This is a genomic window from Streptomyces sp. NPDC002851, from assembly GCF_053591935.1.
Map to the genome: position 1 here is coordinate 1 of NZ_JBSFUT010000034.1, position 55622 is coordinate 55622.

At 71.3% G+C, this 55622-nt stretch carries 52 protein-coding genes, 7 tRNA genes and 2 pseudogenes (1 of these 61 running past the window's edge); 46 read left to right on the plus strand and 15 right to left on the minus strand.

Features of this window, described 5'->3' with window-relative positions; all coding sequences use genetic code 11:
* Positions 1-105: 105 nt before the first annotated feature.
* Positions 106-735 carry a lysophospholipid acyltransferase family protein gene (locus tag ACWD10_RS29040; RefSeq protein WP_451096346.1) on the minus strand — a complete coding sequence of 210 codons (630 nt, stop codon included), beginning with the start codon at positions 733-735 and terminating at the stop codon, positions 106-108.
* 300 nt (positions 736-1035) lie between these two features.
* On the opposite strand from ACWD10_RS29040, the gene ACWD10_RS29045 reads away from it, so the two are divergent.
* The 3 genes from ACWD10_RS29045 (at position 1036) to ACWD10_RS29055 (ending at position 3513) form a co-directional block, all read left to right on the plus strand.
* Complete coding sequence (locus tag ACWD10_RS29045; RefSeq protein WP_451096186.1) at positions 1036-2232, plus strand: glycerophosphodiester phosphodiesterase; 1197 nt, start codon at positions 1036-1038, stop codon at positions 2230-2232.
* Positions 2233-2416: 184 nt separating this feature from the next.
* Positions 2417-2971 carry an RNA polymerase sigma factor gene (locus ACWD10_RS29050; protein ID WP_451096188.1) on the plus strand — a complete coding sequence of 185 codons (555 nt, stop codon included), beginning with the start codon at positions 2417-2419 and terminating at the stop codon, positions 2969-2971.
* A gap of 35 nt (positions 2972-3006) precedes the next feature.
* Positions 3007-3513, plus strand: coding sequence for a GNAT family N-acetyltransferase (locus ACWD10_RS29055; RefSeq protein WP_451096190.1), 507 nt, complete (start codon positions 3007-3009; stop codon positions 3511-3513).
* Between the two features lie 41 nt (positions 3514-3554).
* Here the strand turns inward: ACWD10_RS29055 and ACWD10_RS29060 are convergent, their stop codons facing one another.
* Together ACWD10_RS29060 and ACWD10_RS29065 are read right to left on the minus strand one after the other, a co-directional pair.
* The gene (locus ACWD10_RS29060; RefSeq protein ID WP_451096192.1) at positions 3555-4016 is read right to left on the minus strand and encodes a hypothetical protein; all 462 of its coding nucleotides are present in this window, start codon (positions 4014-4016) and stop codon (positions 3555-3557) included.
* Positions 3997-4356: a hypothetical protein gene (locus ACWD10_RS29065; protein WP_451096194.1), complete on the minus strand. Its 360-nt coding sequence runs from the start codon at positions 4354-4356 to the stop codon at positions 3997-3999. Before ACWD10_RS29065 ends, ACWD10_RS29060 begins: the two co-directional genes overlap by 20 nt.
* A 68-nt stretch (positions 4357-4424) precedes the next feature.
* Between ACWD10_RS29065 and ACWD10_RS29070 the strand changes: the two genes are divergently transcribed.
* From ACWD10_RS29070 to ACWD10_RS29120, 11 genes and pseudogenes are all read left to right on the plus strand, one after another.
* A complete protein-coding gene (locus ACWD10_RS29070) occupies positions 4425-5072 on the plus strand; it encodes an HAD family hydrolase (protein WP_451096196.1) in 648 nt (215 codons plus the stop codon).
* A gap of 385 nt (positions 5073-5457) precedes the next feature.
* Positions 5458-6540, plus strand: coding sequence for a methionine ABC transporter ATP-binding protein (locus ACWD10_RS29075; protein WP_451096198.1), 1083 nt, complete (start codon positions 5458-5460; stop codon positions 6538-6540).
* A pseudogene (locus ACWD10_RS29080) lies at positions 6537-7199 on the plus strand (methionine ABC transporter permease); the annotation flags it as partial. The gene ACWD10_RS29075 and the pseudogene ACWD10_RS29080, both read left to right, overlap by 4 nt.
* Before the next feature lie 72 nt (positions 7200-7271).
* Positions 7272-8039 (plus strand): annotated as a pseudogene (locus ACWD10_RS29085) (MetQ/NlpA family ABC transporter substrate-binding protein); the annotation flags it as partial.
* Positions 8028-8303, plus strand: coding sequence for a MetQ/NlpA family ABC transporter substrate-binding protein (locus tag ACWD10_RS29090; protein ID WP_451096348.1), 276 nt, complete (start codon positions 8028-8030; stop codon positions 8301-8303). The pseudogene ACWD10_RS29085 and the gene ACWD10_RS29090, both read left to right, overlap by 12 nt.
* 65 nt (positions 8304-8368) lie before the next feature.
* A complete protein-coding gene (locus ACWD10_RS29095) occupies positions 8369-8479 on the plus strand; it encodes a MetQ/NlpA family ABC transporter substrate-binding protein (protein ID WP_451096200.1) in 111 nt (36 codons plus the stop codon).
* A gap of 215 nt (positions 8480-8694) precedes the next feature.
* On the plus strand, positions 8695-9381 hold the full coding sequence (locus tag ACWD10_RS29100; RefSeq protein ID WP_451096202.1) for a GNAT family N-acetyltransferase: 687 nt from the start codon (positions 8695-8697) through the stop codon (positions 9379-9381).
* Between the two features lie 145 nt (positions 9382-9526).
* A complete protein-coding gene (cbiE, locus tag ACWD10_RS29105) occupies positions 9527-10783 on the plus strand; it encodes a precorrin-6y C5,15-methyltransferase (decarboxylating) subunit CbiE (RefSeq protein ID WP_451096204.1) in 1257 nt (418 codons plus the stop codon).
* A gap of 343 nt (positions 10784-11126) precedes the next feature.
* Positions 11127-15191 (plus strand): nicotinate-nucleotide--dimethylbenzimidazole phosphoribosyltransferase, encoded by a 4065-nt coding sequence (cobT, locus tag ACWD10_RS29110; protein WP_451096206.1) that lies wholly within the window; start codon positions 11127-11129, stop codon positions 15189-15191.
* A 225-nt stretch (positions 15192-15416) separates the two neighbouring features.
* Complete coding sequence (cobA, locus tag ACWD10_RS29115; RefSeq protein ID WP_451096208.1) at positions 15417-16655, plus strand: uroporphyrinogen-III C-methyltransferase; 1239 nt, start codon at positions 15417-15419, stop codon at positions 16653-16655.
* 64 nt (positions 16656-16719) lie between these two features.
* Positions 16720-17535 carry a TrmH family RNA methyltransferase gene (locus ACWD10_RS29120; RefSeq protein ID WP_451096210.1) on the plus strand — a complete coding sequence of 272 codons (816 nt, stop codon included), beginning with the start codon at positions 16720-16722 and terminating at the stop codon, positions 17533-17535.
* A gap of 70 nt (positions 17536-17605) precedes the next feature.
* Here the strand turns inward: ACWD10_RS29120 and ACWD10_RS29125 are convergent, their stop codons facing one another.
* Positions 17606-19006, minus strand: a complete 1401-nt coding sequence (locus ACWD10_RS29125) for a protein kinase domain-containing protein (RefSeq protein ID WP_451096350.1) — start codon at positions 19004-19006, stop codon at positions 17606-17608.
* A gap of 221 nt (positions 19007-19227) precedes the next feature.
* Here ACWD10_RS29125 and ACWD10_RS29130 point away from each other — a divergent pair, with 221 nt between their 5' ends.
* The 4 genes from ACWD10_RS29130 (at position 19228) to ACWD10_RS29145 (ending at position 22234) form a co-directional block, all read left to right on the plus strand.
* Positions 19228-19368, plus strand: a complete 141-nt coding sequence (locus ACWD10_RS29130) for a hypothetical protein (RefSeq protein ID WP_451096356.1) — start codon at positions 19228-19230, stop codon at positions 19366-19368.
* A gap of 364 nt (positions 19369-19732) precedes the next feature.
* On the plus strand, positions 19733-19939 hold the full coding sequence (locus tag ACWD10_RS29135) for a hypothetical protein (RefSeq protein WP_451096212.1): 207 nt from the start codon (positions 19733-19735) through the stop codon (positions 19937-19939).
* Between the two features lie 818 nt (positions 19940-20757).
* Positions 20758-21840 (plus strand): phosphotransferase family protein, encoded by a 1083-nt coding sequence (locus ACWD10_RS29140; protein WP_451096214.1) that lies wholly within the window; start codon positions 20758-20760, stop codon positions 21838-21840.
* A gap of 70 nt (positions 21841-21910) precedes the next feature.
* Positions 21911-22234 carry a TFIIB-type zinc ribbon-containing protein gene (locus ACWD10_RS29145; RefSeq protein ID WP_451096216.1) on the plus strand — a complete coding sequence of 108 codons (324 nt, stop codon included), beginning with the start codon at positions 21911-21913 and terminating at the stop codon, positions 22232-22234.
* Between the two features lie 59 nt (positions 22235-22293).
* On the opposite strand, the gene ACWD10_RS29150 is transcribed toward ACWD10_RS29145, so the two are convergent.
* The 5 genes from ACWD10_RS29150 to ACWD10_RS29170 form a co-directional block, all read right to left on the minus strand.
* Positions 22294-22365, minus strand: a tRNA-Val gene (locus tag ACWD10_RS29150).
* A 52-nt stretch (positions 22366-22417) separates the two neighbouring features.
* Positions 22418-22489, minus strand: a tRNA-Val gene (locus ACWD10_RS29155).
* Between the two features lie 23 nt (positions 22490-22512).
* A tRNA-Val gene (locus ACWD10_RS29160) sits at positions 22513-22584 on the minus strand.
* A gap of 1 nt (position 22585) precedes the next feature.
* A tRNA-Cys gene (locus ACWD10_RS29165) sits at positions 22586-22659 on the minus strand.
* 35 nt (positions 22660-22694) lie between these two features.
* Positions 22695-22767 (minus strand) — tRNA-Gly (locus ACWD10_RS29170).
* Between the two features lie 175 nt (positions 22768-22942).
* Between ACWD10_RS29170 and ACWD10_RS29175 the strand changes: the two genes are divergently transcribed.
* The 3 genes from ACWD10_RS29175 (at position 22943) to ACWD10_RS29185 (ending at position 25679) form a co-directional block, all read left to right on the plus strand.
* Positions 22943-23953, plus strand: a complete 1011-nt coding sequence (locus tag ACWD10_RS29175) for a chorismate-binding protein (protein WP_451096218.1) — start codon at positions 22943-22945, stop codon at positions 23951-23953.
* Between the two features lie 6 nt (positions 23954-23959).
* On the plus strand, positions 23960-24790 hold the full coding sequence (locus tag ACWD10_RS29180) for an aminotransferase class IV (RefSeq protein ID WP_451096220.1): 831 nt from the start codon (positions 23960-23962) through the stop codon (positions 24788-24790).
* A 64-nt stretch (positions 24791-24854) separates the two neighbouring features.
* The gene (locus tag ACWD10_RS29185) at positions 24855-25679 is read left to right on the plus strand and encodes a GNAT family N-acetyltransferase (protein ID WP_451096222.1); all 825 of its coding nucleotides are present in this window, start codon (positions 24855-24857) and stop codon (positions 25677-25679) included.
* A 92-nt stretch (positions 25680-25771) separates the two neighbouring features.
* On the opposite strand, the gene ACWD10_RS29190 is transcribed toward ACWD10_RS29185, so the two are convergent.
* A complete protein-coding gene (locus ACWD10_RS29190) occupies positions 25772-26293 on the minus strand; it encodes a DsbA family protein (RefSeq protein ID WP_451096224.1) in 522 nt (173 codons plus the stop codon).
* 221 nt (positions 26294-26514) lie between these two features.
* Here ACWD10_RS29190 and ACWD10_RS29195 point away from each other — a divergent pair, with 221 nt between their 5' ends.
* Both ACWD10_RS29195 and ACWD10_RS29200 read left to right on the plus strand, forming a co-directional pair.
* Entirely contained in the window at positions 26515-26955 is a 441-nt protein-coding gene (locus ACWD10_RS29195) for a hypothetical protein (RefSeq protein WP_451096226.1), read from the plus strand.
* Between the two features lie 142 nt (positions 26956-27097).
* Positions 27098-27295 carry a hypothetical protein gene (locus tag ACWD10_RS29200; protein ID WP_451096228.1) on the plus strand — a complete coding sequence of 66 codons (198 nt, stop codon included), beginning with the start codon at positions 27098-27100 and terminating at the stop codon, positions 27293-27295.
* A gap of 72 nt (positions 27296-27367) precedes the next feature.
* Here ACWD10_RS29200 and ACWD10_RS29205 read toward each other — a convergent pair whose 3' ends face one another.
* Both ACWD10_RS29205 and ACWD10_RS29210 read right to left on the minus strand, forming a co-directional pair.
* A complete protein-coding gene (locus ACWD10_RS29205; protein WP_451096230.1) occupies positions 27368-27937 on the minus strand; it encodes a CGNR zinc finger domain-containing protein in 570 nt (189 codons plus the stop codon).
* Positions 27938-28144: 207 nt separating this feature from the next.
* Positions 28145-28558, minus strand: coding sequence for an SsgA family sporulation/cell division regulator (locus tag ACWD10_RS29210; RefSeq protein ID WP_003959770.1), 414 nt, complete (start codon positions 28556-28558; stop codon positions 28145-28147).
* A 191-nt stretch (positions 28559-28749) separates the two neighbouring features.
* Between ACWD10_RS29210 and ACWD10_RS29215 the strand changes: the two genes are divergently transcribed.
* From ACWD10_RS29215 to ACWD10_RS29230, 4 genes are all read left to right on the plus strand, one after another.
* On the plus strand, positions 28750-29292 hold the full coding sequence (locus tag ACWD10_RS29215; protein WP_451096232.1) for a TIGR02611 family protein: 543 nt from the start codon (positions 28750-28752) through the stop codon (positions 29290-29292).
* 84 nt (positions 29293-29376) lie between these two features.
* Positions 29377-29448, plus strand: a tRNA-Val gene (locus ACWD10_RS29220).
* A gap of 80 nt (positions 29449-29528) precedes the next feature.
* Positions 29529-29981: an SRPBCC family protein gene (locus ACWD10_RS29225; RefSeq protein ID WP_451096234.1), complete on the plus strand. Its 453-nt coding sequence runs from the start codon at positions 29529-29531 to the stop codon at positions 29979-29981.
* Between the two features lie 39 nt (positions 29982-30020).
* A tRNA-Val gene (locus ACWD10_RS29230) sits at positions 30021-30092 on the plus strand.
* Between the two features lie 169 nt (positions 30093-30261).
* Here the strand turns inward: ACWD10_RS29230 and ACWD10_RS29235 are convergent.
* A complete protein-coding gene (locus ACWD10_RS29235; protein WP_451096352.1) occupies positions 30262-30987 on the minus strand; it encodes an exonuclease domain-containing protein in 726 nt (241 codons plus the stop codon).
* A gap of 239 nt (positions 30988-31226) precedes the next feature.
* Between ACWD10_RS29235 and ACWD10_RS29240 the strand changes: the two genes are divergently transcribed.
* The 4 genes from ACWD10_RS29240 (at position 31227) to ACWD10_RS29255 (ending at position 35906) form a co-directional block, all read left to right on the plus strand.
* On the plus strand, positions 31227-31793 hold the full coding sequence (locus ACWD10_RS29240) for a DUF4365 domain-containing protein (protein ID WP_451096236.1): 567 nt from the start codon (positions 31227-31229) through the stop codon (positions 31791-31793).
* On the plus strand, positions 31793-33082 hold the full coding sequence (locus tag ACWD10_RS29245) for a hypothetical protein (protein ID WP_451096238.1): 1290 nt from the start codon (positions 31793-31795) through the stop codon (positions 33080-33082). The genes ACWD10_RS29240 and ACWD10_RS29245 overlap by 1 nt, the downstream gene beginning before the upstream one ends.
* Before the next feature lie 202 nt (positions 33083-33284).
* Positions 33285-35264, plus strand: coding sequence for a threonine--tRNA ligase (gene thrS / locus ACWD10_RS29250; protein WP_451096240.1), 1980 nt, complete (start codon positions 33285-33287; stop codon positions 35262-35264).
* Positions 35265-35357: 93 nt separating this feature from the next.
* The gene (locus tag ACWD10_RS29255) at positions 35358-35906 is read left to right on the plus strand and encodes an HIT family protein (RefSeq protein ID WP_451096242.1); all 549 of its coding nucleotides are present in this window, start codon (positions 35358-35360) and stop codon (positions 35904-35906) included.
* A 186-nt stretch (positions 35907-36092) separates the two neighbouring features.
* On the opposite strand, the gene ACWD10_RS29260 is transcribed toward ACWD10_RS29255, so the two are convergent.
* Positions 36093-37751 carry a hypothetical protein gene (locus tag ACWD10_RS29260; RefSeq protein ID WP_451096244.1) on the minus strand — a complete coding sequence of 553 codons (1659 nt, stop codon included), beginning with the start codon at positions 37749-37751 and terminating at the stop codon, positions 36093-36095.
* Positions 37752-37992: 241 nt separating this feature from the next.
* A complete protein-coding gene (locus ACWD10_RS29265; RefSeq protein ID WP_451096246.1) occupies positions 37993-40200 on the minus strand; it encodes an elongation factor G-like protein EF-G2 in 2208 nt (735 codons plus the stop codon).
* A 288-nt stretch (positions 40201-40488) separates the two neighbouring features.
* Here ACWD10_RS29265 and pgsA point away from each other — a divergent pair, with 288 nt between their 5' ends.
* The 15 genes from pgsA to ACWD10_RS29340 all read left to right on the plus strand — a co-directional run.
* On the plus strand, positions 40489-41226 hold the full coding sequence (gene pgsA, locus ACWD10_RS29270) for a phosphatidylinositol phosphate synthase (protein ID WP_451096248.1): 738 nt from the start codon (positions 40489-40491) through the stop codon (positions 41224-41226).
* Positions 41223-42167, plus strand: a complete 945-nt coding sequence (locus ACWD10_RS29275) for a phosphatidylinositol mannoside acyltransferase (RefSeq protein ID WP_451096250.1) — start codon at positions 41223-41225, stop codon at positions 42165-42167. The genes pgsA and ACWD10_RS29275 overlap by 4 nt, the downstream gene beginning before the upstream one ends.
* Positions 42164-43390 carry a glycosyltransferase family 4 protein gene (locus tag ACWD10_RS29280; protein WP_451096252.1) on the plus strand — a complete coding sequence of 409 codons (1227 nt, stop codon included), beginning with the start codon at positions 42164-42166 and terminating at the stop codon, positions 43388-43390. Before ACWD10_RS29275 ends, ACWD10_RS29280 begins: the two co-directional genes overlap by 4 nt.
* Before the next feature lie 95 nt (positions 43391-43485).
* Positions 43486-44031, plus strand: a complete 546-nt coding sequence (locus tag ACWD10_RS29285; RefSeq protein WP_451096254.1) for a hypothetical protein — start codon at positions 43486-43488, stop codon at positions 44029-44031.
* 129 nt (positions 44032-44160) lie between these two features.
* Positions 44161-45114 carry a pyridoxal 5'-phosphate synthase lyase subunit PdxS gene (gene pdxS / locus ACWD10_RS29290; RefSeq protein WP_451096256.1) on the plus strand — a complete coding sequence of 318 codons (954 nt, stop codon included), beginning with the start codon at positions 44161-44163 and terminating at the stop codon, positions 45112-45114.
* Positions 45115-45122: 8 nt separating this feature from the next.
* Positions 45123-45734 carry a pyridoxal 5'-phosphate synthase glutaminase subunit PdxT gene (gene pdxT, locus ACWD10_RS29295; protein ID WP_451096258.1) on the plus strand — a complete coding sequence of 204 codons (612 nt, stop codon included), beginning with the start codon at positions 45123-45125 and terminating at the stop codon, positions 45732-45734.
* 48 nt (positions 45735-45782) lie between these two features.
* On the plus strand, positions 45783-46535 hold the full coding sequence (locus ACWD10_RS29300; protein WP_451096260.1) for a YebC/PmpR family DNA-binding transcriptional regulator: 753 nt from the start codon (positions 45783-45785) through the stop codon (positions 46533-46535).
* 235 nt (positions 46536-46770) lie between these two features.
* On the plus strand, positions 46771-47352 hold the full coding sequence (gene ruvC, locus ACWD10_RS29305; protein ID WP_451096262.1) for a crossover junction endodeoxyribonuclease RuvC: 582 nt from the start codon (positions 46771-46773) through the stop codon (positions 47350-47352).
* Positions 47349-47960, plus strand: a complete 612-nt coding sequence (gene ruvA, locus ACWD10_RS29310) for a Holliday junction branch migration protein RuvA (protein WP_451096264.1) — start codon at positions 47349-47351, stop codon at positions 47958-47960. The genes ruvC and ruvA overlap by 4 nt, the downstream gene beginning before the upstream one ends.
* Before the next feature lie 178 nt (positions 47961-48138).
* On the plus strand, positions 48139-49239 hold the full coding sequence (gene ruvB / locus ACWD10_RS29315; protein WP_451096266.1) for a Holliday junction branch migration DNA helicase RuvB: 1101 nt from the start codon (positions 48139-48141) through the stop codon (positions 49237-49239).
* Between the two features lie 158 nt (positions 49240-49397).
* Complete coding sequence (gene yajC, locus ACWD10_RS29320) at positions 49398-49892, plus strand: preprotein translocase subunit YajC (RefSeq protein ID WP_451096268.1); 495 nt, start codon at positions 49398-49400, stop codon at positions 49890-49892.
* A 138-nt stretch (positions 49893-50030) separates the two neighbouring features.
* Positions 50031-51815 (plus strand): protein translocase subunit SecD, encoded by a 1785-nt coding sequence (gene secD / locus ACWD10_RS29325; protein WP_451096270.1) that lies wholly within the window; start codon positions 50031-50033, stop codon positions 51813-51815.
* A gap of 1 nt (position 51816) precedes the next feature.
* Complete coding sequence (gene secF, locus ACWD10_RS29330; RefSeq protein ID WP_451096272.1) at positions 51817-52965, plus strand: protein translocase subunit SecF; 1149 nt, start codon at positions 51817-51819, stop codon at positions 52963-52965.
* Positions 52962-53501 (plus strand): adenine phosphoribosyltransferase, encoded by a 540-nt coding sequence (locus ACWD10_RS29335; protein WP_451096274.1) that lies wholly within the window; start codon positions 52962-52964, stop codon positions 53499-53501. Before secF ends, ACWD10_RS29335 begins: the two co-directional genes overlap by 4 nt.
* A 169-nt stretch (positions 53502-53670) precedes the next feature.
* Positions 53671-55622, plus strand: the 5' portion of a protein-coding gene (locus ACWD10_RS29340) for a RelA/SpoT family protein (protein WP_451096276.1). Its footprint extends 727 nt past the window's final position; 1952 of the gene's 2679 nt are visible here — the first part of the coding sequence; its start codon is at positions 53671-53673; the stop codon falls past the right edge of the window.

Here is a 55622-nt window from a genome sequence, read left to right on the forward strand (position 1 = left end):
GGCTCGCCCCTCGCGGATCACCGTGTTCCCGGCGCTGCGCAGGAAAACGGCCAGGGCCAGCGCGCAGAGCAGCACCCCGGCCCCCGGTAACGCCCTTTAACTCCCTTACGCGGCCTTGGCCTTCGTGGCGTACATGTCCACGTACTCCTGACCGGAAAGGGCCATGACCTCGGCCATCACCGAGTCCGTCACCGCGCGGAGCACATAGCGGTCGCGCCCCATCCCCTCGTACCGGGAGAACTCCATCGGCTCGCCGAAGCGGATCGTCACCCGGCCCGGCCGCGGCATCCCCGCCCCGCCCGGCTGAAGCTTGTCCGTGCCGATCATGGCGAACGGCACCACCGGCGCCCCGGTCATCAGGGTCAGCCGGGCGATCCCGGTGCGGCCGCGGTACAGGCGGCCGTCGGGGGAGCGGGTGCCCTCCGGGTAGATCCCGAAGATCTTGCCCTCCTCCAGGACCCGGCGGCCGGTCATCAGCGCGGCCACGCCACCGTTGGCCCCGTCCCGGTCCACCGGGATCATGCCGACGCCGGTGAAGAACCAGGCCATCAGGCGGCCCTTGAGGCCCTTGCCCGTGACGTACTCGTCCTTGCCGATGAAGCACACCTGCCGATTGCAGGCCAGCGGCAGCACGACCGAGTCGATGAAGGTGAGGTGGTTGCCCGCAAGGATCACGGGTCCGCTGCCCGGAATGTTCTCCGCGCCCTCGACACGCGTACGGAACATCAGGCGCATGGTCGGTCCGAGCACTGCCTTGATGAACGCGAAGCGGGACAACTCGTCCTCCGGAGTTCGGGGGTGACTGTGCAGTCTCTGCAATCTGTGCAGGTGAGGACGATACTCGCGGATCCGTGTCGCTCGCACATCGGGGTTCATCGACCGGATACACAGAGTTGACCTTCGTTTACTGCGCATTGGCCCGGCCTTCTCGTCAAGGGGTCGATCTGGTCACGTAGCGCCCCCTAGCATCGGGCAGTCGCGCGGCAGTTGACGCGCCGACGGACGTAGCGAACAACGAACGTGGAGGACTCCTCGATGACAGAGCGGCCGCAGGGCAGAACGACGGAACAGCAGCCGGGCAAGGGAGCGGGCCCGGGGCGGCGGGCCCTCTTCGGCGCCGCGGTCCTCGGCGCCGGAGGTGCGGCGCTCGGCCTGTCCGGGACGGCCCGGGCCGCGACCGGCACGGCCACGGCCGCGGCCGCGGGGAAGCACGACGGCTCCCTGCCGGTGCCCACCGTCATCGCCCACCGCGGCGCCAGCGGCTACCGGCCCGAGCACACCTTCGGCTCGTACCAGCTCGCCCTCGACATGGGCGCGCACGTCATCGAGCAGGACCTGGTGCCCACCAAGGACGGCCATCTCGTATGCCGTCACGAGAACGACATCACCGCGACCACGGACGTCGCCGACCACCCGGAGTTCGCCGACCGCAAGACCACGAAGACCGTGGACGGCGAGGAGCTGACCGGCTGGTTCACCGAGGACTTCACGCTCGCCGAGCTCAAGACGCTGCGCGCCAAGGAGCGCATCCCGGGCACCCGGCAGCGCAACACCCTCTACGACGGCCGCTGGGAGGTGCCCACCTTCGAGGAGGTCCTGCACTGGGCCCACGAGGAGGGTAAGAAGCGCGGCCACCCGATCTGGCTGTACATCGAGACCAAGCACCCCACCTACTTCCGCAAGCTCGGCCTCGGCCTGGAGGAGCCGCTGGCGAAGCTCCTGCGCAAGTACGGCCGTCACCGCGCGGACTCCCCGAACTTCCTCCAGTCCTTCGAGCCGAGCAGCATGGAGCGGATGGCGCGGCTCGTCGAGGCGCCGCGCGTGGTACTCCTGTGGACCGCCGACTCGCAGCCCTGGGACTTCGTCGAGTCCGGCGATCCGCGCACCGTCGCCGACCTGATCACGCCCGAGGGCCTGAAGTGGATCGCCTCGTACGCGCAGGGCATCGGCCCGCTGCTCGACCTCGTCATCCCGAAGAACGAGGACGGCTCCCTGGGCACCCCGACCACCCTGGTCCGGGACGCGCACGCCGAGAACCTGGTCCTGCACCCGTACACGATGCGCAACGAGAACACCTTCCTGCCGAAGAACTTCCAGCGCGGCACCGACCCGAACGCGTGCGGCGACGCTTTCGGCGCGTTCAAGACGTACTTCGAAACGGGCATCGACGGGATCTTCTCCGACAACCCGGACACGGCGCTCCTTGCGGCGCAGGACTTCCGTCAGGCGTAACCGTGCCGTCGGCTCGGTGACCGCACCTGGGGGCTCTGCCCCCAGACCCCCGATCGGCCTGAACGGCCTCGTCCTCAAACGCCGGACGGGCTGATTTTGTCAACTGCTCACCGCATGGGCCCCCTTGAGAGTGGGCCCCGGCCGCCCCGGCAACTCCCGCCGGGGCGGCCGCGTCTCGTCCGGCATGATCCGTCAGACCGCCGACCTGGTCGGCACCCTGCGCCCGCTGCTCAGCGCCGAGGCCGCCGCGGAGGCCACGGGCTCCGGGGTCGACTCCGGGGACCTGGAGCAGACGGTGTGGCTGCGGCTGCTCGAGCGGCTCGACCGTGGCCGACCCCCGTCCGATCCGGTGCGCTGGCTGGGCCGGGCCGTGCGCGCCGAGGCCCATCGCGCCCGGCGCGCGGTATGCCACGAACGGCCCTACGCCGAAGAGGCCACCGCCGGGCCCGCCGTCGGCACGGAGCCCGTCGGCCCGGAGCCCGCGCCGGAACGGCTCGCGCTACGGGCGGAGCGGCGGCGCGTGCTGCGGGACGCCGTGGGGCGGCTTCCCGGGCGCTGCCCCCGCCTCGTGGCCGCAATGATGGCTCCTCAGGACCTCACATACCGTGAGATCGCAGGGCAGTTGGGTATCTCACAGGGGAGTTTGGGGCCTGAGCGTTCCCGTTGCCTGGGATGTCTGCGCAGAATCCTCACGGCGGAGGTTGCGGCACCCGGTCCCCTGGGGAATGGTGCGGAATAGCAACCGGCGGACAGGTGAGCGGGAGGCGTGCGCATATGGGCATGAGCGTGACCATCTCTGCGGCGAGTGAGCAGGACGCCGAGCAGATCCTCAAACTGCAGTACCTCTGTTATCAGAGCGAGGCCCAGCTGTACGGCGACTGGTCCATCGAGCCGCTCACCCAGACCCTGGACTCCCTGCGGGCCGAAATGGCCGACGGTTGCGTCCTGGTGGCCCGGCTCGGCGACGAGGTGGTGGCGTCCGTGCGCGGCTCCGTCGACACCGAGGGCACCGCACTGATCGGCAAGCTCATCGTGCACCCCCGGATGCAGCGCCATGGCCTCGGCGGGCGGCTGCTCGTCGCCATCGAGGCGCGGCTCGGCGCGGCGGCGGGCGTGCGGCACTTCCAGCTGTTCAGCGGCCACCGCAGCGAGAACAACCTCCAGCTCTACCGCAAGCACGGGTACGTCCCCGTGGCCACCGAGCAGGTCTCGCCCGCCCTCACCGTGATCACGCTCGCCAAGGAGGCCGCGGTCCCGGCGGCGTACACGACGAGCGCCTGACGTTCCCCGGGCCCGGTGACCCGACCGGGCCCGGGCCCGCGTTACGCCGCGGCCGCCCGCTCGCGCGCCGCGCGCAGCCAGTACATCGCCGTCACCGGCAACAGCACCGGGATGAACAGATAGCCCAGGCCGAACTTCGACCACACGGTGGCGTCCGGGAACGCGGACGGCTCCACCAGCGTCCAGGCGCCCACCACGAGGACCCCGGCGAGCTCGGCGGCGCAGCACGCGAAGGCCGCGCGGCGGGCCGTCTCACCGCCGCGGACCAGGGTGTACGTGATGAACGCGTAGACCAGCGCGGCGAGCAGCGACAGCGAGTAGGCGAGCGGCGCCCGGTCGAACTCGGTGGCGATCTGGTAGACGGAGCGCGACAGGGCACCGACCACCATCACGCCGTACAACCAGACGAGCAGCAGCCCGGGCCCCTTGATCAGCCGCGACCGCTCGCGCGCCGCCCCGGCCTTCTCCATGGGTGCAGCCACCTCAGCCTCCCCAGATGTCATAGAGCCGCACTTGCAGGACGGCGAGCACCACCGCGCCCGCCGAGACCGTCACCGAACCCCACCGGGTGCGCTCGGCGAGCGACATGAAACCGGCCGCCGGGATGCAGCAGGCCGCGCCGATCAGATACGCGACAAAGAGCGTCGTGCCCTTATCCGGCTGCTCGCCGCGCACCAACTGCACGATGCCGACGACCAGTTGGACGACGGCGAACAGGGAGACGACGGCCATGCCGATGAAGTGCCAGTCCTTGGTCGGCTGGTCACGGTAGGCGGCGAAGCCGCACCACGCGGCGAGCGCGAGCGCGGCCACGGCGGTCGCGATCGTCAGGGCAGCAAGCATGCGGAGACCCTAATACGGGACGAAAGTACCGATGCGCGCGGGCCCCGGCGGCCCGTACGCTCTCCGGCATGAAGATCCACGCTGAGGCCCTGCTTTTCGACAACGACGGCACCCTGATCTCCTCCGTGGAGTCGGTGTTCCGCTGCTGGCGCCGCTGGGCCGAGGAGTACGGGGTCGCCGCCGAGGACTTCGCCCGGGTCGAGCTGCACGGTCGCCCCGCCGTCGAGATCATCGCCGAACTACTGCCCGCGGAGCGGGTGCCCGAGGCCCTGGCCCGGATAGAGCGGCTCGAGGTGGAGGACGTGGCAGGCGGCGTCGTGCTGCTTCCCGGCACCAAGGAGCTGCTCTCCGCGCTGCCCGCGGACCGCTGGGCCGTCGTCACCTCCGCGACCCGGCCGCTCGCCGAGGCCCGGCTCCACGAGGTCGGCATCGACTTCCCGCTGGTGATCGCCGCCGACGACATCACGCGCGGCAAGCCCGACCCGGAACCGTTCCTGCTCGCCGCCGAGAAGCTGGGCGTCGACCCGGCCCGCTGCGTCGTCTTCGAGGACGCACCGGCGGGCCTGCGGGCCGGGCGCGCGGCCGGGATGACGACCGTGGCCTTGACCACAACCCACGACGCCGCCGAGCTGTCCGCCGATGTCGTCGTGACCGACCTGTCGCAGGTGTCCGCGCAGGTCATCGACGGTGGCATGGAGATCACCGCACAGCCCTGAGCGCCCTCGCGGCGTCCGTATACCGAGTCATAGACGTCCGCTATACGGACATCCGTACGTGGCCCGTACACCCTTCTGCTTTACTTGAGCCCATGACCACGACGAGCAACCGCACCCCTGCGACCGAGGCGAACCTGACGCCCGGTGCTCGTTGTATGTGTCGAATGTGCGCCTGCTGAGGGCCCCCGCACCACCGACTCGCGCCCCGAAGCGAGCCCGCTGAGCCCTGTCCGGAGCCGTCTGCTCCCGGATCCGGCCTGCCCCCCCCGCGCACGCCTCCCGGTTCCCCCGTATCCGTACGAGAACCGTGCCCGGCCTTCCCAGATGAATGCCCCGTGCCCGGCGGCCACCATGCCGCCGCGCACTCGACAGTGATGGAATCCCAGTGATCACCACTTCCGGCCTGACCAAGGTCTACCGCTCACGCGGTCGCGCTGTGTCTGCCCGGGGGACAACCCCCGGACCCCCGGCCGTAAGAGCCCTCGACGGAGTCGATCTCCATGTACGCGAGGGCGAGGTGTACGGCGTCATCGGCCAGTCCGGCGCCGGTAAATCCTCGCTCATACGCTGCGTCAACCTCCTGGAGCGCCCCACCTCCGGCACCGTGACGGTCGACGGCGTCGACCTCACCGCGCTCGCCGGACGCGGCACCCGCGCCGGGAAGGAGCTCCGCGAGGCCCGCAGCCGGATCGGCATGGTCTTCCAGCACTTCAACCTGCTCTCCACGCGGACCGTCCAGGACAACGTGGAGCTGCCCCTGGAGATCCTCGGCGTCTCCGGTCGCGAGCGCTCCCGCAAGGCGCTCGAACTCCTCGACCTGGTCGGCCTCGCCGACAAGGCGAAGAGCTACCCGGGCCAGCTCTCCGGCGGCCAGAAGCAGCGCGTCGGCATCGCCCGCGCCCTGGCCGGCGACCCGAAGGTGCTGCTCTCCGACGAGGCCACCAGCGCCCTCGACCCGGAGACCACCCGCTCCATCCTCGAACTGCTCCGCGACCTCAACCGGCAACTCGGCCTGACCGTCCTGCTCATCACGCACGAGATGGACGTCGTCAAGCAGATCTGCGACTCGGCCGCCCTCATGGAGAAGGGCCGCATCGTCGAGTCCGGCACCGTCGGCGAACTGCTCGCCACCCCCGGCTCCGAGATGGCCGAGGCCCTCTTCCCGGTCAGCGGTGAGGCCTCCGCCGAGGACCGTACGGTCGTCGACCTCACGTTCCACGGCGACTCCGCGACCCAGCCGGTGATCTCCACGCTCTCGCGCACCTACAACGTCGACGTGTCGATCCTCGGCGCCGCCATGGACACCGTCGGCGGCAAGCAGGTCGGCCGGATGCGGATCGAACTGCCCGGACGCTTCGACGACAACGTCGTGCCGATCGGCTACCTGCGCGAGCAGGGCCTGCAGGTGGACGTGGCGGGCCGCGATGCCGACGCCGACTCGCAGCTCATCAAGGATGGTGCCAAGTGACCTGGTCGCAGATGCAGCCCCTGCTGGTCCAGGGCTTCTGGGACACCCTGTACATGGTCGGCCTTTCGACCGTGATCGCCGTCGTCGGCGGTCTGCCGCTCGGCCTGCTCCTGGTCCTCACCGACCGCGGCGGGCTGCTCCAGAACACCGCTCTGAACAAGGTCATCGGCCAGCTCGTGAACATCACGCGCTCGATGCCCTTCATCATCCTCATGGTCGCCCTCATGGGCTTCACGCGCTGGCTCACCGGCTCCACCATCGGCCGTGAGGCCGCGATCGTGCCGCTCGCCATCGGCGCCATCCCGTTCTTCGCCCGGCTCGTCGAGACCGCCGTGCGCGAGGTCGACCACGGGCTCGTCGAGGCCGTCCAGGCCATGGGCGGCAACACCTGGACCGTCGTCCGCAAGGTGCTCGTACCGGAATCCCTGCCGTCGCTGATCTCCAGCGCCACCACCACCGTCGTCGCGCTCATCGGCTACACGGCGATGGCCGGTGTGGTCGGCGCGGGTGGGCTCGGCGACCTCGCGTACCGCTATGGCTACCAGCGCTTCGAGTCCGGCCTGATGTGGGTCACCGTCGGGATCCTCGCGGTGATCATCACGGCCATCCAGTTCTTCGGTGACTACGCCGCCAAGTCCCTGGCCCGCCGCGGCGGCCGGGGCGCGACCGGGCGGACGCCGGGCTTCCTGCGCAAGCCGCTGGTCGCGAAGTTCGGGGCGGCCGCGCTCGGCGTGGTCGTCGTCGCCGGGGGCGTCGCCGCCTTCGCCGGGAAGTCCGACGACAAGCCGCTCGTGGTGGCCGCGAGCCCGACCCCGCACGCCAAGATCCTCAACTACGTCCGCGACCATCTGGCGCCGAAGGCCGGACTCGAGCTGGAGGTCAAGGAGTTCAGCGACTTCGTGACGCCGAACCAGGCCGTGTCCGACGGCTCCGTGGACGCCAACTTCTTCCAGCACCAGCCGTACCTCGACGACTACAACAAGAAGAACGGCACCGACATCGTGCCGGTCACCGAGGTCCACCTGGAGCCGCTCGGCCTCTACTCGAAGAAGCTGAAGAACCTCGACGAGCTCGGCAAGGGCGCCACCGTGGCCCTGCCCAACGACACCACCAACGAGGCGCGCGCCCTCAAGCTCCTCGACGCGGGCGGCGTCATCGAGCTCAAGGACGGCGCGGGCAACGAGGCCACCCCCAAGGACATCGCCGAGAACCCCAAGAACATCAAGTTCGAGGAGTTGGAGGCGGCCATGGTGCCGCGCTCCCTCGGTGACGTCGACGCCGCGGTGATCAACGGCAACTACGCGGTCGAGGCCGACCTCAGCCCCGCCAAGGACGCCCTCCTCCAGGAGAAGCCGAAGGGCAATCCGTACAACAACTTCCTGGCCGTCAAGAAGGGCAACGAGAAAGACCCGCGGGTCCAGAAGCTCGCCGAGCTCCTCCGGTCGACCGAGGTGAAGAAGTACATCGAGGACGAATTCGACGGCGCCGTGCTTCCCGCCGCGGACTCGGCCGCGAAGAGCGGCGGCCCGCTCGTCGTCGGCGCCACCGCCGTCCCGGCCGGTGAGGTCCTCGACCACGTCGAGAAGAACCTGGCCCAGAAGGCCGGACTCGACCTCCAGGTCAAGGATTTCACGGACTACGTCCTGCCGAACACCGCGCTCCAGGAGGGCGAGCTGGACGCCAACCTGTACCAGCACAAGCCGTTCCTGGACGACTTCAACGCCTCCAAGCAGGCCGACCTCGTCCCGGTCACCGGCGTGTAATTGACGCCCATGGGCGTCCACTCGGACCGGGCGACACCGTCGACGACCTGAAGGACGGCGCCACCGTGGCGGTGTCCAACGACACCACCAACGAGGGCCGCGCACTGCAACTCCTCGTGTCCAAGGGCGTCATCGAGCTGAAGAAGGACACCGGACCCAAGGCGTCGTACTGCTGAAATCGACTCAACTAGGAGTTGAAGCAGAAAGGCCGACCCGCGAGGGAAGGGCTTGTTCCGGCCCCGGGACAAGTGGAGGTCAACGAGGACAAGTACCAGGTTCTGCCAACGGCCGCTACGGTCACCCGAATCGGTACCGCGCCTCGCGGCTTATCACGGGGCCCGCACCACACAAGGTGCGGGCCCCGTGGTGCAGTTATCCGGCTGCATGCTGCATGCTGGGCACTTCAGCAGCCAGTAGTGACGGAGCGGCGATGACGACGGCCCACCTGATGTTCCCGGACATCTCCATCAGCACGGAGCGCCTTGTGCTGCGCCCGTTCGAGGAGGCGGACATCCCGGCGTACGTCGACATGATGAACGACGAGCAGGTCGCCGCCTGGACCGAGACCCCGCACCCCTACACCGAGGCCGACGCCCGCCCCTGGCTCCTTACCGACGCGCCCGCCGAACGCACCCGGGGCCGCGGCACGCTCTTCGCCGTCACCGAGTTCCTCACCCAGCGCCTGGTGGGCGCGGTGCGGCTGCGGAACACCGACTGGCGGGTGCGCTCCGCCGAGCTCGCCTTCGCCGTCGCGCCCTGGGCCAGAGGCGAGGGGTACGCATCGGAGGCCTCGCTCGCCGTCGCGCAGTGGCTCTTCCGGGACCAGAAGTTCGAGCGCCTGGAGCTGCGGATCGCGGCGGACAACACCGCGGCCCAGCAGGTCGCGCAGAAGATCGGCTGCATCAGCGAGGGCGTCCTGCGCGGCGCCTGGATAGCGCGCGCCCAGGGCGACGACGGCGCCTGGCTGGACGTCCGCACCGACCTCCTCGTGTGGAGCCTGCTCCCGGAGGACCTGGAGGGCGTCACCGACCAGCTGGCCGAGACCTCCGGCTACCCGGCGTTCCCCGAGTGGAACTGACCGGAGCGTAAGCGTCCGCCCACCCCCGCCCTCCGGGCCCCGCTCAGTCCCACCAGGTACGCTCACGATGCCCGTCGGCCCTAGGCCCTGGCCACCGGCGGCATACCCCTGACGACCTGCGCGAACCACCAGGAGACTGACGACGATGGCCGACCGGGTCACGGTGATCGGCTGGGACGGCTCCCCGCTGACCGAGGCGGCACGCTCCGCGCTCGGCGCCGCCACCCTCGTGGCCGGCGCGGCCCACCACCTCGACCTGCCCGAGGTACCCGCCGCCGCCGAGCGCATCCGGCTCGGCAGTCTCTCCCTCGCCGCCCGGCGCATCGCCGCACACCGGGGCACCGCGGTCGTCCTCGCGGACGGCGACCCCGGTTTCTTCGGCGTCGTACGCACCCTCCGCGCCCCCGAACACGGCCTCGAGGTCGAGGTGGTCCCCGCCGTCTCCTCCGTCGCCCAGGCCTTCGCGCGCGCCGGGATGCCCTGGGACGACGCACAGATCGTGGTCGCCCACCGCCGCACCCTGCGCCGCGCGGTCAACGTCTGCCGCGCCCACACCAAGGTCGCCGTGCTCACCTCGCCCGGCGCCGGCCCCGCCGAACTCGCCCTGCTGCTCCAGGACGTCCACCGCACCTTCGTGATCTGCGAGGAACTCGGCACCGAGAACGAGCGCGTCACCGTCCTCACCTCCGACAAGGCCGCCGACCACACCTGGCGGAACCCCAACGTCGTCATCGTCATCGGCGGCCCCGTCACACAGGACACCGGCTGGATCGCGGGCCGCGACCCGGGCACCCCGCCGCGCGGCTGGGGCCTGCCCGCGGCGGCGTACACCGTCGCGGAGAACGGCGGCGGCTTGGGGCCCACCCCCGGCAGCGGCCTCGGCAGCGGCCTCGGAGAAGGCGAGAACGAACGGCTCCGCGCCGCCCAACTCGCCCGCCTTGGCCCGCGCGTGGGCGACCTCGTCTGGGACATCGGCTGCGGCAGCGGCGCGCTCGCCGTGGAGGCCGCCCGCTTCGGTGCCGCCGTCATCGCCGTCGACCGGGATCCGCGCGCCTGTGCCCGCACCGCCGACGCCGCCCGCCGCTTCGGCGTCGCACTCCAGGTCCTTCACGGCACCGCCCCGCACCTCCTCGAGGACCTGCCGGAACCCGATGTCGTACGCGTCGGGGGCGGGGGAGCCGCGGTGGTCTCCGCCGTCGCCGACCGCAGGCCCGAGCGGATCGTCACGCACGCCGCCACCCGCGACGAGGCCGAGCTGATCGGCCGTGACCTCAGCGAGCACGGATACGCCGTCGAGTGCGCCCTGCTGCAGAGCGTGGAACTCGACACCCGCGCCTGGACGGAGCGCGAACGCGCCGTCGTTTTTCTGCTCTCTGGGGAACTTCTGGATCGCAACCCGTGACCGTGTGACCCCTCGGAGCGAGGTAGGCTGACCGATCGTTGTACTGCGGCCGGGCGTTCACTGATTCATACGTCAATGTCCGGAAAACGCGCCCGGTTTGAGGCGTGTGTGGTACGGCGGGGATCGGAGGACGCGCGACGTGGCGCAGTCCACAGCGGGCTGTGGCGGATCATCTGTCACAACAGCGGCCCGGCCGTCACAATGCCTTTGGCGACATGTCGCCTTGGGGTAGGGCCGTTCCGTGCCGCGCGGCGCGCACGCTCGTTCTTGTCCATGGGTGGTTGACGCACCGCCCCTGGCGAGCCGGCCGAAGGAGAGCACGACCGATGGGCGAGGGGTACGCATGACGGACACCGGCCAGGTCCCGGGTGAGGGACTGCCGGAGAGCGCAGGCACGGTGGAGCAGCCGGGCGCCCACGCGCCGGGTGCCTACACCTACCTCGACCCTTCCGGCACCCCGGCAGACGACGACGATCTCCTCCTGATGCCCGGCGCGCAGGGCGCCTGGACCGAGGGCCAGCCCGGCGCCGCACAGCCGGTTGCCCCGCAGCCGGTCGCCGCGCCCGCGCAGGAACCGGCCGCGCCCGCCCCGCAGTACGCCGGGCACGCGGCGCCCGCCGGACCCGAACAGGCCGCGCCCGTCGCGGAGTCGGCGGCCGCGGCGCACGACCCGCGGCAGGCCGCCCCGGCCGCGCCCGCTCCCGCGCCCGTGGCCGCTGCGGCCCAGGCCGCGCACCAGCCGGGCGCCCACGAGGCGTCGGGCCGTGACAGTGGCTCCATCGACCTGGGCGCCGCCGGTGCCCTCGGCGGCCGTGGCCCCGCGCCGCACACCGGCCCGGCGCCGCAGCACGCGACGCCCGGCCCGCAGCAGGCGGCCCCGAGCCGCCGTCCGCTGCACCTCGGCCCGCCCACGCCCGCCGCGAGCGCCGGCACCCCGGTGCGCTCACTCGCCGACCGCGGCCCGGCGGGCACCCCGCAGCCCCACCGGCAGGGCCCGCCGACCGTCGGCCCCGAGTACCTCGACGTGCCACGGGAGGACGAGAGCGCGGGGCCCGCCGGGCCCCAACGCGGCGAACTGCCGCCGCAGAATGCGATGCCGTGGCCGGAGCCGCAGGCTCAGCCGCAGCCTGAGGCGCAGGGGGCTGCTGGGAACGCTGCAGAAACGGTCGTCCCAGAGGTCACTCAGGACCCGCAGGCCGCGCAGGCCCCTCAGTCCTCGGAAGTCCCGCACGTCACACCGCAGGCCGTGCCTGTTCCGGAGGCTTCGGCTTCCCGGCCCGCGCAGCCCGAACAGCCCGAGCAGCAGCCGGAGTCCGCGGCTGGGCCCGCCCCGGATGCGGAGGCCCCGGCACCGCAGATGGCCGAAACGCCCGCCGGAGGCGTGCCGCAGCCGCAGCCCGTCGAACTGTCCGAAGCCTCCGCGTCGGCCGATGGGGCCACTCCGGTGGGCGGGACGCCGATGCCGGAACCGGTCGGCCAGTTCGTACCGGTCGAGGGCTCGATCCCATCGACCCCGCACCTCGCCCCTACGCCCCCGCATGCGCTGCACCTCCCGCAGGCGGCACAGCCGGAGGCCGCACAGGAGCCCGAGGCGGACGCGCCTGACGGTTCCGCTACGGCGGAACAGCCCACCGACGCCGACGCCGACGCCGACGCCGACGACGTGACGCCGACGGCGCCCGCTGCCCCCGAGCCGCCGTCCGAGGAGGGTGCCCTACTCGTGGCGGCACCCGCGCAGGAGCCCGTGGCGACCGTTCCCGCACCCCGCGACGGCGACGCCCCGGTACCGGCCCCCGAGGCGACCGGCACGCCGGACTCCCCGAACTCCCCGGAGACCCCCGCGAGTTCCGTACCAACTGCACCAGCACAAACTGCACCACCCGCGACCCCGGCGACCCCGGAGAACGGCGAGAACAACATCGTGGATACGGCCCCGACGGCCGAACCGGCCCCAACGCCCGACGCCCCCGCGACGGAGCCCGGGCCCGCCCCCACCCCGGAGTCCCCGGACACCTCGGCGACCCCCGAGGGCCCGGAGTTCCTCGAGCCCGCGGAGCCGGAGGCGGTGGAGGCCCCCGCGCAGCCCGCGGCCCCCGTACAACCGGCCAATTCGGAGCAATCGGACCAGCCGGAGCAGACGGAACAGGCGGGCGGGACCGAACAGCCGGTCCAGGTGGACCAGTCGGACGAGCCGGACCAGCAGGGCCAGCCGCAGCAGCCGGAAGGCTCCGGGCAGCCTGCCCCCGCCGAAACCGCGGACGCCCCGGTCGGTCCTGAGGCCACCGAGGTCACCCCGGCGACCCCCGAGAACACGGAGGCTCCCGAAGCCGTCGAGGCTGCGGAGACCCTGGAGACCGTCGCGGCCGCCGAAAACCCCACGGCCACCGAAGCCCCGGAGGCTCCCGCAAATGTCGGGACTTCCGAGGTCCTGGAGACGTCCGAAGCCCCGGAAACTCCCGCCAGCCCCGCGACCGCTGAGGCCCCCGGGACCGCCGAGGCCCCCGAGGCCAACGAGCCCTCCGAAGCCCCGGAAACCCCCGAAGCTCTGGAGGCCCCCGAAGCCCCCGAGAGCGCAGAGACCTCCACAGCCTCCGAAACCCCCGAAGCCACCGAGGCCATCAACTCCACCGAAGCCACCCACTCGACCGAAGCCACCGAGCCCCCACACCCCCCCAGCACCCCCGCCCCCGGCTACGACGAGGCCGAACGCGAGGCCGTGCTCCGGGTGATGCGGGAGCGTCGCGACATCCGTAACGGCTTCCGTAGCGACCCCATCCCGCACGAGGTGCTGCTCCGCGTGCTCGAGGCCGCCCACACGGCGCCGTCCGTGGGGCACTCGCAACCCTGGGACTTCGTGGTCATCCGCTCCGCCGAGACCCGGCAGAAGATGCACGAACTGGCCATGCGGCAGCGCGAGGCGTACGCCAAGTCGCTGCCCAAGGGCCGGGCCAAGCAGTTCAAGGAACTGAAGATCGAGGCCATCCTCGACACCCCGGTGAACATCGTCGTCACCGCCGACCCCACCCGCGGCGGCCGCCACACCCTCGGTCGGCACACCCAGCCGCAGATGGCCCCGTATTCCTCCGCGCTCGCCGTCGAGAACCTCTGGCTCGCCGCCCGCGCCGAGGGCCTCGGCGTCGGCTGGGTCAGCTTCTTCGACGAGCGCGAGATGGTGCGCTCCCTCGACCTGCCGGAGCACCTGGAGGTCGTGGCGTACCTCTGTGTCGGATACGTCGACGAGTTCCCGGACGAGCCCGAGCTGATGCAGGCGGGCTGGTCCAAGCGCCGCCCGCTCTCCTGGGTCGTGCACGAGGAGACGTACGGCCGCCGCGCCCTGCCCGGTGAGGACCCGCACGACCTGCTCGCCGAGACCGTCGCGGGCATCCGCCCGCTCGACGCCAAGGCGCTCGGCGAGGCCTGGGAGCGGCAGAAGCGCATGACGAAGCCTGCGGGCGCGCTCGGCATGCTGGAGATCATCTCCGCGCAGCTGTCCGGACTTTCACGGATGTGCCCGCCGCCCGTCCCGGAGCCCGCGGCGGTCGCGATCTTCGCGGGCGACCACGGGGTGCACGCCCAGGGCGTCACGCCGTGGCCGCAGGAGGTCACCGGCCAGATGGTCGCCAACTTCCTCGGCGGCGGCGCCGTCTGCAACGCCTTCGCCAACCAGGTCGGCGCCGAGGTCTGCGTGATCGACGTGGGCGTGGCCTCCGACCTGCCCGCCACCCCCGGCCTGCTGCCCCGCAAGGTGCGCGCGGGCACGGCCGACATGACGACCGGTCCCGCCCTCTCCCGCGAGGAGGTCAAGGAGGCCATCGAGGTCGGCATCGACACCGCGCGCGACCTGGTGGCGGCCGGTAACAAGGCGCTGCTCACCGGCGAGATGGGCATCGCCAACACCACCGCGTCCGCCGCCCTGATCTCGGTGTACACCGGCGCGGACCCGACCGAGGTGACCGGCCGCGGCACCGGCGTCAACGACGAGACACTGGCCCGCAAGACCGATGTCGTACGCCGTGCCCTGGAGCTGCACCAGCCCGACCCGGCCGACCCGATCGGAGTCCTCGCGGCGATCGGCGGGCTCGAACACGCGGCGATGGTCGGCCTGTTGCTGGGCGGCGCCTCGCTGCGCACCCCGGTGATCCTCGACGGCGTCAGCGCCGGTGCCGCCGCCCTGGTGGCCCGCGCGATCGCCCCCGAGGTCCTCGCGGCCTGCATCGCGGGCCACCGCAGCGCGGAGCCGGGCCACGTAGCGGCCCTCAAGAAGCTGGGCCTGCGCCCGCTGGTCGAACTGGACCTGCGCCTGGGCGAGGGCACGGGCGCACTCCTGGCCCTGCCGGTGGTGCAGAGCGCGGCGCGCGCGATGCACGAGGTGGCGACGTTCGACTCGGCGGGCGTCACGGAGAAGTGATCATTTAAGCCCCTCCGGCGATTGAGGAGCGGGAGTCTGGGGGCGCTGCATCCATGAGCGGCTTCGCCGCGGGCCCCAGTTTCGGGAAGGGGCGGGACTGGGGAAAATCTCCCGCCCACCCGAGCCGTACCCTGGACCCGCACCACATCCCCGCATGTCACACCCACAGTGCCGCTCCACCGCCGCAGCGGCGCACGCCCTCCCGCTCGAGGAGCCGTACAAGTCATGGCACAGCAGGCCGAACACCCCGCCTACCCCGTAGGACTCCGCCTCACGGGCCGCCGCGTCGTCGTACTCGGCGGCGGCCAGGTCGCCCAGCGCCGCCTCCCGGCGCTGATCGCGGCGGGCGCGGACATCCATCTGATCTCCCCGTCCGCGACGCCTTCGGTCGAGGCGATGGCGGACGCGGGCGAGATCACCTGGCACCAGCGGTCGTACGCCGAGGGGGACCTGGCCGACGCCTGGTACGCCCTCATCGCCACCAGCGACCACGCGGCCAACGAGGCGGCGTCCACGGAGGCCGAGGCCCAGCGTGTGTGGTGCGTGCGCTCCGACGACGCCACCGCCGCCACCGCCTGGACCCCGGCGACCGGCCACTCCGAGGGCGTCACGGTCGCGATCCTGGGCGCCGCCCCGGACCCACGGCGTACCGCAGCCATCCGGGACGCCGTCGTGGAGGGCCTGCGCGACGGCACCCTGGTCGCCCCGCACCAGCGCACCCGTACGCCGGGCGTCGCGCTGGTCGGCGGCGGCCCTGGCGACCCCGACCTGATCACGGTGCGCGGCCGCCGCCTCCTCGCCGAGGCCGACGTCGTCATCGCGGACCGGCTCGGCCCGCGCGACCTGCTCGCCGAACTGCCGCCGCACGTCGAGGTGATCGACGCCGCGAAGATCCCGTACGGCCGCTACATGGCCCAGGAGGCCATCAACAACGCCCTGATCGAGCACGCCAAGCAGGGCAAGTCGGTGGTACGTCTCAAGGGCGGCGACCCCTTCGTCTTCGGGCGCGGCATGGAGGAGGCCCAGGCCCTCGCGGAGGCGGGCATCCCGTGCACGGTGGTCCCGGGCATCTCGAGCTCGATCAGCGTTCCGGGCGCCGTGGGCATCCCGGTCACCCACCGCGGCGTGGCGCACGAGTTCACGGTGGTCAGCGGCCATGTCGCCCCCGACGACGAGCGTTCCCTGGTCGACTGGCCGTCGCTCGCGAAGCTGACCGGCACGCTCGTCGTCCTCATGGGCGTCGACAAGATCGGCAGGATCGCCGAGACCCTGGTCGCCCACGGCAAGCCCGCGGACACCCCGGTGGCCCTGGTCCAGGAGGGCACGACGGCCGCCCAGCGCCGTGTCGACGCCACCCTGGCCACGGTCGCGGAGACGGTGACCGCCCAGGACGTCCGCCCTCCGGCCGTCATCGTGATCGGCGAGGTGGTCACGGTGGGACCCGCGCCCGCCACCCACCAGTAACCACCGGTAACTCAATCTCGTACGAGACATTGGCACCACCCCCCGGACAAGGCACCATCACCCTGTGGCTGAACTCATCACTGTCGACGACCCCGACGACCCGCGCCTGAGCGACTACACCGGCCTGACCGACGTCGAGCTGCGACGCAGGCGCGAGCCCGCCGAGGGCCTGTTCATCGCCGAGGGCGAGAAGGTGATCCGCCGGGCCAAGCACGCGGGCTACGAGATGCGCTCGATGCTGCTCTCGGCGAAGTGGGTCGACGTGATGCGCGATGTCATCGACGAGGTCCCGGCCCCGGTGTACGCGGTGAGCCCGGACCTCGCCGAGCAGGTCACCGGCTACCACGTGCACCGCGGCGCCCTCGCCTCCATGCAGCGCAAGCCGCTGCCCGCCCCCGAGGAGCTCCTGACCACGGCCCGCCGGATCGTGGTCATGGAGGCGGTCAACGACCACACCAACATCGGCGCGATCTTCCGCAGCGCGGCCGCCCTCGGCATCGACGCGGTCCTGCTCTCGCCGGACTCCGCCGACCCGCTCTACCGCCGCTCGGTCAAGGTCTCGATGGGCGCGGTCTTCTCGGTCCCGTACGCCCGTCTCGAGTCCTGGCCCAAGAGCCTGGAGACGGTACGCGAGGCGGGCTTCAACCTCCTCGCCCTCACCCCCGACGAGAAGGCCGCCACCCTCGACGAAATGGCCCCGCACCGCATGGACCGGGTCGCCCTGCTGCTCGGCGCGGAAGGCGAGGGCCTGTCCACCCAGGCCCTGAGGGCCGCCGACGAATGGGTCCGCATCCCGATGGCCCACGGCGTGGACTCCCTCAACGTGGGCGCGGCAGCGGCGGTGGCGTTCTACGCGGTCACTTCGGGGCGGCCACATTGAGCCCGTCCGGCACCCCACCCAGCCCCTCCGGCGTTTGAGGAGCGGGGGTCCAGGGGGCAGCGCCCCCTGGTTACGGGAAGGGGCGGGACTGGGGAAGAACCCCCGGGGGGCCCGGAGGCGAGGCCCCCGCTTCCGGCAGCGGAGCCGACAGCACCGAGACATGCCGGGCAAGCCCCTTCGCAGGCCCCTGGCACCCCTGCGCCGCCGCGATCCCCAACGCGACAAGCAACGTCACGACCACGAACACGATCAACCGCTGCCGCAGCAGCCGCGGATTGGCCGGTCCACGGCGCCCGGTCCCGGTGGTACGTGGCGCAGGCCGCCCCTTCCCGCTACGCGACGTGGGTCGACCACCCGAACGCGCCGTGTTCCGGGGAGCCGTCGCCCGCTGAGCGGGCCGCCGGGCGGCGGTGCCGCCGGTCCGGGACGAAGGCGGGGGAGTACCGGCGGCACGCCCCTTGGGCCGCTGCGAGGCGGGACCCTCGGGACGAGACGTCCCGTCGGGCCGATCGGCCGCCCGCTCCACACGACCCTCGGCCGCCCGCTCCACACGGCCCTCGACTGTCCGCTCCACACGCCCCGAAGGGGTCCGCTCGGGCCCTCGGCTCGCGGCCGCGGGCCGACTGTCGTCCAGACCGAGGCTCTGCGCCTCGCGAGCCGCGATCTCCTTGAACCGCAGCGAGAGTTGCAGGGTGCTCGGCCGTTCCTCCGGGTCCTTCGCCAGGCAGGCCCGCACCAGCGGCGCAAGCGCGTCCGGCACACCGTGCAGCTGCGCCTCCTCGTGCACCACGCGGTACAGCATCACCTCGGAACTCCCGTGCCCGAAGGGCGAGTCACCCATCGCGGCGTACGCGAGCGTGGCGCCCAGCGAGAACACGTCCGTCGCCGGTGTGACCGCCGCCCCGCGCACCTGCTCGGGCGCGAGAAAACCGGGCGAGCCGACCGCCGTACCGACATGCGTCAGGGTGGAAGCCCCGGTCGCCCAGGCGATCCCGAAGTCGATGATCCGTGGCCCCTTCGGGGAGAGCAGGATGTTCGACGGTTTGAGGTCCCGGTGCACCACACCGGCCTCGTGCACCGCGACGAGCCCCTCGGAGAGGGCGGACCCCACCGCGGCGACCTCGGCAGCGGTCAACGGCCCTTCCTCGGCGACCTTGTCGTGCAGCGAGGGCCCGGGAACGTACTGTGTGGCGAACCACGGCCGCTCCGCCTCCAGGTCCGCGGCGACGAGCCGAGCGGTGCACCCGCCCCGGATCCTGCGGGCGGCGGACACCTCACGGGCGAAACGCGAGCGGAACTCCTGATCCTCCGCGAGATCCGGCCGGATCACCTTGAGCGCGACCCGCTGCCCACGCCGGTCGGACCCCAGATAGACGACGCCCATCCCGCCGGCGCCGAGCCGCCGGTGCAGCCTGAACGAGCCGACGACACGCGGGTCCTCGCGCCGGAGCCGCATCATCGCCATCCTGATCCCTGTCGCCTCGTCACCCTGCTGCCCTGACCGATTGACGAGCCACAGCTTACGTATCCGCGCCCGCGTGCGCTCATAGGCCGCGCCTTCACGGCCGGACCGATTGTCAGTTCCGGGTGGGAGACTTGAAGCGTGGTCAGGGTCCGCGGCAGCCAGTCACGTTGACGGGGCAGCTTGGCTGCCGGGGCCCAACGGTCCGTCGCGTAAGGGGGATTGGCATCATGAAGGGTGACCGAGTCGAGAGAGTGGTCGACGCCGGGGACACGACAAGAACACACGAAGTGGCCGCGGCCCGGGCAGGCCACCGGGTGGAGACCACGGTCCGCCGGGGCGTGGTCGAAGTGAGCGAAGTCACGCGCTGAGGTCCCCCACGCCGTTGAGGCAGTAGGGGAGGGGAAGTGAGGGGAAGGGAAGGACGTTGGGCGACGGCCGCTTCATGGCCAACCGCGTCCTCGCCCCTCGTAGAGCAGCCGGTGCCCCGCACCGACACCACGGAGGCCCCGGACCGGCGTCCCCTCCGGGAAGACCCCAAGTCCTAGGACCGCGTCTCCACCCTGGGGAGTACATCCGGGGGACCGGGGTCATCCTGCGGGAGGCCCGGGAATCGGTACGCGGGCATGACGATCCGCGCCACGGCCGCCCCTAGATTTGAGGGCAAGCGGCGGGTGCAGCACTCGTCCCCCGAGGTCAGACACCCGCCGCTGCCAAGACGACAGGAGAGGCACGATGGCGGACACGGCAACGCGGAGCGTTCTCCGCGCGCAGGGACGCAAGGCAACAGCCGCGTTCAGCGGCCGCCCGTCCGGTACGCGTCACCCGCTGGTGGCGACGGCCATGGTGCTTCCCCTGGCGGTCCTGCTCGTGGTCGCCTTCGGCGGCTGGGAAGCAGTGGTCGCACAAGCGTCGTCCGTGGGCGTGATGCTGGGGCGCTGAGCGGCGCCCCAGGCCCGGAAGAGCGGTCCGGGCGGGGACATCCGGCCTGAAAGAGCCCCGTGGGGACGGGGGTGCGGCGGACGGCACCAATGCCCGCGCAGCTGGGGAGCTGCGCGGGCATTGCGCTATCCACTCCCACCCGGCCCCGGCCCCGGCCCCGGCTCCGTACCACCCGCGTACGCTCCACCAACAGGCACACACACGTACCCGCCCACGCACACACGCGGACCCACGGCCCCCGAGGACCACCGGCGAGGACTCGCGGAGGGCCACGGAGCGCGGACTCGAAGGGGGCACCGAGACAGATGACCAGCTCCGGCCCTGGCCCCAGCTCCGGTCCCGATCCCGGCCCTGGTCCCGGTTCCGGCCTCGGTCCCGGTTCCGGCCCTGGCCCTGGCTCCGGTCCCGGTTCCGGCCCTGGCCCCGGTTCCGGCTCTGGTCCCGGTTCCGGCCTCGGTCCCGGTTCCGGCCCTGGCCCCGGTTCCGGCCAGGGCCCCGGTTCCGGCCTCGGTCCCGGTTCCGGCCCCGGTTCCGGCTCTGGTCCCGGTCCCGGCCCTGGCCCCGGCTCCGGTCCCGGTTCCGGCCCTGGCCCCGGTTCCGGCTCTGGTCCCGGTTCCGGCCTCGGTCCCGGTTCCGGCCCTGGCCCCGGTTCCGGCCAGGGCCCCGGTTCCGGCCTCGGTCCCGGTCCCGGCTCTGGCCCCGGCTCCGGTCCCGGTCCCGGCCCTGGCCCTGGCCCCGGTCCCGGCTCTGGCCCCGGCCCCAGTTCCGGTCCCGGTCCCGGCTCTGGACCTGGCCCCGGCTCCGTCACCGACGCCCTGGTGGCCACCACCTTCCGCCTCCTCCACCCCCGCAACCCCCACCCCACCTGCCCCTGCCCCGCGGCCGTCCGTACCGTCCTGGCCGACCGCGGCGACGGCACCGTGGTCCGCCACGGCGACACCGTCGCCAAGGCCCACGCCCCGGATACCGACCGCACCGCCCTTGCCCGCCGCATCGCCGTCGCCGCCCACCCCGCGCTGCACGGCGTCCTGTTGCCCCCGCTGGACCTGCCCCGCACCGAACTCGACGGCCGCCCCGTCACGTTCTGGCCGCACGGCACCCCCGTCGACCCGGAGCACCCCGAGGCGGCCCCATGGGAGGCAGCCGGCACCCTGCTCGCCCGCCTCCACGCCATCCCCGCGCACCAGCTCCCCGGCCCGCTCCCGCCGATGCGCGGCCCCGCGAAGGTCGCCCAGGCCATCACGCGCATGCGCCGAGCGGTACGCAACACCAAGCCCCGCACCGAACCAGCCACCAAACCCCGAACCACAGGCACCGCACTGCCCACCGAACTCCGGACCACAGGCACCGCACCGCCCACCGAACCCCAAACCTCCCGAACCGCCGCACGAGCAGCCACCCCCGCGCACCCCGAAGCCACCGCCGTAGAACGAGCCTGGGCCAACCTGCCGCCCTGGGCCCGGGCCGAGTCCCCCATGCCGCCCGCCCCGCGCGCCCTCTGCCACGGCGACCTGCACCTCGGCCAGCTCGTCCGCCACCCCGCCGCGCCCGTCGACGGCTGGCTCCTGATCGACGTCGACGATCTCGGTCTCGGCGTACCGTCCTGGGACCTCGCCCGCCCCGCCGCCTGGTACGCCACCGGTCTGCTGCCGCCCGAGGACTGGGCCCGATTCGTCGACGCCTACCGCGCGGCGCACGGCCCCGCGCTGCCCGCCACCGGTGACCCGTGGCCTGCCCTCGACGTCCCGGCCCGTGCCCTCACGGTCCAGACCGCCGCGCTCGCCATCGCCAAGGCGGCCGAGGCGGGCCGGGCCCTCGACGAGGTCGAGCAGGACCTGATCGCGGCCTGCGACCGAATGGCCGCGCTGGCGCCCGAGTTGGCGCCCGACCTGCCCAAGTAGGCTGCAACGTAGGAAAGCCGGGCACCCGTCCCGGTGAAGCCCTACGTACCGATGAGGAGTTGAGCCGACGATGCAGTGTCCCAAGTGCCGAGCGCCGATGCAGACGTACAACCGCAACGGCGTCCAGATCGAGCAGTGCAGCGGCTGCCGCGGGATATTCCTGGACTACGGCGAGCTGGAGGCGCTGACCCGTCTCGAGTCCCAGTGGGCGCAACAGGCGCCGCCGCCCGCCCCGCCCGCGGCCCCCGCGCCCGGCGGTTACGCGGCCCCGGCCCCCGCCCCGGCTCCGGCGGCCCCCGCCTGGGGCGCCCCGCAGCACGGCCACCCCGGCCATCACGGGCACCATGGCCACTACCGGCACAAGAGCTTCGGCCGGATGCTGTTCTCGTCCTGAGCACGCGTCCTGAGCACACGAAGAAGCCCCGGCCGCGAGGACCGGGGCTTCAAGCCGTGTGGACGATACTGGGATTGAACCAGTGACCTCTTCCGTGTCAGGGAAGCGCTCTCCCGCTGAGCTAATCGTCCTCGGGGTGACGGGACTTCGCCGAACTCGTCGCCGAGGACCGTGGATACTGCGTGCGCGATACTGGGATTGAACCAGTGACCTCTTCCGTGTCAGGGAAGCGCTCTCCCGCTGAGCTAATCGCGCGGGACCCGGAGAGAACCGGGCAGTGGACGATACTGGGATTGAACCAGTGACCTCTTCCGTGTCAGGGAAGCGCTCTCCCGCTGAGCTAATCGTCCTTGGAGGTGGAGACGGGATTTGAACCCGTGTAGACGGCTTTGCAGGCCGTTGCCTCGCCTCTCGGCCACTCCACCAGGAGCTGGGGGTTCGGGAAGATCCCCCACATCCGAGCGGACGACCAGGTTCGAACTGGCGACCTCAACCTTGGCAAGGTTGCGCTCTACCAACTGAGCTACGTCCGCTTGTTCCTCCGGGGCGCTTGGCGCGTCCCGGCGACGTGTTGAACTCTAGCGGATTCCGGGGCAAGCACAAAAACCGATTGCCGCTGCACGCTGCACCGACGGCCGCCCGGGGCAGGTCGACGACGCCCGCCATAGACTCACAGCCGTGCACAGCGCCCCTCCACAGTTCTCCCCGATGGCACGTTTCGGCAGTCTCGTCGCCACCGGACTGCGTGATGTCACCGGCGACCCCGCGGCGCTCGAATCCAGCGGGTTCTGGGCGGTGACCGCGGACTTCGAGGGCCGGGTCGTCTGCGCCCGCTTCGAGGACGTACGAGAAGAGCCGGTGCCCGCCCCCGAGCCCGGGCGCTGGCACGGCCCCGACCCGGATGACTGGTCGACATCGCTCGACCGCGCCGCGTACACGGCCGGAGTGCGCCGGATCAGGGAGCACATCGCGGCCGGTGAGGTCTACCAGGCGAACCTCTGCCGAATCCTTTCCGCGCCGCTGCCGCCCGAGGCCGACCTGGACGCCCTGACCGCTCTCCTGGCCCGCGGCAACCCCGCCCCGTACGCGGGCACGGTGCGGCTGCCCGCACACGGACTGGAGCTCGCCACCGCCTCGCCCGAGCTGTTTCTGCGCCGCGCCGGGCGGACCGTCGAGTCCGGCCCGATCAAGGGCACCGGCCGCACCGAGGCCGACCTGCTCGACAAGGACTACGCCGAGAACGTGATGATCGTGGACCTGGTCCGCAACGACCTCGGCCAGGTCTGCGCCACGGGCTCCGTGACCGTCCCCGACCTCTGCGTCGTCGAGAAGCACCCGGGCCTGGTGCACCTCGTGTCCACCGTGCGCGGCGAGCTCGCCGACGGCGCGGGCTGGCCCGAGCTGCTCGCCGCGACCTTCCCGCCGGGCTCCGTGACCGGAGCGCCCAAGTCCAGCGCCCTGCGCATCATCGGCGACCTGGAGACGGCGCCCCGTGGCCCGTACTGCGGCGGCATAGGCTGGGTCGACGCGGACCGCGGCACCGGCGAGCTGGCCGTAGGCATCCGCACCTTCTGGGCGGACCGCACGGCGGGCGTCCTGCGCTTCGGTACCGGGGCCGGGATCACCTGGGGATCCGACCCCGAGGGGGAGTGGCGCGAGACGGAGCTGAAGGCCGCGCGGCTGCTGGCGGTAACGTCGGGTACGTACGACGAAAGGTGAAACCCGGTGAAGATCTGGCTCAACGGCGGCCTTCAGGACCTCGACACCGCCCGTGTCTCCGTCCTCGACCACGGACTGACCGTGGGCGACGGCATCTTCGAGACCGTCAAGGCCGTACGGGGCCGTCCCTTCGCGCTCACCCGGCACTTGGAGCGCCTTGCCCGCTCGGCCCGTGGCCTGGGCCTGCCCGAGCCGGACGCGGACGAGGTGCGCCGGGCCTGCGCCGAGGTGCTCGACGCCAACCCGTTCGAGCTCGCCCGGCTGCGGATCACGTACACCGGGGGGCTCTCGCCGCTCGGCTCCGACCGGGGCGACCAGGGCCAGACGCTGGTCGTCGCTGTCGGCGAGGTGCGGCGCAGGGCGGACAGCACCACCGTGATCACGGTGCCGTGGACGCGGAACGAGCGCGGTGCCCTCGCGGGCCTGAAGACCACCTCGTACGCCGAGAACGTGGTCGCGCTGGCCCGTGCGCACGAGACCGGGGCCACCGAGGCGCTCTTCGCCAACACCGTCGGGCAGCTCTGCGAGGGCACGGGATCCAACGTCTTCGTCGTGCTTGACGGCGAGATCCACACCCCGCCGGTCGCCTCCGGCTGCCTCGCCGGGATCACGCGCGCGCTGGCCGTCGAGTGGACCGGCGCCCACGAGACCGACCTGCCGCTCGACGTCCTCGACCGCGCCGACGAGGTCTTCCTCACGTCGACCCTGCGCGACATCCAGGCCGTGCACCGGGTCGACGCGCGTGAGCTGCCGGGCGCCCCGGGCCCGGTGACCGCCAAGGCCATGCGCATCTTCGACGAGCGCGCCGCCGCGGACGAGGACCCGCCGACGGTGTAGCCCGCGGGGTGTGTGTCCCGGAAAGGGATGGCGCACGGGCCCGGCAGCGGGGTAGAAACCCGTGATGACCACCACCCTGCGGCCGACCGGGCCCATCCAGGAGGAGACCGGAGGCGTCCGCTCCCGGGCCTACGACGTGTGTGTGAACGGCCGCCCCGTGGGCCGTACGGAGCTCGCCACGCACCCCGTCTTCGGCCACGAGGTCGGCCTGATCCGGGCGCTGCGGATCGACGAGGCGGACCGGCGGCGCGGCCGCGGCACCGTCGCCGCGCTCGCCGCCGAGGAGGTGCTCCGCGGCTGGGGCTGCCGCCGCGTGGAGGCCGCGCTGCCCGCCGCAGCCCCGGAGGCCCTGCGCCTGGCCACCGCCCTCGGGTACGTCGAACGCAACCGCGCCATGTCCAAGCCGCTCACCGGCATGCCCCCGGACCTGCCCGCGGGCAGCGCCGCCCGGCCGCTGACGGAGCGGGAGTTCACTGACTGGCTCGCCGAGTCCAAGACCTCGTACGCGCGCAGCTGGATCGAGCGCGGCGTCCCCGAGGAGCAGGCGTACGCCAAGTCGGAGGCCGACCACACCGCCCTGCTGTCACAGGGCCTGGCCACCCCCGGCGTCCAGCTCAGCGTCCTCATGCACGACGACGTGCCGGTGGGCACGCTGTGGTTGGCCGAACGCGAGGGCCAGGCGTTCGTCTACAACGTCAAGGTGGCCGAGGAACACCGCCGCCACGGCCACGGCCGCACCCTGATGCTCGTAGCCGAACAGCAGGCGACGGCAGCCGGGTTCGGCTTCATCGGCCTGAACGTGTTCGCGGGCAATACTCCGGCTCTGCGCCTGTACGAGTCGCTGGGGTACGCGCCGGTGACGTACCACGTGTACAAGCCACTGTTGTGAGCGCACTGTCGCTGTGAATCAGCCCGTCCGGCGCTTGAGAACGAGCGAGCGCGTTCGGCGCGACAACAGCGGCGCGGGATGCAGCCCCGAACTCAGCCTTCCGCAAGCAGCCGGTCCGCGATCTCCTCGATCCGCTCGCGCAGCCCGTCCTGCGACTTGCCGCCGTCCAGACGCTCGCCGCCGATGACGTACGTGGGCGTGCCCGTGACCCCGATCGCCTTGCCCTCGGCCTGGTCGGCGTCGACGGTCAGAATGTGGCGGCCGTCGATCAGCGCGGTGTCGAACTCCTCGGCGTCCAGGCCGAGTTCGCCCGCCACCTCGACGAGCAGCGGCTCTCCCTTGCTGGCGAGCTCCTTGACCCGGCCGAGCACGGCCTCCACGTACGGCCAGGCCTGCCCCTGCGCGGCGGCTTCCTCGGCGGCCTGGGCGGCGGCGAAGGCGTGCTTGTGCTTCTCCAGCGGGAAGTGGCGAAGCCGCAGCTCGAGCCGGTCGCCGTAACGCTCGCGCAGGGCGCGGATGTCGTCCAGGGCGGTGCGGCAGTCCGGGCACTGCAGCTCGCACCAGATGTCGAGGACGGGGCGGTCGGCGGGGGTGACGGGGGAGGAGTCGCTCATGGCGGCAGTCTTACAGGCCCGCACCGCCGGACCCAACCCCGACCTGGGACGGAGCCCGGCCCTGGGCCCGGCAGGAGTCCGGCCCCGGACCTGGGAGACACCCGCCCCCTAGGACCGACCCTTGGTTCTCCCTGAGGTCGCCCCGGATCGTGGCCACCGCACACCGGGACGGTGCACGATGGAAGGGACGTAACCGCCGAGGCTCCCCGCTGGAGGACCGGATGATTGCCGAGACCGTCTGTTCCGCCCTGTCCGCGGCCGGCCTGGGCATCGCCGCCATCACGGCCTACCGCAAGCGCTTCCTGGCCGCGACGCGCATCGCCGCGTACTCCCTGATCCCGATCGGCCTGGTGATGACGGGCCTGGTCGAGTGGGTCGCGAGCCTGGTCTTCCGGCCCAGCACGTGGGTCGGCTTCGGCCTGCTCGGCCTTGCCTGGGTGCTCTTCATCCTCACCCGGTTCGTGGAGCGCCGCGGTGGCCGCAAGCAGCACGGCACGATATCGGCCGACCGCCCCGAGGCCACCGCGCCGAGCGCCTCGGCCCCGTCCCTGGGCCCGGGTCACAGCACGGCCCCGTCCACCACGACCACGGGGAAGAAGCCCGCCGAGCACGCGGACGACTTCTCGGACATCGAGGCGATCCTGAAGAAGCACGGCATCTGACCCCCGAGGGGCAGCACGGCGCCACCGCGACGCCAACCACGTGGCCGGACCTCGGAAAGAAGCACGGAATCCGGCGAACTCCTTTTTGTTCTGGGCGTGTTGAACGTTCGCGGCGGCGCCGCTGCGCGATCATCGCCCCGCCATGCAGGAAACATCCCGGGGCGAGCCCCCCGCACCAGCCGCGCCCACCGCCGCGCCCACGCCTGCCCCCACACCCGTCCCGGACCCCGAGCGGCGAGGCTGTCTCTTCGCGCTCTCCCAGCCGCCGCTGATGATCTTCCTCGGCGTGATCGGCTGCCTACTGCTCGCCGCCGCCGTGCACGACCTGCTACTCCTGTGAACGCCCCGACCAGGGTCCCGGCACGACCGGGGCCCGCCCGGCGGTTGGGGCCCGCCCGGCCGGGTCCGCCGCTCAGCCTGCCGCTTCCTTGCGCCGTGCCCGGTACGCCGCGACGTGCAGCCGGTTCCCGCACGTACGGCTGTCGCAGTAGCGGCGCGAGCGGTTCCGCGAGAGATCCACGAACGCGTGCCGACAGTCCGGCGCCTCGCACCGCCGCAGCCGCTCCTGCTCCCCGGCGACCACGAAGAACGCCAGGGCCATCCCGCAGTCGGCCGCCAGGTGATCGGCGATCGAGGCGCCGGGCGCGAAGTAGTGCACGTGCCAGTCGTATCCGTCGTGGTCCGTCAGGCGCGGCGTGGTGCCGGCCGCGGCGACGAGGTCGTTGATGAGCCGCGCGGCGGTCTGCGCGTCCGGTGTCGCGAACACCTCGGCGAACCGGTCCCGGAGCCGCCGCACCGCCGCCAGATCGTGCTCCGACAGGACCCCGACGTCGCTGATCTGGTTCCGCCGTACGAACTCTTCGAGTGCCGCCACATCCGCCAGTCCGTCGGCCGAGGCGTCTCTGCCGGAGGCCGACGGCGTGGTGTTCACCAGATCGACCACGGCGTCGAGCGCGCACCGGGTGTCGTGGGTGATCAACACGATTCGCTCCCTGGCCTGAGGGTCGGGCCTGCGCCCGCCGATGCTGGCCGATGCTACCGCTCGCCCCGAAAACACCGACGCCGTCCGCAGCGGGCGAACCCACGGTGGACGGCGTCGGTGACTGCCGGTATGCGGTTGTCCTGGCCCGAGCCGCCTCCCCGAGACGGACGGCTTCGGGCTGCTTGGTGCCAGTACGGCCTCAGCCGGTCAACTCTCCGCGAGGATGTGCGAGAGCTCCGTATCGAGGTCGAAATGGCGGTGCTCGGTGCCCGGCGGCACCGCAGCGTCGGTTCGCTTGAGAAAGGACTCCAGGGCCCGCGCCGGGGCCTCGAGCAGGGCCTCGCCCTCCGGTGAGCTCAGGGCGATGCAGACGACTCCCTGTCCGTGACTGCGGGACGGCCAGACACGGACATCACCGGTACCGGTGGGCCGGTGCAGCCCTTCGGCGAGGAGGTCGCGGGCGAAGACCCACTCGACGGTCTCCTCGGCTCCGGTGTGGAAGGTGGCGTGCACGGCGTAGGGATCGGCCGTGTCATACCGCAGTCCTGCGGGTACAGGCAGTGAGGACTCGCTCGACACAACGAGGCGCAGGTGCAGCTCGCAGCTGACCGTGGTGTTCATAAGCGCCAGGGCCTTTCGCTCAGTGTGCGCTCGGGGATTCGCACGTCGGCGAAATCGACATGCCACCTACGGTGCCGTTGTAAACCCCTCTGAGCGATTTGCGTGGCTTTCGGTCGCTCTTACAGCGGAGTTGCCGTTCGATGCATGCACCCATTCCGGTGAAGCGTTTCTCTCCGGTAATGTCTCCGGGTATGAGTACGGGGAGTGACGACCGCAACGTGGCCGCCACAGTTGTTGAGTCGAGGACCGCATCTGAGGCCGAGCAGGCTGAGCAGGCCGGGCGGGCTGAGGAGTCCGCACAGCCTCAGGAGGCTGCACCGGCTGCACAGATCGGGCAGGCTGAGAACGTGGAGAAGGCCGACGCCGAGCTGGGCTCCAAAGCGCCGGCGTTCATCCAGGCCCGCCGGGCGCTGCATCTGAGCTGGCAGGTCGGCGTCTTCGTCGTCGGGCTCGCTGTGGTGATCGCGGGCATCATCATGCTGCCGTTGCCCGGTCCCGGCTGGGTGGTGATCTTCTGCGGCATGGCGATCTGGGCGACCGAGTTCGTCTGGGCGCAGCTGGTCCTTCGCTGGACCAAGCGGAAGGTGACCGAGGCCGCACAGCGCGCGCTCGACCCGAAGGTGCGGCGACGGAACATCATCCTGACCTCGATCGGCCTGGTGATCGTCGCCGTCCTGCTCGCGATCTACGTGTGGAAGTTCGGCCTCGTGATGCCCTGGAAGATCGAACAGTGAGCCGAGCGGCCACAGCCTCCGGGCCGGGTGCTCGGCCGGTGGTCAAAGGGGCTCCTGAAGTGCGGTAATGTTCTCTCTGCGCCCGGGCGATTAGCTCAGCGGGAGAGCGCTTCGTTCACACCGAAGAGGTCACTGGTTCGAACCCAGTATCGCCCACCGGACCGAGGGTCCGGGAGACATCATCGTCTCCCGGACCCTCGGCGTTTACCGGGTGCGCCGGGGCGCAGACTCGGGGCATGGACTGGTGCCACTACCGCTTCCGCAGCGTCTGGCGGCTGCCCGCCGCGCCCGCCGTCGTGTTCGCGGTGCTCGAGCGGGCCGAGGAGTACCCCCGGTGGTGGCGGCAGGTGCGCGATGTGCGGCCCCTGGACGAGCGCAGCGGTACGGCGCGGTTCCGTTCGCTGTTGCCGTACGACCTGGTGGTGACCACGCGGGAGCGGCGTCGGGATCCGGGGGCCGGGATTCTGGAGATCGAGATGACCGGGGATCTGGAGGGCTGGGCGCGCTGGACGCTCGCCGCGGCGGGCGGTGGCACCCGGGCGCTGTACGAGCAGGAGGTGGAGGTGCGGCGGCCGTTGATGCGTCGGCTGGCCGTGCCCGGGCGGCCGGTCTTTCTGTTCAACCACGCGTTGATGATGGCGTCGGGAGAGCGGGGGTTGCGGCGGCTGTTGCGGGAGACCCGAGTTTGAACGAACGGCCGCTGGACCTGTATGGTTCAACGCGTTCCCGGGCGATTAGCTCAGCGGGAGAGCGCTTCGTTCACACCGAAGAGGTCACTGGTTCGAACCCAGTATCGCCCACTCGTACGAGGGCGACATGTGTCCGCAAAATGCGCGGACCATGTCGCCCTCGTCGTGTTTTGCGAGGCTTCGCCTCGCGTAGCGGGGGCTTCGCCACCCGCACCCCCCATGGTCGGTGGGCGCACGACGTAATGGCCACGACGTGGACGTAGGTGTCACGACGTAAGTGTCAGGCGGCCGCGGGGAGTTCGGGCCGGATCGGCCACGCCGGGTTGACCTCTTCCTCGGTACCCGAGCGCGCGAACCACGCTTGCAGGCCCCGGGCCTGCGCCGCGTGCCACACCGCCTGCCGGGCGTGCAACTCGCCCGGCGACAGCTCCTGGAGGCGGTCCGCGTACCGACGGCCGAGTGCCCGGACCACCTCGAGTGCGGCCCGCGCGTCCGCCGTGGCGTCATGCGCGTCGGCGAGCTCGACACCGTACTCCGCGCACAGGTCGGTGAGCGTGCGGCGGCCCTTGCGGTAGCGGTCGAGGTGCTTGTCGAGGACCCGTGGGTCGAGCACGCAGAGCGGGCGGTGCTCCAGATAGCGGGCGAGCGAGGAGGCGCGGTGGCGGCGTAACTCGCGGTCCAGGAGCGTGAGATCGAACGGGGCGTTCATCACGACAAGGGGTCGGCCCGCCGCGCTCACCTCCGCCAGCTCCCTGGCTATCTCCTCCATCACCGGAGCCGGCCAGCGGCCGTTGAGCTGGAGATGCTCCTCCGTCAGGCCGTGCACTTCCGTCGCCGCGGCCGGCACCGGAACGCCCGGGTGCACCAGCCAACGGGCGCTGCGCGGGCGGGCTCCGGGGGTGTCCTGGACGACCACGGCCGCCGACACGATGCGGTCGGTCTCCACATCCACGCCCGTGGTCTCCGTGTCGAACGCGGCGAGGGGTCCCTCGTACCAGCACGTCATGGTCATCCAACTCCCTGCTCCCGCTTGACAGATGACGTGTGCTCCCCGCCCGAATCCGTGATACCCAGGCTGTTTGGCTCGTACGCCGGGCGGCGACAACACAGGTGACGGGCCTGGGAATTGGGGCGCCGTCGGATTCGTACGTCTCGTTTCCCGGTTATTTCTCGCGGTTGCGTTTCGTGCGTGATTCCGTACGTCATTCCGTACGTCAACGGCCGATCCCGGAAGGCGAGTTCGACATGGCGCTCGCGCGGCCCGGACAGGGTGGGCTGCTGCCCGAGCGGACGGCACCGCCGCGCGGCACCCTCGCCACCACCGCCTGCATGGAGACGCTCCAGGTGGGATATCTGCACGCGGTGGCGGCCGCGTCGGGCTGTTCGCTGTCGCAGCCCTTTCCCGACAACGGCATCGACTGGCACGTCAGCCACAGTTCGCCCGGGCACACGGTGGACGACGAGGTCACCATCAAGGTGCAGCTCAAGTGCACGTATCAGATCGCGCCGAATCCGGCGGGCGACACCTTCTCCTTCACGCTCGACAACGCGCACCTGGAGAAGCTCGCCCGCACCCCCGTCTCGGTGCACAAGATCCTCGTCGTGATGCTCGTGCCACGGGCACGGGACGACTGGCTGCGGGCGAGCCACGACCGGCTCGATCTGCGGCACTGCTGCTACTGGACCAACCTGGCCGGGCACCCCGTGCGGGGCCGGCACAGGACCACGGTGCGTATCCCGACCTCGCGGATCTTCGACGACATCGCGCTCTGCGAGATCATGGCGCGGGTCGGGGCGGGAGGGAGGCCCTGATGCGGCATCCAGGAGGAGATGGCTGGGCCGCAGGCCCTTCGATTGAGGGTGGTGGCGTGCGAGGGGCGGGCGGCTTTCCGGGGCCCCACCCAGGGGAGCCCGGTGTGCCCGGGCCGGATCCGGCGCGCGTCGACCCCGCCGTGTTCGGTGCGCTGCTACGGCGGCACGGCTGGCGGCGGCGCGGCGGCGCGGTCGGCCGCTATGCGCGCTGGACGCCGCCGGGCGGTCCTTCGGCGGCACCGGCCCTGGGCGTCACGAGCCTGCTCGTGCCGGAGAGCCGCGCCTTCCCCGACAGCGACGACCTGCTCGGCGAGGCGCTGCTCGCCCTCGCCCGCAGCGCCGCACCGTCCGCCCGGGCCGTCCTGGTCGGGCTCGCCGTGCCCAGCGACGAACTGTCCTGGACCCGCGATGTGCCGGAGGGACCGGCGGGCACGACCGCCTGGACGGACACCGAGCAGCTGCGGTCCGCGGCCCGGCATCTGCTGCTCGCGGGCGCGCTCGCGGTGCGGGCCCGGGCCGGGTACTACGGGGCGCGGCACCGGCGGCCCGCCGCCCAGTCCCTGGAGCGGGTGCTCGTGGGTCCCTCCTCGGGCGGGCGGCGGCTGACCGCCTTCGTGCCCGTGGACCCCGGCCGCCCCTTGGCCGTACGGCTCTACCACGCGCTGTACGCCGCCCGGGAGGCCGTCGACTACCAGCGGGCCACCGGCGGCATGGAGGCCTTCGACACCGCGATCGAGGCGGGCGTCAGCCACGAGCTGACCGAGGCCTTGGCCGCCCTGGTGCAGGGCTCCGAGGGCGCCCGGATCACCGTCGGCTGGGCGCCCGCCGCGGGGGTGCCCGAGGGGTGCGAGGCGCGGCCCGAACCGGTCGAGTTCTCGCCCGGGGACTTACCGGTGCTGCGCGAGGCGGGCGCCCGCTACTTACGCGCGGAGCCGTCGGTGCCGGTACGGGTCACCGGCACCGTGGTGCGGATGCGCAGGTCGGGGCCGCGGGGGCCGGGCACGGTGCGGCTGAGGGTGCTCGCCGGGGCGGACGTGCCGCAGGTCCGGGTCGGCCTCGACGAGGAGGCGTACCGGATCGCGGGCCATGCCCATCTCGTGGGGATGCCGGTACGGGTGCAGGGCCGCCTGGAGAGCCGGAGCGGGTTCCGGCGCCTGACCGGGGCGTCGGAGGTGGTGCCGGTGCGCCTTGACGAGGCGGAGCGGGACCGGATGCTGAAGTCCCTCCAGGAGAACCTCGACTTCTTCGAGGAGGCGTGCCAGGGGGACGACTACGGGGGCGGAAAATAAAGCCCGTCCGGCGATTGAGGACGAGCCCGCAGGGCGATCTGCGGCGCCCCCTCCGACGGCCACACAGCTCCTTCCGACGGCCACACAGCGCCTTCCGTAAGGCCGCGCACGTAACCGTTTAGCGCTCCGTGCGTCCCGCTCGGTACGATTCACTGCGCGCGGCCGTCCGCCCGCGCAATCCCCTTCAGAGCAGGAGAGACCGGTGTCTGATGTCCGTGTGATCATCCAACGCGATTCCGAGCGGGAAGAGCGCGTGGTGACGACGGGCACTACGGCCGCCGAGCTCTTCGCCGGTGACCGCACCGTTGTCGCCGCGCGCGTCGCGTACGAGCTGAAGGACCTCGCGTACGCGGTGCAGGACGGCGAGATCGTCGAGCCGGTGGAGATCTCCTCCCAGGACGGGCTCAACATCCTGCGGCACTCCACCGCGCACGTCATGGCGCAGGCCGTGCAGGAGCTCTACCCCGAGGCCAAGCTCGGCATCGGCCCGCCCGTCAAGGACGGCTTCTACTACGACTTCGACGTTGCCGAGCCGTTCACGCCCGAGGACCTCAAGCGCATCGAGAAGAAGATGCAGGAGATCCAGAAGCGCGGCCAGAAGTTCGCGCGCCGGGTCACCACCGACGAGGCCGCTCGTGAAGAGCTGGCCGACGAGCCGTACAAGCTGGAGCTCATCGGCCTCAAGGGCAACGCGGGCGAGGCCGCCGAGGGCGCCGACGCCGAGGTCGGCTCCGGCGAGCTGACGATCTACGACAACCTCGACCCGAAGACCGGCGAGCTGTGCTGGAAGGACCTCTGCCGCGGTCCGCACCTGCCCACCACCCGGAACATCCCGGCGTTCAAGCTGATGCGCTCCGGCGGCGCCTACTGGCGCGGCAGCGAGAAGAACCCGATGCTCCAGCGCATCTACGGCACCGCCTGGCCGTCCAAGGACGAGCTGAAGGCGCACCTGGAGTTCCTCGCCGAGGCCGAGAAGCGCGACCACCGCAGGCTCGGCAGCGAGCTCGACCTGTTCTCCATCCCGGAGCAGATCGGCTCCGGCCTCGCCGTCTTCCACCCCAAGGGCGGCATCGTGCGCCGCGTGATGGAGGACTACTCGCGCCGCCGGCACGAGGAAGAGGGCTACGAGTTCGTCTACACCCCGCACGCGACGAAGGGGAAGCTCTTCGAGACCTCGGGGCACCTGGACTGGTACGCCGACGGCATGTACCCGCCCATGCAGCTCGACGAGGGCGTGGACTACTACCTCAAGCCCATGAACTGCCCGATGCACAACCTGATCTTCGATGCGCGCGGCCGGTCGTACCGTGAACTGCCGCTGCGCTTCTTCGAGTTCGGGACCGTGTACCGGTACGAGAAGTCGGGCGTCGTGCACGGCCTGACCCGGGCCCGCGGCTTCACCCAGGACGACGCGCACATCTACTGCACCCGCGAGCAGATGGCGGACGAGCTCGACACGACGCTCACGTTCGTCCTCAACCTGCTGCGCGACTACGGCCTGACCGACTTCTATCTGGAGCTGTCCACCAAGGACCCGGAGAAGTTCGTCGGCTCGGACGAGGCCTGGGAAGAGGCCACCGAGACGCTGCGCCAGGTCGCCGAGAAGCAGGGCCTGCCGCTGGTCCCGGACCCGGGCGGCGCCGCGTTCTACGGCCCGAAGATCTCCGTACAGGCGAAGGACGCCATCGGCCGGACCTGGCAGATGTCGACCATCCAGCTCGACTTCAACCTGCCGGAGCGCTTCAACCTGGAGTACACCGGCCCGGACGGCAGCAAGCAGCGCCCGGTCATGATCCACCGGGCCCTGTTCGGCTCCATCGAGCGGTTCTTCGCGGTGCTTCTGGAGCACTACGCGGGGGCGTTCCCGGCGTGGCTGGCCCCGGTGCAGGCCGTCGGCATTCCGATCGGGGACGCGCACGTGCCGTACCTGGAGGACTTCGCCAAGCAGGCCAAGGCCGCCGGGCTGCGGGTCGAGGTCGACTCGTCCTCGGACCGCATGCAGAAGAAGATCCGTAACGCCCAGAAGGCCAAGGTGCCGTTCATGGTCATCGCGGGCGACGAGGACATGGCCAACGGCGCCGTCTCCTTCCGCTACCGGGACGGCTCGCAGGAGAACGGCATCCCGGTCGAGGACGCCATTGCGAAGATCGCGAAGGTCGTGGAGGAGCGCTCTCAGGTCTGAGTCCGGTCAGGACGTGAGGCCGCGGCCCCGGAGCGTTGCCCGCGCTCCGGGGCCGCGGCACGCCCCGTACGGGCGAAGCCATATGCTGCGAGCATGACGAGTGAGCCGGAGCAGCAGAACGGGGTGGGGACGCAGGACGCGTTCCAGCGACTGTGGACGCCCCACCGGATGGCGTACATCCAGGGCGAGAACAAGCCGACCGGCCCGGGGGCCGGGGACGGCTGCCCCTTCTGCTCCATCCCCGAGATGTCCGATGAGGACGGCCTGGTCGTGGCGCGCGGCCAGCAGGTGTACGCGGTGCTCAATCTGTATCCGTACAACGGCGGGCACCTGATGGTCGTGCCCTACCGTCATGTCGCCGACTACACCGAGCTGACCCCGGCGGAGACCGTCGAGCTGGGTGAGTTCACCAAGCAGGCGATGGTCGCGCTGCGCACCGCCTCCGGGGCGCATGGCTTCAACATCGGCATGAACCAGGGGACCGTGGCCGGTGCGGGCATCGCGGCGCACCTGCACCAGCACATCGTGCCGCGCTGGGGCGGCGACACCAACTTCATGCCGGTCGTCGGGCACACCAAGGTGCTGCCCCAACTCCTCGGCGACACCCGCAAGATGCTCGCGGACGTCTGGCCGACGGGCTGAGCGGACGCACGGGGCTGGGGCGTCTTAAGGATCACGATCCGTACCGTCGGCTGGGTTGCCGTCTTCTGGGGGCTGCGCCCCCAGACCCCCGCTATCGGCCAGGGGGGTACCTCCCTGCTCGAGCGAAGCCGAGAGCTTGGGGGAGGCCTCGTCCTCAAACGCCGGACGGGCTGTGTTGTTGCCCCGTTACGCGTCGAACACGTCCGCCTTCCTCGGCGTCGCGTCCTGGACCATGTTGCTGAGGAAGAGCGAGCGGTTGCCGAAGCGCTCGGTGTCCACGCCGTTCTCCTCGAGCACCTTCATCGCCGAGCTGTGCACCACGCGCAGCACCGGCGGGGCCGCGCGCACCGCGTCGTCCGTCATGAAGCGGTGCCGCCAGGGCTTGTCGGCCCAGGCGTGCCGCAGCCCGAACGGCTCGGGCAGCACGAGCTTGCCGCCGAGGAAGTCCAGGACCGGCGGGAACCAGGTGAACGGGGCGCGCGCGGCGAGCCGCACCACCTCGGACGGCTCCACCAGAGGCTGCTTGATCTCCTTTGTCTCCCAGAACCTGATGGTCTTGGAGACCTCCTTGACCTTCTTCTTGGGCTTGGTCGTGAACAGCGGGTGCACCGGGCCCAGGGCGTGGCCGGTGACCTCGATCCGCAGCGTCTGGTGCAGCACGGTGACCGTGATCAGCATGGTGATCACCAACTGGCCGTCCCAGAGCGGGAACTGCACGCCCAGATAGTGCCGGTCGCCGCTGCCGAACTGCTGCTCGTTGCAGATCCGCTGTATCTCGTGGCCGCGGACCTGGTACGCCTCCACGTCGGTGCCGCCGGGCCGGGCGACCTCCCCGGCGTTCTCCCCGACCGGGGAGACGATCCAGTGGCGTATGGAGGGCTTGGGGAAGCCGCCGGTGTGCAGCGGGCCGCGCTCCAGGAGCTTGAGCTGGTCGTGCACCGCCTTGATGACGTCCCAGCTGCGGAACGGGTGGATCTCCGGGAAGCCGTCGCGCGGGGTGAGCTCCTCGGCGAGCTGCCAGCTGCCCCAGCGGGTGCCCATGCCGAGTATTCCCTTGGGGCCCGCGTAGAAGACGGAGTTGGACTGCTGCTCGGCGGTGAGCCGGGCCAGGCTCTGCCGGAGCCGCTCGGCCGCGCTCTCGTTCGGGCTGGTCGGCACCGCCTCGGGGATCTTGGCGCCGATGCCGCCGCCCGAGAGCAGGCTCTCCCAGCGGGCCCGCAGGTCCACGGCCGTACGCTCGGCGATCTGCTTGGCGAGCACCCACCCGATGACGGGCGCGACGACCGCCGCCCTTATGTAGAGGCCGAGCAGCCCGCCGACCGGCATGGTGATCAGGAAGAACAGACCCACGCCGCAGGCCGCGACGAGGATCGCGGTGCCGAGGGCGCCGCCGTTCTTCTGGTTCGCGAGGGTCTTCTTGGCCTGGAAGATCAGCAGCCAGGCGAGCAGACCGGGCAGGAACAGCACCCCGAACAGGACGGTCACCGCGGTGAGTCGGGTGTCCCGCTCCTTGCGGATCCGGGTCGCGGCGAGGCAGTGCTCGACGACGGACTGCGGCTCGATGCCGAAGGACTGGATGAGCGGTGGGCGGGCGCCGCCGAGCATCCGCACCTGCACGGCGCGCGCGAAGGCCTCGCCGAGGTTGGGCTTGAACAGCGACAACTTGCCCTGTTTCACCTCGGATTTGTGCCACTCGCTGTTGGCCTTGAGTATCTCGTCGATCTCGCTGTCCCGGTACGCGGCCGAGGCCAGGGCATGCGTCGCCGCCGTCTCGCCCGCGGCGCCCGAGAGCGGCACCTGTGCTCCCGGGCTGAAATCGAAGGACGTATCGATATCGTTCGCCACTGCCGCCCCCATCGCCGCAACGCCGCTGCTGCGGACCTTCCCGACTTCCTTACCCCGCACACCAGTTGACCGACACCGGCGGGCAGATCATCAATGTATCCGGGGGCACTGACATCCGTCAGCGCGCGGCCGAGGCGGATGGCCGGATGCCGCCCGCTCGTGGTGCCCATGACGGGCGGCATCCGGCCCAACTCCACTCAGCGATAGGCGAGTTGGGCCGGGCGTGCGCTCCCTGCTCCGGCTATGCGCCGTTCTCCGCCTCCTGCCGGATCTTGGCCGCGACCTGCGCGGGCATCGGCTCGTGACGCGCGTACGAGCGGCTGAAGCGCCCGGTGCCGTGCGAGAGGGACCTGAGGTCGACCGCGTACCGGCCGATCTCGATCTCCGGCACCTCGGCGCGCACCAGCGTGCGCCCGCCGGGCGACTGTTCGGTGCCGATCACGCGGCCGCGCCGCCCCGACAGGTCGCTCATCACGGAGCCCACATAGTCGTCGCCGACCAGGACCTGAACCTCGGCGACGGGTTCGAGCAGCTGCACCGAGGCCTGTGCGGCCGCTTCGCGCAGCGCGAGGGCGCCCGCCGTCTGGAAGGCCGCGTCCGAGGAGTCGACGGAGTGGGCCTTGCCGTCGACGAGGGTGACCCGCACGTCGACGAGCGGGTTGCCGGTGGCGACCCCGCGCGCCGCCTGCGCGCGCACGCCCTTCTCGACGGAGGGGATGAACTGCCGCGGCACGGCGCCGCCGACGACCTTGTCCACGAACTCGATGCCGGAGCCGCCGGGCAGCGGCTCCACCTCGATGTCGCAGATCGCGTACTGGCCGTGCCCCCCGGACTGCTTCACATGCCGGCCGCGCGCCGTGGCCTTCCCCGCGAAGGTCTCCCGAAGGGAGACCTTGTACGGTACGACGTCCACCTGCACGCCGTACCGGCTGCGCAGCCGCTCCAGGGCGACGTCGGCGTGGGCCTCGCCCAGGCACCACAGAACCACCTGGTGGGTGTCCTGGTTCTGCTCGAGGCGCATCGTCGGGTCCTCGGCGACCAGGCGGGACAGGCCCGTCGAGAGCTTGTCCTCGTCCGGCTTGCTGTGCGCCTTGATGGCCAGCGGAAGCAGCGGGTCCGGCATGCTCCAGGGCTCCATGAGGAGCGGGTTGTCCTTGGCCGACAAGGTGTCGCCGGTCTCGGCGCGGCTCAGCTTGGCGACGCAGGCGAGGTCGCCCGCGATGCAGTGTGTAAGCGTGCGCTGCTGCTTGCCGAACGGCGAGGAGAGGGCGCCGACCTTCTCGTCCTCGTCGTGGTCCTCGTGGCCACGGTCCGCGAGCCCGTGCCCGGAGACATGCACGGTGGAGTCGAGGCGCAGCGTGCCGGAGAAGACCCGGACCAGCGAGAGCCGTCCTACGTACGGGTCGGACGAGGTCTTCACCACCTCGGCGAGGAGCGGCCCCGACGGGTCGCAGGACGCCGCGGGCCGCTCCTTGCCCTGGGGCGTGGTGACGGCGGGCACCGGTCGTTCGAGCGGGGTCGGGAAGCCGCCGGTGATCAGTTCGAGCAGCTCGACCGTGCCGAGGCCCTGCCGGGCGCCGTTCGCGGCGGGCGCGGCGGCGAGCACGGGGTGGAAGGTGCCGCGTGCGACGGCCCGTTCCAGGTCGTCCACGAGCGTCTTGATGTCGATCTCCTCGCCGCCGAGATAGCGGTCCATGAGGGTCTCGTCCTCGCTCTCCGCGATGATCCCCTCGATCAGCCGGTTGCGGGCCTCCTCGATCCGCGGGAGCTGCTCGTCGTCCGGCTGGGACTCGGCGCGTTCGCCGGACGCGTAGCCGAAGACCCGCTGGGAGAGCAGCCCGAGCAGGCCGGTGACCGGAGCGTGGCCGTCCGCGGCGGGCTCGCCGTGCAGCGGCAGATACAGCGGCAGTACGGCGTCGGGGTCGTCGCCACCGAACGCCTGCGCGCAGGCGTCGGTCATCGCGAAGAAATCCGCGCGCGCTGCCTCCAGGTGGGTGACGACGATGGCCCGCGGCATGCCCACGGCCGCGCACTCGTCCCACACCATGCGGGTCGCCCCGTTGATGCCTTCGGTGCCCTCGGCCGCCGAGACAACGAAAAGGGCCGCGTCCGCCGCTCGCAGACCGGCCCTCAACTCCCCGACGAAATCGGCGTATCCGGGGGTGTCCAGGAGATTGATCTTGATGCCGTTCCATTCGAGCGGCACCAGGGAGAGCTGCACCGAGCGCTGCTGCCGGTGCTCGATCTCGTCGAAGTCGGAGACGGTGCCGCCGTCCTCCACGCGGCCCGCCCTCTTCACCGCCCCCGCGGTCAGGGCGAGGGCCTCCACCAGCGTCGTTTTACCCGATCCGGAGTGGCCGACCAGCACCACATTCCGTACGGAGGCGGGGTGGTCGGCCGTCGCTGCCCTGCCGGCGGCTCCGGTATGTGCGCCTGCCTTGTCGCCCATGACTTGCCTCCCGATGTCCTTGCAAGGTGAGGGGAGTGGGCGCGGACACGCGAGAACCGCGTGCTGGCGGCTCCGGCGACGCCCGCGGTGATTCGAGCTTTGCACTCGCGTCACGGTGCGTCCATACGTCGTACGCGATCGCACCCGGCCGGGTAGCCGCGGGCAGATCCACGAAGACCGGGCAGACGGCCCTGGCCCCTGACGCGGTGCGGCGCGGGGCTGCGCGACTACGATGGGCCCGCCGGTGGCCAGCAGGGGCCGCACGGCGCTCCGACCCTCGGGAAGGCCATGCTGAACAAGTACGCGCGTGCGTTCTTCACGCGTGTTCTCACACCGTTCGCCACGTTTCTGCTCCGCAGGGGGGTGAGCCCGGACGCGGTGACCCTTATCGGTACGGCCGGGGTCGTGGCCGGTGCGCTGGTCTTCTTCCCCAGGGGCGAGTTCTTCTGGGGCACGATCGTCATCACGCTGTTCGTCTTCTCGGATCTCGTCGACGGCAACATGGCCCGACAGGCGGGCGTCTCCAGCCGCTGGGGCGCCTTCCTGGACTCCACGCTCGACCGGGTGGCGGACGGAGCGATCTTCGGCGGCTTCGCGCTCTGGTACGCGGGCAAGGGCGACGACAACGTGCTGTGCGCGGTCTCGATCTTCTGTCTGGCCAGCGGTCAGGTGGTGTCGTACACCAAGGCCAGGGGCGAGTCGATCGGCCTGCCGGTCGCGGTCAACGGCCTGGTCGAGCGGGCCGAGCGCCTGGTGATCTCGCTGGTGGCGGCGGGCTTCGCGGGCCTGCACAAGTTCGGCGTCCCGGGCATCGACGTGCTGCTGCCCATCGCCCTGTGGATCGTTGCCGTCGGCAGCCTGGTGACCCTGGCACAGCGCGTGGTCACGGTGCGCAAGGAGGCGGCCGAGGCCGATGCGGCCCCCGACTCCGAGAACACGCAGGACGAGGCGCAGGATGGCAGTACACAGGGGGGCGCGCAGGGCGACGCGCACGGAACGTCTCAGGGGAGCGGGGCCACGTCATGAGCAGGACCACCGAGAAGCTCACGGACACGCTGTACGGCGCCGCCTGGGCCGGGGTCAAGAAGCTCCCGGAGCCGGTGGCCGTACGCATGGGCCGCACCATCGCCGACCTCGCCTGGAAGCGGCGGGGCAAGGGCATACAGCGTCTTGAGGCCAACTACGCGCGCGTGGTGGGGGACGCCACCCCCGAGCGCCTGGCCGAACTGTCCAGGGCGGGCATGCGCTCGTACCTGCGCTACTGGATGGAGTCCTTCCGGCTGCCCGCCTGGAGTGAGGACCGCATCAAGAACGGCTTCGCGCCCAAGGACGTGCACTACCTCACCGACGGTCTCGCCTCCGACAAGGGCGTCATCCTCGCGCTGCCGCACCTGGCCAACTGGGATGTCGCGGGCGCCTGGGTCACCACGAAGCTGGAGACCCCGTTCACCACCGTGCAGGAGCGGCTCAAGCCCGAGTCCCTGTACGACCGGTTCGTGGCCTACCGGAGCAGCCTCGGCATGGAGGTCCTGCCGCACACCGGCGGCACCGCCTTCGGCACCCTGGCCCGCAGGCTCCGCGCCGGTGGCCTGGTCTGCCTGGTCGCGGACCGCGACCTGTCGGCCTCCGGGGTCGAGGTGAAGTTCTTCGGCGAGACCGCGAGCATGCCCGCCGGGCCCGCCATCCTCGCCCAGCAGACCGGTGCGCTGCTCCTGCCGGTCACGCTCTGGTACGACGACTCGCCGGTTCTGCAGGGCCGGGTGCATCCGCCGATCGACGTTCCCGAGACAGGTACCCGGGCCGAGAAGACGTCTGTCATGACACAGGCGCTGGCCGATGCCTTCGCCACCGGGATCGCCGACCATCCGGAGGACTGGCACATGCTCCAGCGCTTGTGGCTCGCCGACCTCGACCCCGCCAAGGCCCCGCATGCGGAGCGCCCTGCGCCGGGTGAGGAGCGGCCGTGAGGATCGGCATCGTCTGCCCGTACTCCTGGGACGTGCCGGGCGGCGTCCAGTTCCACATCCGCGACCTCGCCGAGCACCTGATCCGCTGGGGGCACGAGGTCTCCGTACTCGCGCCCGCGGACGACGACACTCCGCTGCCGCCGTACGTCGTGTCGGCCGGGCGGGCCGTTCCGGTGCCGTACAACGGCTCGGTGGCGCGCCTGAACTTCGGGTTCCTGTCGGCCGCGCGGGTGCGCCGCTGGCTGCACGACGGCACCTTCGACGTGATCCATATCCACGAACCGGCCTCGCCCTCGCTCGGGCTGCTCAGCTGCTGGGCGGCGCAGGGCCCGATCGTCGCCACGTTCCACACCTCGAACCCGCGCTCCCGGGCGATGATCGCCGCGTATCCGATCCTCCAGCCCGCCCTGGAGAAGATCAGCGCGCGCATCGCGGTCAGCGAGTACGCCCGCCGCACCCTGGTCGAGCACCTCGGCGGGGACGCCGTGGTGATCCCCAACGGCGTCGACGTCGACTTCTTCGCCAAGGCGGAGCCCCGGCCCGAGTGGCAGTCGCCCGAGGCCCGCGCCGCGGACGGCGCCGTCGACGCCCCTGGAGACGGGCTGTCCGGTCCGCAGGGCGCCACCATCGGCTTCATCGGCCGCATCGACGAGCCCCGCAAGGGCCTGCCCGTCCTGATGAAGGCCCTGCCGAAGATCCTCGCCGAGCGCCCGGACACCCGCCTCCTGGTGGCGGGCCGCGGCGACGAGCGGGAGGCGGTGGCGTCGCTGCCGACCGAGATGCGGTCCCGCGTGGAGTTCCTCGGCATGGTCAGCGACGAGGACAAGGCGCGCCTGCTGCGCAGCGTCGACGTGTACGTGGCGCCCAACACCGGCGGCGAGAGCTTCGGCATCATCCTCGTCGAGGCGATGTCGGCGGGCGCCCCCGTACTCGCCTCCGACCTGGACGCCTTCACACAGGTCCTGGACCAGGGCGCGGCGGGCGAGCTGTTCGCCAACGAGGACGCGGACGCCCTCGCCGACGCGGCGGTCCGCCTCCTCGCCGACCCCGGGCGCCGCGCCGAGCTGCGCGAACGCGGCAGCTCCCACGTACGCCGCTTCGACTGGTCGACGGTGGGCGCCGACATCCTCTCCGTGTACGAGACCGTGACGGACGGCGCCGCGGCGGTGGCGGCGGACGAGCGCACGGGGTTGCGGGCGCGGCTGCGGTTGGCGCGGGACTGAGACGGCGCCTTCAGGGCGGGACTGAGACGGTGTCGGCCACCAGGGGCTGACGTAGCCGGTCGGGCCGCACGCGCCCGGCTGTAGCCTTACCGGCCGTGACCTCCACTTTGATCTGGATCGCGGTCGCCCTGTTCGCGATCGGCCTGTACCTGAGCTGGACCGCGGGGCGCCTGGACCGACTGCACGCGCGCATCGACGCCGCCCGCGCCGCGCTCGACGCCCAGCTGCTCCGCAGGGCCTCGGTCGCCCAGGAGCTGGCCACCTCCGGTGTGCTCGATCCGGCCGCGTCGATCGTGCTCTACGAGGCGGCGCACGCCGCGAGGCAGGCCGAGGAGGAGCATCGCGAGGTCGCCGAGAGCGAGCTCAGCCAGGCGCTGCGCGCGGTGTTCGCCGAGCCCGCGCAGGTCGAGGCGGTACGCGAGGCGCCCGGCGGTGAGGAGGCCGCGGGCGAGCTGGCACAGGCCGTGCGCCGGGTGCCGATGGCCCGGCGGTTCCACAACGACTCGGTACGCGCGGCCCGGGCGCTGCGCCGGCACCGCAAGGTGCGGTGGTTCCGGCTCGCCGGGCACGCGCCGTTCCCGATGGCCTTCGAGATGGACGACGAGCCGCCCGTAGCCCTGGCCGAGCGCGCGACGACGTAAGACTTCAGGCCGACAGACTTCAAACCGACGGAGAGAGACCTCAAGCCGACGGGGAGTCGAAAACGATCCACCGGCCACACATTGGCCCTTGTTGTGGCCCGGTCCGCCGATATTTGCTCTGCGGGCAACATGTTCTCCTTCCCTCCAGTGAGGTCATCCGTGTCCAGCACGCTCTCCACCAGCACCCCTCAGGCCGAAACCCCGGCGACCGGCACCGCCCGCGTGAAGCGCGGCATGGCCGAGCAGCTCAAGGGCGGCGTGATCATGGACGTCGTGACGCCCGAGGAGGCGAAGATCGCCGAAGACGCGGGCGCGGTCGCGGTCATGGCCCTGGAGCGGGTCCCGGCCGATATCCGCAAGGACGGCGGCGTGGCCCGGATGTCCGACCCGGAGATGATCGACGGCATCATCAACGCCGTGTCCATCCCGGTCATGGCCAAGTCCCGCATCGGCCACTTCGTGGAGGCGCAGGTCCTGCAGTCCCTCGGCGTCGACTACATCGACGAGTCCGAGGTCCTCACCCCGGCCGACGAGGTCAACCACTCCGACAAGTGGGCCTTCACCACCCCGTTCGTCTGCGGCGCCACCAACCTGGGCGAGGCCCTGCGCCGTATCGCCGAGGGCGCGGCCATGATCCGCTCGAAGGGCGAGGCGGGCACCGGCAACGTCGTCGAGGCCGTCCGCCACATGCGCCAGATCAAGAACGAGATCGCCAAGCTGCGCGGCTACGACAACAACGAGCTGTACGCCGCGGCCAAGGAGCTGCGCGCCCCGTACGAGCTGGTCAAGGAGGTCGCCGAGCTCGGCAAGCTGCCGGTCGTGCTGTTCTCCGCCGGCGGCGTGGCGACCCCGGCCGACGCCGCTCTGATGCGCCAGCTCGGCGCCGAGGGCGTCTTCGTCGGCTCCGGCATCTTCAAGTCCGGCGACCCGGCCAAGCGTGCCGCGGCCATCGTGAAGGCCACCACCTTCTACGACGACCCCAAGATCATCGCGGACGCGTCCCGCAACCTCGGCGAGGCCATGGTCGGCATCAACTGCGACACCCTGCCCGAGTCCGAGCGCTACGCCACCCGCGGCTGGTAAGCGCACCGATGGCAGCCACTTCAGAAGCCCCGGTGATCGGCGTCCTGGCCCTCCAGGGTGACGTACGGGAGCACCTGGTCGCCCTGGCCGCGGCGGACGCCGTGGCCAGGCCGGTCCGGCGCCCCGAGGAGCTCGCCGAGATCGACGGGCTCGTCATACCCGGCGGCGAATCCACCACCATCTCCAAGCTGGCCGAGCTGTTCGGCCTGATGGAGCCGGTGCGCGAGCGCATCCGCGCCGGGCTGCCGGTCTACGGCACCTGCGCCGGCCTGATCATGCTCGCCGACAAGATCCTCGACCCGCGCTCGGGGCAGGAGACCTTCGGCGGCATCGACATGATCGTGCGCCGTAACGCCTTCGGGCGGCAGAACGAGTCGTTCGAGGCCGCCGTCGAGGTGGCCGGTGTCGGCCCGGTCGAGGGCGTCTTCATCCGCGCGCCCTGGGTCGAGTCCGTGGGCGCCACCGCCGAGGTGCTGGCCGAGCACGAGGGGCACATCGTCGCGGTGCGCCAGGGCAACGCCCTCGCCACCTCGTTCCACCCGGAACTCACCGGCGACCACCGGATGCACGCCCTGTTCGTGGAGATGGTCAGGGAGAATCACCGGGTCGGGTCCCGGTAGGATCTCTGTCGTTCGTACAGAGATTGGTTACGCGAAGGAGACAGGCAGATGTCCGGCCACTCTAAATGGGCCACGACGAAGCACAAGAAGGCCGTGATCGATGCCAAGCGCGGCAAGCTCTTCGCGAAGCTGATCAAGAACATCGAGGTCGCTGCGCGCATGGGCGGCGTGGACCTCGATGGCAACCCGACGCTTTACGACGCCGTGCAGAAGGCGAAGAAGCAGTCGGTTCCGAACAAGAACATCGACTCCGCGATCAAGCGCGGTGGCGGTCTCGAGGCGGGCGGCGCCGAGTACGAGACGATCATGTACGAGGGCTACGGCCCGAACGGCGTGGCCGTCTACATCGAGTGCCTCACCGACAACCGCAACCGCGCGGCCTCCGACGTCCGCGTGGCGATGACGCGCAACGGCGGCTCGATGGCCGACCCGGGCTCGGTGTCGTACCTCTTCAACCGCAAGGGCGTCGTCATCGTGAACAAGGGCGAGCTCACCGAGGACGACGTCCTCGGCGCCGTCCTGGACGCGGGTGCCGAGGAAGTCAACGACCTGGGCGAGAAGTTCGAGGTCGTCAGCGAGGCCACCGACCTGGTCGCGGTCCGCACCGCGCTCCAGGAGGCCGGCATCGACTACGACTCGGCCGAGGCCAACTTCCTGCCCACCATGCAGGTCGAGCTGGACGAGGAGGGCGCGCGGAAGATGTTCAAGCTCATCGACGCCCTCGAGGACAGCGACGACGTGCAGAACGTCTTCGCGAACTTCGACGTCTCGGACGAGGTCATGGAGAAGGTCGACGCCTGAGCGACGTCCGACGCCTGACGGCGCTCGAACTCGGCGTAGGTGCAAGGGCCGATGGGGACACACACCCCGTCGGCCCTTTGCTTCGTCGCCGGTTGTCAGTGGCGGCGGATAGCCTGACGGGGAAACGAAAGATCGCCACCGGGGACCACAACCATCAATTGAGGCACCACGACGGTGGCAGGTCCGCGAGAGCGGCGGCGGTTTAGCCGCAAAGAGGGGAAGGGGGGTGCCGGGGGTGCGTGTACTGGGTGTGGACCCGGGCCTGACCCGCTGCGGCGTCGGCGTGGTCGAAGGTGTCGCGGGGCGGCCGCTCGCCATGCGCGGCGTCGGCGTCGTCCGTACGCCCGCCGACGCCGAGTTGGGGGAGCGCCTCGTCGCCATCGAGCAGGGCATAGAGCAGTGGCTGGACGAGCACAAGCCTGAATTCATGGCCGTGGAGCGGGTGTTCAGCCAGCACAACGTACGGACGGTGATGGGCACCGCCCAGGCCAGCGCCGTCGCCACGCTCTGCGCCGCCCGCCGCGGCATCCCCGTCGCACTGCACACCCCCAGCGAGGTCAAGGCCGCGGTCACCGGCAGCGGCCGCGCCGACAAGGCCCAGGTCGGCGCCATGGTGACCCGGCTGCTCCGGCTCGCGGCGCCGCCCAAACCGGCCGACGCCGCCGACGCCCTCGCGCTCGCCATCTGCCACATCTGGCGCGCCCCCGCGCAGCACCGACTGCAGCGGGCGGTCGCGCAGAACCGACTCCAGCAGGCCGTCGCCCAGAGCCGCCGCCAGCAGGCGGCCCCGCACGCACCGAAAGGCCGTACGTCATGATCGCCTTCGTCAGTGGCCCGGTCGCCGCCCTCGGCCCCGACACCGCGGTGGTCGAGGTCGGCGGCATCGGCATGGCCGTCCAGTGCACCCCGGACACGATCTCCGGCCTCCGGATCGGCAGGGAGACCAAGCTCGCCACGTCCCTGGTCGTACGCGAGGACTCGCTCACCCTCTACGGCTTCGCCGACGACGACGAGCGGCAGACCTTCGAGCTGCTCCAGACCGCCAGCGGCGTCGGCCCCCGGCTCGCCCAGGCCATGCTCGCCGTGCACTCCCCGGACGCCCTGCGCCGCGCGGTCGCGACCGGCGACGAGAAGGCGCTCACGGCCGTGCCCGGCATCGGCAAGAAGGGCGCCCAGAAGCTGCTCCTTGAGTTGAAGGACCGGCTCGGCGAGCCCCTGGGCACCAGCGGCCCCGCCGTCGGCACCGCGGTCACCCCCGGCTGGCGCGACCAGCTGCACGCCGCCCTGATCGGCCTCGGGTACGCAACCCGCGAGGCCGACGAGGCGGTCGCTGCGGTCACCCCGCAGGCCGAGGCCGCCGACGGCACCCCGCAGGTCGGCGCGCTCCTCAAGGCCGCCCTGCGCACGCTCAACCGGACCCGCTGACCAGCGGCCCGACCCGCGGCCGAGCGAGCCCGGCACCGTAGGCAACGACCGTACGAACCGCACCGTACGAACCGCACAGCAAGCACCGAACCGCGCAGCACCCACCACACAACAAGCGCAGCACCCACCACACAACAAGCACCGAACCGCAAGCACCGACCCCCGCGAGGCCTCCACCGTGAACTGGGACGACACCGCACCGCCCACCGACAGCGCCGCAGCAGGCCGCCTCGTCGGAGCCGCCGCGGACGGCGAGGACCAGGCCGTCGAGGCCGCTCTGCGCCCCAAGTCCCTGGCCGAGTTCGTGGGCCAGGAGCGGGTGCGAGAGCAGCTCGACCTCGTCCTGAAGGCCGCCCGGCAGCGCGGCGCCACCGCCGACCACGTGCTGCTCTCCGGCGCCCCCGGCCTCGGCAAGACCACGCTCTCCATGATCATCGCGGCCGAGATGGAGGCCCCGATCCGGATCACCTCCGGGCCCGCCATCCAGCACGCGGGCGACCTCGCCGCGATCCTCTCCTCCCTCCAGGAGGGCGAGGTCCTCTTCCTCGACGAGATCCACCGGATGTCCCGGCCCGCCGAGGAAATGCTGTACATGGCGATGGAGGACTTCCGGGTCGACGTCATCGTGGGCAAGGGCCCCGGCGCCACCGCCATCCCGCTCGAGCTGCCGCCCTTCACCCTGGTCGGCGCCACCACCCGCGCGGGCCTGCTGCCGCCGCCGCTGCGCGACCGCTTCGGCTTCACCGCGCACATGGAGTTCTACGGTCCGGCCGAACTGGAGCGGGTGATCAACCGCTCGGCCGACCTGCTCGACGTACGCGTGGACGCCGTCGGTGCCGCCGAGATCGCCGGCCGGTCCCGCGGCACCCCCCGGATCGCCAACCGGCTGCTGCGCCGGGTACGCGACTACGCCCAGGTCAAGGCGGACGGCGTGGTGACCCGCGAGATCGCGGCGGCCGCCCTTCAGGTGTACGAGGTGGACATCCGCGGCCTGGACCGCCTAGACCGTGCCGTCCTTGAGGCGCTCCTCAAGCTGTTCGGCGGCGGGCCGGTCGGTCTGTCGACGCTCGCCGTCGCGGTGGGGGAGGAGCGCGAGACCGTCGAGGAGGTGGCCGAGCCCTTCCTCGTACGGGAGGGCCTGCTCGCCCGGACCCCGCGCGGCCGGGTGGCCACGCCCGCCGCCTGGCAGCACCTCGGCCTCGTACCACCGCAGGCGCAGGGGGCCGCGGGGGCCGGGGGAACCCGGGAAAGCGGACAACAGGGCCTCTTCGGGGCGTGACGAGGATGAGGGTCGCCGGGTGGGGAACCCGAGTGCCATGCTGAGCGTTGTTCCATAGGTGGGGACTCGCCTAGACTCCGCCGATGCCGCCTTTGCGGGCGGCGCGTCCACCTCATCCATCAGGCCGCAAATCTGCGCGGTCGCACGAAGGAAACCCCGTGCCGAATATCGTGACCCTCCTCCCGTTCATCGTGCTCATCGGGGCCATGTTCCTGATGACCCGCTCTGCCAAGAAGAAGCAGCAGCAGGCGGTGCAGATGCGCAACCAGATGCAGCCCGGCACCGGCGTCCGCACGATCGGTGGCATGTACGCCACCGTCAAGGAGGTCCAGGAGGACACGGTCCTCCTCGAGGTCGCTCCCGGCGTGCACGCCATCTACGCGAAGAACGCCGTCGGCGCCGTCCTCGACGACGACGAGTACAACCGCATCGTGCACGGCGAGACCGACCTCAAGGTGCCGGACGACGCCTCCGCCCTGACCGAGGCGGACGAGCCCTCCGACGCCGACACCCCTGACGACGCGCGCATCGACCTCGGCAAGAAGGACGCCGACGACGCCGCCGAGGCGGAGACCGCCGAGGTCGCGGAGGACGCCGAGGCGAAGACGGACGCCGCGCCGAAGAAGACCGACGGCGAGGCCGACTCGAAGTAAGCACGACCGAGGACCGCGGGGTGCCGCAGCGCCCCGCGGTCCTCTGGGCGTGCATACTTCGGCGGTCTCTCGACACCACTTCGTGGCCGCCCACGCGCGTGACCGGCTCAGGGCGGTTGGACAGGGAGAAACGAGAAGGTGGCAGCACCGAAGAAGAGCCGGAAGCCGAGCGGCCAAGGAAGGCCCGGCCGCCCTCTGGCCTTCATTTTGATCTTGATGGTGGCGCTCACCGGGGGAATGTTCCTCTCCAAGCACACCACGCCGCGGCTCGGCATCGACCTCGCCGGCGGCACCAGCATCACGCTTCAGGCGAAGACCCCGCCCGGCCAGAAGGACGCGGTCAACGAGACCAACATGAACACGGCCGTGAACATCATCGAGCGCCGTGTCAACGGCCTCGGTGTGCAGGAGGCCGAGGTTCAGACCCAGGGCCGCGAGAACATCATCGTCAACATCCCCAAGGGGACGAACGAGAAGCAGGCCCGCGAGCAGGTCGGCACCACCGCCCAGCTCTACTTCCGCCCGGTTCTCACCGCGACCGCCGGTACGCCGACCCCCGACCCGTCCAAGAGCCCCAGCCCCTCGGCCTCCGGTAGCGAGACCCCCGAGGCGGGCGACGGCAAGGACAAGGCCGGGTCGGACGGGTCCGCCTCGCCGACCCCCACGCCGAGCCAGACCGCGCAGGGCCGCGCCGTCTCGGACGCCCTCAAGGCCGACCCCACGCCGAACGCGTCGGACGACGCCAAGGCCGACGGCAAGGACGGGGCCGACAAGCCGCAGGCGACCGAGACCCCCAAGCCCGACGACGCCACCAAGGCGCTCCAGGCGAAGTTCACCAAGCTCGACTGCCGCAAGAAGGACGAGCGGGTCAAGGCCGCCGAGGGCGTCAAGCCCAGCGACCCGATGGTCGCCTGCGGCAAGAACAGCGCCGGGCAGTGGGAGAAGTACATCCTTGGGCCTGCCGAGGTGGACGGCAAGGAGGTCGACGACGCCAAGGCCGTGATCGACGACCGGTCGGGCCAGTGGATCGTGACGATGAAGTTCAGCGACAAGGGCGCTGACGCCTTCTCCAAGACCACGTCCAAGCTGAAGACGCAGCCGGAGCCGATGAACCGGTTCGGCATCGTGCTCGACGGCGAGGTCGTCTCCGCCCCCAGTGTCAGCCAGACGCTCAGCGCCAGTGCCCAGATCTCCGGCAGCTTCACCCAGGAGTCCGCCCAGGACCTGGCCAACATCCTGTCGTACGGTGCCCTGCCGCTGACCTTCCACGAGCAGAGCGTCGACACCGTCACGCCGGCGCTCGGCAGCGAGCAGCTGAAGGCCGGTCTGATCGCGGGCGCTATCGGCCTCGCCTTGGTCGTCATCTACCTGGTGGCCTACTACCGGGGCCTGTCGCTCATCGCCCTCCTCAGCCTGGTCGCCTCCGGCATCCTCACCTACACCCTGATGTCGCTGCTCGGACCGGCCATCGGGTTCGCCCTGAACCTGCCCGCCGTCTGCGGTGCGATCGTCGCGATCGGTATCACCGCGGACTCGTTCATCGTGTACTTCGAGCGCGTACGGGACGAGGTGCGCGAGGGCCGCACGCTGCGCCCCGCGGTGGAGCGGGCCTGGCCCCGTGCCCGGCGCACCATCCTGGTCTCCGACTTCGTGTCGTTCCTGGCCGCCGCGGTCCTGTTCATCGTGACCGTCGGCAAGGTGCAGGGCTTCGCGTTCACGCTCGGTCTGACCACGCTGCTCGACGTCGTCGTGGTGTTCCTCTTCACCAAGCCGCTGATGACGATCCTGGCCCGCCACAAGTTCTTCGCGAACGGCCATAAGTGGTCCGGGCTCGACCCGAAGCGGCTCGGCGCCAAGCCACCGCTGCGACGCTCCCGCACTCGCCGCGCCCCCGTTGGCCCCGTCGAACCGAAGGAGGCGTGAGATGTCGAAGCTCGGCAACCTCGGCGCCCGGCTGTACCGCGGCGAAGTCGGCTACGACTTCATCGGCAAGCGGAAGGTCTGGTACGGCGTCTCGGTCCTGATCACCATCACGGCCATCGTGGCCCTGGCGGTGCAGGGCCTCAACATGGGCATCGAGTTCAAGGGCGGCGCCGTCTTCACGACGCCGAAGACCTCGGCCTCGGTGGCTGAGGCCCGTGAGTCGGCCGTGAAGTCGTCCGGCCACGAGGCCATCGTCCAGAAGCTCGGCAGCGGCTCGATGCGCGTCCAGGTCAGCGGGGTCGACACCGCCAAGTCCGACCAGATCAAGGAGCGGCTGGCCGAGGATCTGGACGTCGAGGCACAGAACATCACCGCCGAGCTGGTCGGCCCCAGTTGGGGCAAGACCATCGCCAACAAGGCGTGGATGGGCCTCGGCATCTTCCTGGTTCTGTGCGTTATCTATCTGGCGATCGCGTTCGAATGGCGGATGGCCATCGCCGCGCTCGTCGCCCTGATCCACGACATCACCATCACGGTCGGGATCTACTCCCTGGTCGGCTTCGAGGTCACCCCGGGCACCGTGATCGGTCTGCTCACGATCCTCGGTTATTCGCTGTACGACACGGTGGTCGTCTTCGACTCTCTCAAGGAGCAGACGAAGGGCCTCACCAAGCAGACCAGGCGCACATACAGCGAGGTCGCCAACCTCTCCATCAACAGCACCCTGGTGCGTTCCATCAACACCACGGTGGTGGCGCTGCTCCCGGTGGCGGGCCTGCTGTTCATTGGCGGTGGCGTCCTGGGCGCGGGCATGCTGAACGACATCTCGCTGTCGCTGTTCGTCGGCCTGGCCGCCGGTGCGTACTCGTCGATCTTCATCGCCACGCCGCTGGTCGCGGACCTGAAGGAGCGCGAGCCGCAGATGAAGGCGCTGAAGAAGCGGGTGCTCGCCAAGCGCGCCGCGGCCGCCGCCAAGAGCGAGTCGGCCGAGGAGTCCGGCACCGACCTCCCGGACAACCCCGACGACGGCGACGACGGCGACGACCGTGCCGCCACCGCGGCGGCGGCCGGAGCCGTCGTCGGCCAGCGCCGTACCCAACCGCAGTCCCGCGGCCGGGGCCGCGGCCGACCCTCCGGGAAGCGCCGATGACGGACGTAAAGGAACTGCTGCTCAGCCGGATCCGGGACGTTCCGGACTACCCGAAGCCCGGTGTGATGTTCAAGGACATCACGCCGCTGCTCGCGGACCCGACGGCGTTCACCGCGCTCACGGACGCGCTCGCCGAGTTCTGTGTGGAGCACGGCGCCACCAAGATCGTGGGCCTGGAGGCGCGCGGCTTCATCCTGGCCGCCCCGGTCGCGGTCCGCGCGGGCCTCGGCTTCATCCCGGTCCGCAAGGCGGGCAAGCTCCCCGGGGCGACCCTGTCCCAGTCGTACGAGCTCGAGTACGGCACGGCCGAGATCGAGGTGCACGCCGAGGACCTGGCCACCGGCGACCGCGTCATGGTCATCGACGACGTCCTCGCCACGGGCGGCACCGCCGAGGCATCCCTCCAGCTCATCCGACGCGCGGGGGCCGAGGTCGCGGGCGTCGCGGTGCTCATGGAGCTCGGGTTCCTGGGCGGCAAGGCCCGCCTGGAGCCGGCCCTGGCGGGCGCCCCGATAGAGGCGCTGCTCACCGTCTGACCCAGGCACACCACAGGGAGGCGGGCATCCGGCACGGTCCGGATGCCCGCCTCCGGCCTTGCCCCCCAGGGGACCGGCTCCACGGTCGGCCGCGAGCAGAGGCCCGTGGCTAGATACCATGGCAGTCCGGACCTTGAACGGGGGGCCGGAACCTGCATGAGGAGCACTCTTGCCAGACGAGGCCCGTCAGCCACTCGCCGCCGCCCAGTCCGAGCCCGACCAGCGGGCCGAGCAGGCCACGGCGCGCGCCGCCACGCCCGCAGACGGCAAGCGGGCCGAGGCCCCGAAGGGGGACCAGGCCAAGCCGGAGCAGAACGGCAAGGCGGCCGAAAAGCCCCGCCCCAAGCCCGGGCCGGCCTCAGCGGCGTCCCCGGCACCTCCTGCGCCCCCGGCACCTCCTGCGCCCCCGGCATCTCCCGCATCCCCGGCACCTCCTGCGTCCCCGGCACCGGCGACCGGTGGTCGCACCGGCACTCCGGCGTCCTCCGGCACCCCCGCGCCGCCGATGCGCCCGCACCCGACCGGGCAGCCCGCGCGCTCCGGTGGCTCCTCGAACCGGGTGCGTGCCCGGCTCGCGCGCCTCGGGGTGCAGCGCTCCAACCCGTACAACCCGGTCCTCGAACCGCTGCTTCGGATCGTGCGCAGCAATGACCCGAAGATCGAGACCGCCACGCTCCGCCAGATCGAGCGCGCCTACCAGGTCGCCGAGCGCTGGCACCGCGGCCAGAAGCGCAAGAGCGGTGACCCGTACATCACGCACCCGCTCGCGGTGACCACCATCCTCGCCGAGCTCGGCATGGACCCGGCGACGCTGATGGCGGGCCTGCTGCACGACACCGTCGAGGACACCGAGTACGGCCTGGACACCCTGCGCCGTGACTTCGGCGACCAGGTCGCGCTGCTCGTGGACGGCGTCACCAAGCTGGACAAGGTCAAGTTCGGCGAGGCCGCGCAGGCCGAGACCGTGCGCAAGATGGTCGTCGCCATGGCCAAGGACCCCCGCGTCCTGGTCATCAAGCTCGCCGACCGACTGCACAACATGCGCACCATGCGCTACCTGAAGCGCAACAAGCAGGAACAGAAGGCCCGCGAGACCCTCGAGATCTACGCGCCGCTCGCCCACCGCCTGGGCATGAACACCATCAAGTGGGAGCTGGAGGACCTCGCCTTCGCGATCCTCTACCCCAAGATGTACGACGAGATCGTGCGGCTCGTCGCGGAGCGGGCCCCCAAGCGCGACGAGTACCTGGCCATAGTGACCGACGAGGTCCAGTCGGACCTGCGCGGCGCCCGCATCAAGGCCACCGTCACCGGCCGACCGAAGCACTACTACAGCGTCTACCAGAAGATGATCGTCCGCGGCCGGGACTTCGCGGAGATCTACGACCTGGTGGGCATCCGCGTCCTCGTCGACACGGTCCGCGACTGCTACGCGGCCCTGGGCACCGTCCACGCCCGCTGGAACCCGGTTCCGGGGCGGTTCAAGGACTACATCGCGATGCCCAAGTTCAACATGTACCAGTCGCTGCACACCACGGTGATCGGCCCCAACGGCAAGCCCGTTGAGCTCCAGATCCGTACGTTCGACATGCACCGACGGGCCGAGTACGGCATCGCCGCGCACTGGAAGTACAAGCAGGAAGCCGTCGCGGGCGCTTCCAAGATCCGTACGGACGTTCCCAAGCCGGCCGGGAAGGCCGGCAAGGACGCAGCCGCCATCAACGACATGGCGTGGCTGCGGCAGCTCCTCGACTGGCAGAAGGAGACCGAGGACCCCAGCGAGTTCCTGGAGTCGCTCCGCTTCGACCTCTCCCGCAACGAGGTCTTCGTCTTCACGCCCAAGGGCGACGTCATAGCGCTCCCGGCCGGTGCCACACCCGTCGACTTCGCGTACGCCGTGCACACCGAGGTCGGCCACCGCACCATAGGAGCCCGGGTCAACGGGCGGCTCGTACCGCTCGAATCGACCCTGGACAACGGCGACTTGGTGGAGGTCTTCACCTCCAAGGCGGCCGGTGCGGGCCCCTCCCGCGACTGGCTGGGCTTCGTCAAGTCGCCCCGGGCGCGCAACAAGATCCGGGCCTGGTTCTCCAAGGAGCGCCGGGACGAGGCGATCGAGCA

Excerpts from the sequence above, each read along its gene's own strand:
- ACWD10_RS29040 (WP_451096346.1), bottom strand. The coding sequence starts at position 735 with ATGCGCCTGATGTTCCGTACGCGTGTCGAGGGCGCGGAGAACATTCCG.
- ACWD10_RS29045 (WP_451096186.1), top strand. The coding sequence starts at position 1,036 with ATGACAGAGCGGCCGCAGGGCAGAACGACGGAACAGCAGCCGGGCAAG.
- ACWD10_RS29050 (WP_451096188.1), top strand. The coding sequence starts at position 2,417 with ATGATCCGTCAGACCGCCGACCTGGTCGGCACCCTGCGCCCGCTGCTC.
- ACWD10_RS29055 (WP_451096190.1), top strand. The coding sequence starts at position 3,007 with ATGGGCATGAGCGTGACCATCTCTGCGGCGAGTGAGCAGGACGCCGAG.
- ACWD10_RS29060 (WP_451096192.1), bottom strand. The coding sequence starts at position 4,016 with ATGACATCTGGGGAGGCTGAGGTGGCTGCACCCATGGAGAAGGCCGGG.
- ACWD10_RS29065 (WP_451096194.1), bottom strand. The coding sequence starts at position 4,356 with ATGCTTGCTGCCCTGACGATCGCGACCGCCGTGGCCGCGCTCGCGCTC.
- ACWD10_RS29070 (WP_451096196.1), top strand. The coding sequence starts at position 4,425 with ATGAAGATCCACGCTGAGGCCCTGCTTTTCGACAACGACGGCACCCTG.
- ACWD10_RS29100 (WP_451096202.1), top strand. The coding sequence starts at position 8,695 with ATGCTGGGCACTTCAGCAGCCAGTAGTGACGGAGCGGCGATGACGACG.
- cbiE (WP_451096204.1), top strand. The coding sequence starts at position 9,527 with ATGGCCGACCGGGTCACGGTGATCGGCTGGGACGGCTCCCCGCTGACC.
- cobT (WP_451096206.1), top strand. The coding sequence starts at position 11,127 with ATGACGGACACCGGCCAGGTCCCGGGTGAGGGACTGCCGGAGAGCGCA.
- cobA (WP_451096208.1), top strand. The coding sequence starts at position 15,417 with ATGGCACAGCAGGCCGAACACCCCGCCTACCCCGTAGGACTCCGCCTC.
- ACWD10_RS29130 (WP_451096356.1), top strand. The coding sequence starts at position 19,228 with ATGAAGGGTGACCGAGTCGAGAGAGTGGTCGACGCCGGGGACACGACA.
- ACWD10_RS29135 (WP_451096212.1), top strand. The coding sequence starts at position 19,733 with ATGGCGGACACGGCAACGCGGAGCGTTCTCCGCGCGCAGGGACGCAAG.
- ACWD10_RS29145 (WP_451096216.1), top strand. The coding sequence starts at position 21,911 with ATGCAGTGTCCCAAGTGCCGAGCGCCGATGCAGACGTACAACCGCAAC.
- ACWD10_RS29175 (WP_451096218.1), top strand. The coding sequence starts at position 22,943 with ATGGCACGTTTCGGCAGTCTCGTCGCCACCGGACTGCGTGATGTCACC.
- ACWD10_RS29185 (WP_451096222.1), top strand. The coding sequence starts at position 24,855 with ATGACCACCACCCTGCGGCCGACCGGGCCCATCCAGGAGGAGACCGGA.
- ACWD10_RS29190 (WP_451096224.1), bottom strand. The coding sequence starts at position 26,293 with ATGAGCGACTCCTCCCCCGTCACCCCCGCCGACCGCCCCGTCCTCGAC.
- ACWD10_RS29195 (WP_451096226.1), top strand. The coding sequence starts at position 26,515 with ATGATTGCCGAGACCGTCTGTTCCGCCCTGTCCGCGGCCGGCCTGGGC.
- ACWD10_RS29200 (WP_451096228.1), top strand. The coding sequence starts at position 27,098 with ATGCAGGAAACATCCCGGGGCGAGCCCCCCGCACCAGCCGCGCCCACC.
- ACWD10_RS29210 (WP_003959770.1), bottom strand. The coding sequence starts at position 28,558 with ATGAACACCACGGTCAGCTGCGAGCTGCACCTGCGCCTCGTTGTGTCG.
- ACWD10_RS29215 (WP_451096232.1), top strand. The coding sequence starts at position 28,750 with ATGAGTACGGGGAGTGACGACCGCAACGTGGCCGCCACAGTTGTTGAG.
- ACWD10_RS29225 (WP_451096234.1), top strand. The coding sequence starts at position 29,529 with ATGGACTGGTGCCACTACCGCTTCCGCAGCGTCTGGCGGCTGCCCGCC.
- ACWD10_RS29235 (WP_451096352.1), bottom strand. The coding sequence starts at position 30,987 with ATGACGTGCTGGTACGAGGGACCCCTCGCCGCGTTCGACACGGAGACC.
- ACWD10_RS29240 (WP_451096236.1), top strand. The coding sequence starts at position 31,227 with ATGGCGCTCGCGCGGCCCGGACAGGGTGGGCTGCTGCCCGAGCGGACG.
- ACWD10_RS29245 (WP_451096238.1), top strand. The coding sequence starts at position 31,793 with ATGCGGCATCCAGGAGGAGATGGCTGGGCCGCAGGCCCTTCGATTGAG.
- ACWD10_RS29255 (WP_451096242.1), top strand. The coding sequence starts at position 35,358 with ATGACGAGTGAGCCGGAGCAGCAGAACGGGGTGGGGACGCAGGACGCG.
- ACWD10_RS29265 (WP_451096246.1), bottom strand. The coding sequence starts at position 40,200 with ATGGGCGACAAGGCAGGCGCACATACCGGAGCCGCCGGCAGGGCAGCG.
- pgsA (WP_451096248.1), top strand. The coding sequence starts at position 40,489 with ATGCTGAACAAGTACGCGCGTGCGTTCTTCACGCGTGTTCTCACACCG.
- ACWD10_RS29275 (WP_451096250.1), top strand. The coding sequence starts at position 41,223 with ATGAGCAGGACCACCGAGAAGCTCACGGACACGCTGTACGGCGCCGCC.
- pdxS (WP_451096256.1), top strand. The coding sequence starts at position 44,161 with ATGTTCTCCTTCCCTCCAGTGAGGTCATCCGTGTCCAGCACGCTCTCC.
- pdxT (WP_451096258.1), top strand. The coding sequence starts at position 45,123 with ATGGCAGCCACTTCAGAAGCCCCGGTGATCGGCGTCCTGGCCCTCCAG.
- ACWD10_RS29300 (WP_451096260.1), top strand. The coding sequence starts at position 45,783 with ATGTCCGGCCACTCTAAATGGGCCACGACGAAGCACAAGAAGGCCGTG.
- ruvA (WP_451096264.1), top strand. The coding sequence starts at position 47,349 with ATGATCGCCTTCGTCAGTGGCCCGGTCGCCGCCCTCGGCCCCGACACC.
- secF (WP_451096272.1), top strand. The coding sequence starts at position 51,817 with ATGTCGAAGCTCGGCAACCTCGGCGCCCGGCTGTACCGCGGCGAAGTC.
- ACWD10_RS29335 (WP_451096274.1), top strand. The coding sequence starts at position 52,962 with ATGACGGACGTAAAGGAACTGCTGCTCAGCCGGATCCGGGACGTTCCG.